The organism is Lactobacillus melliventris, from assembly GCF_042679465.1.
GTDB classification, from domain to species: domain Bacteria; phylum Bacillota; class Bacilli; order Lactobacillales; family Lactobacillaceae; genus Lactobacillus; species Lactobacillus melliventris.
This window is the reverse complement of record NZ_JBHTMT010000002.1, coordinates 1-57,671: the sequence shown is the minus strand read 5'-3', so window position 1 is coordinate 57,671 and position 57,671 is coordinate 1. Positions and strand designations below refer to the sequence as shown.

At 34.5% G+C, this 57,671-nt stretch carries 40 protein-coding genes, 1 tRNA gene and 3 pseudogenes; 34 read left to right on the top strand and 10 right to left on the bottom strand.

Translation table 11 applies throughout. The features are described from left to right. The first annotated feature begins 50 nt into the window (after window positions 1-50). From ACFQ32_RS02995 to ACFQ32_RS02930, 14 genes are all read left to right on the top strand, one after another. Window positions 51-1,892, top strand: coding sequence for an FAD-dependent oxidoreductase (locus ACFQ32_RS02995; RefSeq protein ID WP_052724680.1), 1,842 nt, complete (start codon window positions 51-53; stop codon window positions 1,890-1,892). Window positions 1,893-2,516: 624 nt separating this feature from the next. Then, window positions 2,517-3,884, top strand: coding sequence for a chromosomal replication initiator protein DnaA (gene dnaA / locus ACFQ32_RS02990; protein ID WP_046323973.1), 1,368 nt, complete (start codon window positions 2,517-2,519; stop codon window positions 3,882-3,884). A 173-nt stretch (window positions 3,885-4,057) separates the two neighbouring features. Then, on the top strand, window positions 4,058-5,188 hold the full coding sequence (gene dnaN / locus ACFQ32_RS02985; protein WP_046323974.1) for a DNA polymerase III subunit beta: 1,131 nt from the start codon (window positions 4,058-4,060) through the stop codon (window positions 5,186-5,188). Between the two features lie 225 nt (window positions 5,189-5,413). Next, a complete protein-coding gene (gene yaaA / locus ACFQ32_RS02980; protein WP_046323975.1) occupies window positions 5,414-5,623 on the top strand; it encodes a S4 domain-containing protein YaaA in 210 nt (69 codons plus the stop codon). A gap of 6 nt (window positions 5,624-5,629) precedes the next feature. Then, window positions 5,630-6,769 (top strand): DNA replication/repair protein RecF, encoded by a 1,140-nt coding sequence (gene recF, locus ACFQ32_RS02975; RefSeq protein WP_046323976.1) that lies wholly within the window; start codon window positions 5,630-5,632, stop codon window positions 6,767-6,769. After that, complete coding sequence (gene gyrB, locus ACFQ32_RS02970; protein ID WP_046323977.1) at window positions 6,759-8,723, top strand: DNA topoisomerase (ATP-hydrolyzing) subunit B; 1,965 nt, start codon at window positions 6,759-6,761, stop codon at window positions 8,721-8,723. The genes recF and gyrB overlap by 11 nt, the downstream gene beginning before the upstream one ends. A gap of 9 nt (window positions 8,724-8,732) precedes the next feature. Then, entirely contained in the window at window positions 8,733-11,219 is a 2,487-nt protein-coding gene (gene gyrA, locus ACFQ32_RS02965; protein ID WP_046323978.1) for a DNA gyrase subunit A, read from the top strand. A 206-nt stretch (window positions 11,220-11,425) separates the two neighbouring features. Beyond that, entirely contained in the window at window positions 11,426-11,719 is a 294-nt protein-coding gene (gene rpsF, locus ACFQ32_RS02960) for a 30S ribosomal protein S6 (RefSeq protein WP_046323979.1), read from the top strand. Window positions 11,720-11,773: 54 nt separating this feature from the next. Continuing rightward, complete coding sequence (ssb, locus tag ACFQ32_RS02955; protein WP_046323980.1) at window positions 11,774-12,295, top strand: single-stranded DNA-binding protein; 522 nt, start codon at window positions 11,774-11,776, stop codon at window positions 12,293-12,295. Between the two features lie 22 nt (window positions 12,296-12,317). After that, on the top strand, window positions 12,318-12,560 hold the full coding sequence (rpsR, locus tag ACFQ32_RS02950) for a 30S ribosomal protein S18 (RefSeq protein WP_034978630.1): 243 nt from the start codon (window positions 12,318-12,320) through the stop codon (window positions 12,558-12,560). A 268-nt stretch (window positions 12,561-12,828) separates the two neighbouring features. Then, on the top strand, window positions 12,829-14,850 hold the full coding sequence (locus ACFQ32_RS02945; protein WP_046323981.1) for a DHH family phosphoesterase: 2,022 nt from the start codon (window positions 12,829-12,831) through the stop codon (window positions 14,848-14,850). 12 nt (window positions 14,851-14,862) lie between these two features. Then, entirely contained in the window at window positions 14,863-15,318 is a 456-nt protein-coding gene (gene rplI / locus ACFQ32_RS02940; protein WP_046323982.1) for a 50S ribosomal protein L9, read from the top strand. Window positions 15,319-15,354: 36 nt separating this feature from the next. Then, the gene (gene dnaB, locus ACFQ32_RS02935) at window positions 15,355-16,734 is read left to right on the top strand and encodes a replicative DNA helicase (RefSeq protein WP_046323983.1); all 1,380 of its coding nucleotides are present in this window, start codon (window positions 15,355-15,357) and stop codon (window positions 16,732-16,734) included. 168 nt (window positions 16,735-16,902) lie between these two features. Continuing rightward, on the top strand, window positions 16,903-17,061 hold the full coding sequence (locus ACFQ32_RS02930; RefSeq protein WP_110445323.1) for a CsbD family protein: 159 nt from the start codon (window positions 16,903-16,905) through the stop codon (window positions 17,059-17,061). 81 nt (window positions 17,062-17,142) lie between these two features. Here the strand turns inward: ACFQ32_RS02930 and ACFQ32_RS02925 are convergent, their stop codons facing one another. Continuing rightward, window positions 17,143-18,342, bottom strand: a complete 1,200-nt coding sequence (locus ACFQ32_RS02925) for a DUF2974 domain-containing protein (RefSeq protein ID WP_046323984.1) — start codon at window positions 18,340-18,342, stop codon at window positions 17,143-17,145. A gap of 116 nt (window positions 18,343-18,458) precedes the next feature. After that, window positions 18,459-19,160 carry an MgtC/SapB family protein gene (locus ACFQ32_RS02920; protein WP_046323985.1) on the bottom strand — a complete coding sequence of 234 codons (702 nt, stop codon included), beginning with the start codon at window positions 19,158-19,160 and terminating at the stop codon, window positions 18,459-18,461. A gap of 152 nt (window positions 19,161-19,312) precedes the next feature. Here ACFQ32_RS02920 and ACFQ32_RS02915 point away from each other — a divergent pair. The 4 genes from ACFQ32_RS02915 to ACFQ32_RS02900 all read left to right on the top strand — a co-directional run bounded on the left by ACFQ32_RS02915 (window position 19,313) and on the right by ACFQ32_RS02900 (window position 23,247). Then, window positions 19,313-19,385, top strand: a tRNA-Thr gene (locus ACFQ32_RS02915). 624 nt (window positions 19,386-20,009) lie between these two features. Beyond that, a complete protein-coding gene (locus ACFQ32_RS02910) occupies window positions 20,010-21,128 on the top strand; it encodes a hypothetical protein (protein WP_046323986.1) in 1,119 nt (372 codons plus the stop codon). Next, the gene (locus ACFQ32_RS02905; protein WP_046323987.1) at window positions 21,125-22,366 is read left to right on the top strand and encodes a tellurium resistance protein TerC; all 1,242 of its coding nucleotides are present in this window, start codon (window positions 21,125-21,127) and stop codon (window positions 22,364-22,366) included. The genes ACFQ32_RS02910 and ACFQ32_RS02905 overlap by 4 nt, the downstream gene beginning before the upstream one ends. Window positions 22,367-22,377: 11 nt before the next feature. Continuing rightward, window positions 22,378-23,247, top strand: a complete 870-nt coding sequence (locus ACFQ32_RS02900; RefSeq protein ID WP_046323988.1) for an ABC transporter ATP-binding protein — start codon at window positions 22,378-22,380, stop codon at window positions 23,245-23,247. Between the two features lie 1,718 nt (window positions 23,248-24,965). Here ACFQ32_RS02900 and ACFQ32_RS02895 read toward each other — a convergent pair. Both ACFQ32_RS02895 and ACFQ32_RS02890 read right to left on the bottom strand, forming a co-directional pair. Further along, window positions 24,966-26,303 (bottom strand): sensor histidine kinase, encoded by a 1,338-nt coding sequence (locus ACFQ32_RS02895; protein ID WP_046323990.1) that lies wholly within the window; start codon window positions 26,301-26,303, stop codon window positions 24,966-24,968. 1 nt (window position 26,304) lies between these two features. Next, window positions 26,305-27,018, bottom strand: coding sequence for a LytR/AlgR family response regulator transcription factor (locus ACFQ32_RS02890; RefSeq protein ID WP_046323991.1), 714 nt, complete (start codon window positions 27,016-27,018; stop codon window positions 26,305-26,307). Between the two features lie 159 nt (window positions 27,019-27,177). Between ACFQ32_RS02890 and ACFQ32_RS02885 the strand changes: the two genes are divergently transcribed. The 5 genes from ACFQ32_RS02885 (at window position 27,178) to glf (ending at window position 35,494) form a co-directional block, all read left to right on the top strand. Then, a complete protein-coding gene (locus ACFQ32_RS02885) occupies window positions 27,178-29,601 on the top strand; it encodes a glycoside hydrolase family 3 C-terminal domain-containing protein (protein ID WP_046323992.1) in 2,424 nt (807 codons plus the stop codon). 11 nt (window positions 29,602-29,612) lie between these two features. Beyond that, entirely contained in the window at window positions 29,613-30,191 is a 579-nt protein-coding gene (locus ACFQ32_RS02880) for a hypothetical protein (RefSeq protein WP_238786737.1), read from the top strand. A gap of 18 nt (window positions 30,192-30,209) precedes the next feature. Next, window positions 30,210-31,223 (top strand): glycosyltransferase family 2 protein, encoded by a 1,014-nt coding sequence (locus ACFQ32_RS02875; protein WP_046323993.1) that lies wholly within the window; start codon window positions 30,210-30,212, stop codon window positions 31,221-31,223. A gap of 217 nt (window positions 31,224-31,440) precedes the next feature. Continuing rightward, window positions 31,441-34,308, top strand: a complete 2,868-nt coding sequence (locus ACFQ32_RS02870; protein WP_046323994.1) for a glycoside hydrolase family 3 C-terminal domain-containing protein — start codon at window positions 31,441-31,443, stop codon at window positions 34,306-34,308. Window positions 34,309-34,390: 82 nt separating this feature from the next. Next, window positions 34,391-35,494, top strand: coding sequence for a UDP-galactopyranose mutase (gene glf / locus ACFQ32_RS02865; protein WP_046323995.1), 1,104 nt, complete (start codon window positions 34,391-34,393; stop codon window positions 35,492-35,494). Window positions 35,495-35,545: 51 nt separating this feature from the next. Here glf and ACFQ32_RS02860 read toward each other — a convergent pair whose 3' ends face one another. After that, window positions 35,546-35,761 carry a hypothetical protein gene (locus ACFQ32_RS02860; protein WP_143443994.1) on the bottom strand — a complete coding sequence of 72 codons (216 nt, stop codon included), beginning with the start codon at window positions 35,759-35,761 and terminating at the stop codon, window positions 35,546-35,548. A gap of 1,069 nt (window positions 35,762-36,830) precedes the next feature. Next, a pseudogene (locus ACFQ32_RS02855) lies at window positions 36,831-37,858 on the bottom strand (IS30 family transposase). A gap of 324 nt (window positions 37,859-38,182) precedes the next feature. On the opposite strand from ACFQ32_RS02855, the gene ACFQ32_RS02850 reads away from it, so the two are divergent. From ACFQ32_RS02850 to ACFQ32_RS02830, 5 genes and pseudogenes are all read left to right on the top strand, one after another. Beyond that, window positions 38,183-38,434: a hypothetical protein gene (locus ACFQ32_RS02850; RefSeq protein WP_046323996.1), complete on the top strand. Its 252-nt coding sequence runs from the start codon at window positions 38,183-38,185 to the stop codon at window positions 38,432-38,434. A 127-nt stretch (window positions 38,435-38,561) separates the two neighbouring features. Continuing rightward, window positions 38,562-38,837 (top strand): annotated as a pseudogene (locus ACFQ32_RS02845) (hypothetical protein); the annotation flags it as partial. Between the two features lie 20 nt (window positions 38,838-38,857). Then, window positions 38,858-39,703, top strand: a complete 846-nt coding sequence (locus tag ACFQ32_RS02840) for a helix-turn-helix domain-containing protein (RefSeq protein WP_046323997.1) — start codon at window positions 38,858-38,860, stop codon at window positions 39,701-39,703. A 103-nt stretch (window positions 39,704-39,806) separates the two neighbouring features. Further along, a complete protein-coding gene (locus tag ACFQ32_RS02835; protein WP_084619488.1) occupies window positions 39,807-41,033 on the top strand; it encodes an MFS transporter in 1,227 nt (408 codons plus the stop codon). Window positions 41,034-41,883: 850 nt separating this feature from the next. Further along, on the top strand, window positions 41,884-42,156 hold the full coding sequence (locus ACFQ32_RS02830; RefSeq protein ID WP_122025410.1) for a hypothetical protein: 273 nt from the start codon (window positions 41,884-41,886) through the stop codon (window positions 42,154-42,156). 487 nt (window positions 42,157-42,643) lie between these two features. Here ACFQ32_RS02830 and ACFQ32_RS02825 read toward each other — a convergent pair whose 3' ends face one another. After that, complete coding sequence (locus ACFQ32_RS02825) at window positions 42,644-43,894, bottom strand: MFS transporter (protein ID WP_046324001.1); 1,251 nt, start codon at window positions 43,892-43,894, stop codon at window positions 42,644-42,646. Here ACFQ32_RS02825 and ACFQ32_RS02820 point away from each other — a divergent pair. Further along, the gene (locus ACFQ32_RS02820) at window positions 43,893-44,843 is read left to right on the top strand and encodes a helix-turn-helix domain-containing protein (RefSeq protein ID WP_167334227.1); all 951 of its coding nucleotides are present in this window, start codon (window positions 43,893-43,895) and stop codon (window positions 44,841-44,843) included. The genes ACFQ32_RS02825 and ACFQ32_RS02820 overlap by 2 nt on opposite strands. Before the next feature lie 107 nt (window positions 44,844-44,950). On the opposite strand, the gene ACFQ32_RS02815 is transcribed toward ACFQ32_RS02820, so the two are convergent. Continuing rightward, window positions 44,951-45,211 carry a hypothetical protein gene (locus tag ACFQ32_RS02815; protein WP_046324003.1) on the bottom strand — a complete coding sequence of 87 codons (261 nt, stop codon included), beginning with the start codon at window positions 45,209-45,211 and terminating at the stop codon, window positions 44,951-44,953. A gap of 765 nt (window positions 45,212-45,976) precedes the next feature. On the opposite strand from ACFQ32_RS02815, the gene ACFQ32_RS02810 reads away from it, so the two are divergent. Further along, window positions 45,977-47,563: an ATP-binding cassette domain-containing protein gene (locus tag ACFQ32_RS02810; RefSeq protein WP_379906895.1), complete on the top strand. Its 1,587-nt coding sequence runs from the start codon at window positions 45,977-45,979 to the stop codon at window positions 47,561-47,563. A 210-nt stretch (window positions 47,564-47,773) separates the two neighbouring features. Then, a complete protein-coding gene (locus ACFQ32_RS02805) occupies window positions 47,774-48,622 on the top strand; it encodes a helix-turn-helix domain-containing protein (RefSeq protein WP_046324006.1) in 849 nt (282 codons plus the stop codon). Window positions 48,623-49,308: 686 nt separating this feature from the next. Here the strand turns inward: ACFQ32_RS02805 and ACFQ32_RS02800 are convergent. Further along, window positions 49,309-50,547, bottom strand: a complete 1,239-nt coding sequence (locus ACFQ32_RS02800) for an MFS transporter (RefSeq protein ID WP_046324007.1) — start codon at window positions 50,545-50,547, stop codon at window positions 49,309-49,311. A gap of 119 nt (window positions 50,548-50,666) precedes the next feature. On the opposite strand from ACFQ32_RS02800, the gene ACFQ32_RS02795 reads away from it, so the two are divergent. Further along, window positions 50,667-51,530 carry a helix-turn-helix domain-containing protein gene (locus ACFQ32_RS02795; RefSeq protein ID WP_046324008.1) on the top strand — a complete coding sequence of 288 codons (864 nt, stop codon included), beginning with the start codon at window positions 50,667-50,669 and terminating at the stop codon, window positions 51,528-51,530. 943 nt (window positions 51,531-52,473) lie between these two features. On the opposite strand, the pseudogene ACFQ32_RS02790 reads toward ACFQ32_RS02795, so the two are convergent. Continuing rightward, window positions 52,474-53,717 (bottom strand): annotated as a pseudogene (locus ACFQ32_RS02790) (MFS transporter). A 144-nt stretch (window positions 53,718-53,861) separates the two neighbouring features. On the opposite strand from ACFQ32_RS02790, the gene ACFQ32_RS02785 reads away from it, so the two are divergent. Together ACFQ32_RS02785 and ACFQ32_RS02780 are read left to right on the top strand one after the other, a co-directional pair. Continuing rightward, window positions 53,862-54,704, top strand: coding sequence for a helix-turn-helix domain-containing protein (locus ACFQ32_RS02785; protein WP_046324010.1), 843 nt, complete (start codon window positions 53,862-53,864; stop codon window positions 54,702-54,704). 272 nt (window positions 54,705-54,976) lie between these two features. Next, on the top strand, window positions 54,977-57,565 hold the full coding sequence (locus tag ACFQ32_RS02780; RefSeq protein WP_046324011.1) for a PRD domain-containing protein: 2,589 nt from the start codon (window positions 54,977-54,979) through the stop codon (window positions 57,563-57,565). Window positions 57,566-57,671 lie beyond the last annotated feature (106 nt).

The window sequence follows — 57,671 nt, the reverse complement described above, 5'->3', positions numbered from 1 at the left end:
GCGCTTTCCATAGCGCTTAATACAATTTTGTTATAATAAAGGAGATTTTTATGGTAAGTGGTGTTTTTAAAGGTGCTGCTCAAGGCTTTCACAGCTTATTAACCAGTAATGTTACATTAAAGGACGGTAAAATAATCAAAGTTGCTGTTGACGGTGTTCAGCCATATACGGTTGGTTCCTATGCAATACCAACAATGATTAACAGAATTGAAAAAGCAGGCAATACTGATGTGGATGTTGTTACATCCGCTTCAGTAAGTACCTCAGCGGTTGTTAATGGCGTAAATAAGGCCTTAGAAGTTGCCCAAGGAAAATTAACTGCAGACGATGCCGTTAATCCAAAAGTAAAACCAAGTAAAAAACCTAACTATCCGGTTTATGCCAAAGTAAACAATAACAAGTATATCGAATCTCAAGTGCAATTTGACGATACTTATGACGTGATTGTTGTTGGTTCAGGTATCTCTGGATTATCAGCTGCTATTGAAGCAAAAAAGCATGGTAACAGCGTAGTTATTTTTGAAAAAACTGGTATGGTCGGCGGAACCAGTAATTATTCCGCTGGTGTCATTCAAGGATCTGGCGATAAATATCAAAAAGAATTTACAAGCTATCAAAATGACAATCCTGAACTACATGCGCAAGAGTTAATTCAAGCCGGTGAAGGCAGAGTAAATCCTCAAATGATAAAAGAATTAGCCGAGGATTCTGCTAATAACATTGAATGGCTGGCAAGTTTAGGAATAAAATGGACCTCTGTCTATGGCCACAGAGTCATTCCTTATGAAAACAAAGATTACTTTGCGCAAAGAATTCACGTTTATGAACACGGTGGCGGTTTAGGCAGTGGCTGCGTAATGATTGACGCTGTCAGAAAAGAAGCTGACCGTTTGGGAATAAAGATTTTCTTTGATACTCCTGTAATTAATTTAGTAACTGCCAGCTATACTGACAAATCAGTTGTTGGCGTAGTAACTAATTGCAAAGGCAAAACTAGTTATTATCGCGCTAATAAAGGTGTAGTCCTTGCTACTGCTGGTATTGACTATAATGAAAAACTAGCTAAAGAATTTGCTCCGCAACAATATCGTGATATTAAAAATCATGCCTTGACTAATTCTAAATACGATACCGGTGACGGCATTTTAATGGGATTAGCACTTAACGCTGCAACTGAAGGCTTGGGTGGCTCTATGGATGTTGATTTCAAGAGCAATGTAGGTGCAGCAGATAATTTGCCGACACCGCCAATGTTCTACGTAAATGGCAACGGTAAACGTTACGTCAATGAAGATACTACTTACGGTTATCTAACCCGTGCCACTTACCAACAAGAACTAATTTGGGATAAACCAACTTGGCAAATCTTCGATTCATCAACCTTCTCTGCCCCATTTTCACCTTGGAGATCTGCTGCAGACACGGAGAAAGATATTAATTCCGGTCAAATGTTTAAAGCAGATTCAATTGCAGAATTAGCTGCTAAAATCAATGTACCAGCTGAAAACTTAAAGCGGCAACTAGAGACCTGGAATGAAAACGCCGCAAATGGTGCAGATAAAGAGTTTGGTCGTAAAGAAGGCCTGCAAGAATTACATGCGCCATTCTATGCTTATGCTCACAAGGACAGCAATTTTGGTGCAATTGGCGGATTGAAAGTAACTACTAATTATGAAGTAGTTGATCAAGATGATCAAAAGATTGCTCACCTGTATGCTATCGGCTGCAACTCTGGTGGCTGGAATGCAAATTATTACCCATCATCAGGTACTGCCTTAGCCGAGGGAATGCATTCAGGCCGCAGAGTCGGCAGAGTCCTCTCCGGTTTAGTAGAAGAAGTTAATATTACGCCTGCAGAAACTGATGTAACAACCGGTTCATCAGAATATTAAAAAACTAATTTTTAGACAAAAAAAGAAGAGCGTTCTTACTAATCTTATTTAGTAAGGCGCTTTTTCAGTGCTCAAGTTAAAAACAGCTTCTGTCGTTTTTTCAAAGTAATAATTTTGTTTAAAGAATTTTGCCAGCTTGAAGCCAAATAATTATAAGTTATTAATTATCAATAGTAAGAACTTTTAAAGCAATAAGTGTCGCCATGCATTAGCACAGATTACTTTTTATTTTATGTTAAGACAAAAGCAAACTTTTCTGCATTGCAGCAAGAATAGATTTCGTCATATTTGTTTAAAAATGAGAGCTCAAAATTATCCACAAGTGCAAATTCACATCATTTTACACAAACTTATCCACAATCTACAACCTGTTTATAAAATTATACACAGCATGTGGATAGTATGATTAATATAACTTGCAATATACTGCTATTTCAGTAAAAGATTTCCACAAGCTATAATGTAAATAAGATAAATATTACCCAATTTTTTTAATCTAACGTGAATTTCTTTCTAAAATCTATCCACAGCTTGTTAATTCTGAATTCTTTTTGTGCACCTGTGGAAAACATTTTTATTAGATGGTAAAATAAGTTTTGCGTAACGTAAGCGGAGGGAAATATTTTGTTTGACATTAATAAATTTTGGCAGCATTTTAATACAGAAATGCGTGAACATTTTAATGAAGTTGCATATAATGCCTGGTTTAAAAATACCAGACCAGTTTCATATAATAAAGAAACTCACGAATTAAAAATTGCCGTACAAAATCCTGTAACCAAAGGATATTGGGAAAAGAATTTAGCTTCACAATTAATTCAATCTGCATATGGCTACGCTAATATTGAGGTTATGCCTGTCTTTCAAATTGAGGGCGATCAAAGTACTGAGCGCATTGTAACTCCTAAACCAAAAAGTGAGGCAATGTCCGCAAATTCACGGCCGCAAATGGAAAATGCCTTTGTCCGTAATCTTAAGCTTAATGAAAAATATACTTTTGATAATTTTGTTCAAGGCGAAGGCAATAAACTGGCAGCCGGTGCAGCATTGGCAGTGGCTGACAGTCCAGGTAGTTTTTACAACCCTCTTTTTATTTTTGGCGGTGTCGGTTTAGGTAAAACACACTTGATGCAGGCTATCGGCCATCAAATGTTGGCAGAACGGCCTAATGCCAAGGTTGTCTACATCCAAAGTGAAACTTTCGTTAATGATTTTATAAATTCAATCAAAAACAAAACGCAAGATCAATTTCGCGCTAAATATCGCACCTGCGACTTATTACTAGTTGATGATATTCAATTTTTTGCTAAAAAAGAAGGTATTCAAGAGGAGTTCTTCCATACTTTTGAGACTCTTTATAATGACCAAAAACAAATAGTCATGACGAGTGACCGGCTGCCTACCGAAATTCCTGATTTGTCAGAACGGCTAGTATCACGATTCACTTGGGGTCTGCAAGTAGAAATTACCCCACCGGATCTGGAAACACGGATCGCAATCTTACGTAAAAAAGCCGAAGCCGAAAATTTAATAATTGATGATAATACACTCGATTATATTGCTTCTCAAGTTGACACTAATATCCGTGAACTTGAAGGGGCTCTGGTGAAAGTACAAGCACACGCAACGATTGAACACGAAGATATCAATGTCAATCTGGCTCGTGAAGCATTGGCTGATCTCAAATTAGTCCAGAAAAACCAAGGTCTGCAAATTTCTAAAATTCAAGAAGTCGTTGCCAATTATTTCCAAACTTCAACTTATGAATTAAAAGGGAAAAAGCGGGTCAGACAGATTGTCGTTCCAAGACAAATTGCTATGTATTTATCCCGTGAATTAACTGACTCCAGCCTTCCTAAAATTGGACAGGAGTTTGGCGGTAAGGATCACACAACTGTGATGCATGCTTATGAAAAAATTAGTCGTGAAATTAAGACCAATTCTGACATCAAAACTGCTGTTTTTGATTTAAAACAAATGCTTGACCGCTAAGAAGTTATCAACTGTGGATAAATAACGGACTTGTACACATCTTTTTAACCGCAATAATTACGTTATTTTAAGGCTATTGTATCTTTTCAACAGAAATCACAGGACCTACTAATACTACTAATTAAATATATAATTAATATAAAGGAAATAGACAAAATAACAGGAGGCACCAAATGAAATTTACAGTTAACAGGAATCTTTTTTTAGATAATTTAAACAATGTAATGCATGCCATTTCATCCAGAGCAACTATACCGATTCTTAGCGGTATCAAGCTTAATTTAACGGAAACGGAATTACTTCTCACTGGAAGTGATACTGATATTTCAATTGAAATTAAAATACCAGTTAGTGAAGACCTGACCGTCGATTCAACCGGATCAGTCGTTTTACCGGCAAGATTTTTTAGCGAGATTATCAGACGGTTACCGGGAAAGGAATTTTCTTTGGAAGTTAAAGAAAGTTTCCAAACGCAAATTATTTCTGAAAACAGTGAGTTCACTATTAACGGCTTAGATGCTAATAACTACCCAAGATTACCGGAAATTCCAGACGAGTCCTCTTTTGTTATTTCGGGAAAAACTTTTCGGGAAATTATCAATGAAACCCAATTTGCGGTTGCAACTCAAGAAAGTCGCTTAGTTCTGACTGGTGTCCACTTCACCTTTAGTCCTGATAAAATTCATGCGGTAGCCACAGATTCACATAGACTGTCCAGTCGTGCGTTGACTTTAGAAAATGGACCACAAACAAAAACAGACTTAATCATTCCGGGAAAGAGTTTACTGGAACTTGCACGTATTATCGGAGAAACTGATCCGGAGATTAAAGTTTGTCCGGGTGAAAATCAGGTACTTTTTGAAATTGGCAACATTCTGTTTTATTCACGTCTACTTGAAGGCAGCTATCCTGATACTGAACGCTTGATATCGACTGACAGCACAACAACTGTAGAATTTGACTTAATGGAGCTTTCAAGTGCGCTTGATCGGGCAAGTTTACTGACACATGCAGGACGCAATAACGTAGTTGATTTGACACTGGATACTAAAAAACAAAGTGCCAAATTATCTGGTGAATCAGCAGAAATTGGGAATGTTGAAGAAGATGTTAGTTTTAAGAAACTTGAAGGTGAGAATTTAAAGATTTCCTTCAATCCTGATTATTTGCGTGATGCGTTAAAAGCTTCGGTGACTGATTCCGTTATTATGGATTTCACGCAACCATTGCGGCCGTTTACTGTAAATCCAGATAAAGCCGACATTAATTTTGTTCAGTTAATTACACCGGTGAGAACTTTTTAAGCTATCATTCTTAATAAAAAGAAAAAGTCATCAACTGATGGCTTTTTTTCTGACCAAATTTTTATAATCGAACAAAAAAGCATGCTGGTTTATTTTTAGTGTCATTCACTATGAAATGTTTATTTTAAAAAAATCCGTTTATATGGCTTTATATGGGCTTTTAGTTGTTTTTTGCTTGTGAAACGAATATACTTATTATAGGTAGTTAATGGTGTGAAGGTGGTTATGATCAAAGAATTTAAAGTAACAAGCGAATATATTACTCTGGGTCAGTTTTTAAAAGAAGAAAGTATTGTTTCTTCAGGTGGTCAGGCAAAATGGTATCTGCAAGAAAACCCAGTTTTACTGAATGGGATCAAAGAAAATCGGCGTGGTAAAAAATTACGCCCTGGCGATACGCTAGAAATTGCTCACGAAACTTATGAATTGCGGTAGCTGTGGATGTATCTCAAGCACTTTATTGCACAAAATTACCGCAATTTGCAGCAATTTGAAGTTGACTTTGATCCCAATGTCAATATTTTTATAGGTCAGAACGCGCAAGGCAAAACTAATTTACTTGAAGCGATTTATTTTTTGGCCCTAACTCGTTCTCATAGAACCAGTAATGATAAAGAACTAATCGCTTTTGGTAAGGACTATGCCAATGTTTCTGGTCACATTTATAAAAGTCAAATTGATCTATCTTTGCGGGTTTTAATTACCACTAAAGGCAAGAAAGTTTGGGTTAATCGGGTTGAACAAGCGAAATTATCCAAATATGTGGGACAATTAAACGCTATTTTATTTTCGCCGGAAGATTTAGACCTGATTAAAGGGGCACCCAACTTAAGGCGGCGATTCATGGATCAGGAGTTTGGTCAAATTAGTGCCGAATACCTTTATTTTGCAGGCAAGTATAAGCAGGTATTGCAGCAAAAGAATAATTATTTGAAACAATTGGCCAAGGGTGAAGCGCATGACACCATGTTTTTGGAAGTTTTGTCGGATCAACTAGCCGGTGTTGCGGCAGAAGTAATAGTCCGCCGCTTTCAATTTTTAAATTATTTAGATCAATATGCTCAAGATGCTTACGCTCACATCAGTACCAGCGCTGAAAAGCTGGAAGTAACTTATCGGCCATCGGTAAAAGAAATAACTGCAAAAGATAGCGTCGAAGAAGTTTATCATAAAGTGTTAGACAATTTTCAAAAAAATCAAAGGCTTGAAATTCTCAAAGGCACGACCTTAAGCGGTCCTCACAGGGATGACATTGAGTTTGAACTTGATGGTAAAAACGCTCATTTATTTGGCTCTCAAGGACAGCAGAGGACAATCGCGCTTAGTATTAAACTGGCTGAGATTCAGCTTGTGCACCAGTTAACTGATGAATATCCGTTATTATTACTTGATGATGTCATGAGTGAGCTTGACCATAACCGCCAAAGTGCCTTACTCAATTACATTCACGGTAAAACACAAACATTTATTACGACGACAGATCTTGAGGGTATTTCCTGGGAAATAATTAAGAAGCCGAAAATATACCGCATTAAATCTGGACAAATTTATTTAGAAGAGGGGAAATTGCATGGCAGATAGTAACAAAGAAAATCTTAAGCAAATTAAGCAATATGAAAAAGAAGCCGATAAATATAATGCCAGTCAGATTCAGGTCTTAGGCGGACTTGAAGCAGTTCGTAAGCGTCCAGGAATGTATATTGGCTCTACCAGCTCTCAGGGTTTGCACCACTTAGTGTGGGAAATAATTGATAATGGTATCGACGAAAGCTTAGCCGGTTTTGCCAGCAAGATTGAAGTTACAATTAATGAGGATGGCAGTGTAACTGTTCAAGACGATGGTCGTGGTATTCCGGTCGATATTGAAAAAAAGACGGGTCGACCAGCTCTTGAAACTGTTTTTACTGTCTTACACGCTGGTGGTAAATTTGGTGGTGGCGGCTATAAGGTTTCAGGCGGTTTGCACGGAGTAGGTGCTTCTGTCGTGAATGCTTTATCAACTAAGCTAGATGTCACAACAATGCGTGATGGTAAAAAGTACTTTATCGACTTTAGTCGTGGTCGCGTAGTTGATGAAATGAAAGTAACGGGGACTGTGCCTTTATCTGAACATGGTACCATAGTGCACTTTTTCCCAGATCCAGATATCTTTACTGAAACCACTTCTTTTGATGACAAGATCCTCAAAAATCGTATCCGTGAACTGGCCTTTTTAAATAAGGGCTTGAAATTAACATTTACCGACAAGCGCAAAGACAGCGCGGAAACCGACGTTTATCACTATGAAGGTGGTATTCAGGAATATGTTTCGTTCTTAAATCGTGATACAGAAGTATTATTTGATGAGCCGATCTATGTAGAAGGAAATGACAACGATATTAACGTTGAAGTGTCTTTGCAATATACAAAAGGCTATAAAACAACACTGATGACCTTTGCCAATAATATTCATACTTATGAAGGTGGAATGCACGAAGCTGGCTTTAAGACAGCCTTAACACGGGTAGTTAATGATTATGCTCATAAGACTAAGCTGTTAAAAGATAGTGATGACAATCTTTCAGGAGAAGATATTCGGGAAGGGATGACAGCTGTCGTATCAGTAAAGCACCCTAACCCGCAATTTGAAGGTCAGACTAAGACTAAATTAGGAAATTCTGATGCGCGGACAGCTGTAGATCGTGCTTTTTCTGAAACCTTCAACCGTTTCTTAATGGAAAATCCGCAAGTTGGTCGCAAAATTGTCGAAAAGGCTCAGTTAGCTGAACGTGCTCGGACAGCTGCTAAACGTGCACGTGAGGTAACTCGTAAAAAATCTGGGTTGGAGATCGCTAATTTACCTGGTAAGTTAGCTGACAACACCAGTAATGACCCTAGTATTTCCGAATTGTTTATAGTTGAGGGTAATTCTGCTGGCGGCTCTGCCAAGCAGGGACGCTCAAGGCTGACTCAAGCTATTTTGCCAATTCGTGGTAAGATTTTGAACGTTGAAAAAGCGTCAATGGACCGCATTTTGGCTAATCAAGAAATTCGTTCACTTTTCACGGCTTTGGGAACCGGCTTTGGTGCTGACTTTGATGTTTCCAAGGCCCGCTATCATAAATTAATTATTATGACTGATGCCGATGTTGATGGCGCCCACATTCGGACACTGCTTTTAACCCTCTTTTACAATTACATGCGTCCGATGATTGAAAAAGGCTACGTTTATATTGCGCGTCCGCCTCTATACCAAGTACGCCAGGGCAAAGTGGTCAGATACTTAGATACTGACGAAGAACTGCATGACTATTTAGGCAGTCTGCAGCCAAGTCCTAAGCCGCTGGTACAGCGTTATAAGGGACTAGGAGAAATGGATCCTGAACAATTATGGGATACGACTATGAACCCTGAGAATAGAAGACTCGACCGTGTCAGTCCGGAATACGCTAAAAATGCCGATGAGGTCTTTGAATTACTGATGGGTAATGAAGTCGGACCGCGGCGTAATTTTATCGAGACTAACGCTAAATACGTTGAAAATTTGGATGCATAGGAGGTTTAAATGGATAACGACAATCAAGGTCAGGATCACAGAATAAGAAACGTTGATTTGACCAGCGTAATGAATAGTTCATTCTTGGATTATGCCATGTCCGTTATCGTCGCGCGGGCTTTACCCGATGTACGCGATGGCTTGAAGCCGGTTCAGCGCCGGATTCTTTATGGCATGAGTGAACTAGGTGTTACACCAGATAAACCATATAAGAAATCAGCCAGAATCGTGGGTGAAGTTATGGGTAAGTTCCACCCTCACGGTGATTCCTCAATTTATTTAGCGATGGCCCATATGGCACAGGATTTCAGTTATCGCTATATGTTAGTTGACGGCCACGGTAATTTTGGTTCAGTTGATGGCGATGAACCAGCCGCAATGCGTTATACTGAGGCACGGATGAGCAAAATTGCCGTTGAAATGTTGCGTGATATCAATAAAAATACTGTTGATTGGCAGCGTAATTACGATGATTCTGAAAATGAGCCAGTAGTATTGCCTGCCAGAATACCTAACTTATTAGTTAATGGTACCAGTGGTATTGCCGTTGGTATGACGACCAACATACCGCCTCATAACTTGTCAGAGGTGATTAAGGGTCTGCACATGTTGATGAACAACCCTGATGTCACTACTAAAGAATTGATGAAGGCAATTCCGGGCCCAGATTTTCCTACAGGTGGTACTATCATGGGTCGCGGTGGCATTTATCGGGCCTATGAAACTGGGCGCGGCAATATTGTTGTTCGCGCTAATACTAATATTGAAACCGAAAAAAGCGGTCGTGAAAGAATAGTCGTTACTGAGTTGCCATACTTGGTTAATAAAGCTGAGCTGGTTAAGAAAATTGCAGACTTGGCGCGTGCTAAGACTATTGATGGTATTACTGGTGTGCGTGATGAATCCGATCAAACAGGGATGAGAGTCACAATTGATATTCGCCGTGATGCTAGTGCCAGTGTTGTGTTAAATAATTTATTTAAATTGACGCAGATGCAGGCCAACTTTGGTATGAATATGGTGGCAATTGTTGATGGCGCACCGCATTTTCTCAGTCTCAAGCAGATGCTGCAATATTACTTGGAACACCAAGAAGATGTTGTTACCCGTAGAACTAAATTTGAATTAGCCAAAGCCGAAGCTAGAGCGCACATTCTCGAAGGTCTGCAAATCGCCCTTGACCACATTGATGAGATTGTCCATATCATTCGTCAGAGTCAATCAAGCGATATTGCTAAGGCTGCTTTAATCAGTCGTTTTGGTCTTGATGATAAGCAATCACAAGCGATCTTAGACATGCGGCTGGTACGGTTAACCGGTCTTGAGCGTGACAAAGTTGAAGCCGAATATAAAGAGTTACAAGCCAAGATTGCTGATTATAAAGACATTTTGGCAAAACCAGAGCGCATTAATGAAATAATCTATAATGAGCTGCTGGATATTCAAAAACGTTTTGGCGATGCTCGCCGGACTAAGATTGGCGCTAGCGAAGTTGTCTCAATTGAAGATGAAGATTTAATTGAAAAGCAAGACGTTTTACTGACATTAACTCACAGCGGCTACATTAAGAGGATGCCTATTACCGAATTTAAGACTCAAAATCGTGGTGGTAAAGGTATCAAAGGCATGGGCGTTAAAGAAGGCGACTTTATTGCCAACCTGATTTATTCAAGTACTCATGATCTGTTGCTGTTCTTTACCAACAAGGGCAAGGTTTATTCAAAGAAAGCCTATGAAATTCCAGAATTTGGTCGTACTGCTAAGGGTCTCCCAATAGTCAACTTACTGCAACTGGAAAAAGGCGAGAAGATTCAGACTATCGTTAATATTCCTGAAGATGCGGATGACCAGTACTTATTCTTCATTACGAAAATGGGGACCGTTAAACGTACTCATGTCAGTGAATTTGGCAATATCCGCAACAGTGGCTTAATCGCATTAACCCTGCGCGATGGTGATGAGCTGAATAATGTCTTGGCTACAGACGGCAAGCAAGATATCCTGATCGGTACCCACTTAGGTTATGCTGTGCGCTTTAATGAGCAAACTGTTCGGTCAATGGGACGGACAGCTGCCGGTGTTCGGGGAATTAATTTACGTGAAAATGACTATGTTGTTGGTTCTGGTGTCGTTAAAAATAATGATGAAGTCTTAGTGATTTCCGAAAAGGGCTACGGTAAGAGAACAGCAGCTGCTGAATATCCGACAAAGGGCCGCGGCGGTAAAGGGATTAAAACCGCAAACATTACCAAGAAAAATGGTCCACTTTCAGGCGTGACTGTGATCGATGGCAGTCAGGATATCATGGTTATCACAGATGATGGTATCATGATCCGCTTTAAGACAAAGGATGTTTCTCAAACTGGGCGCAGCACTCTCGGCGTGCGCTTGATCAAGATTAATGACAACAATAAAGTTGCCAGTCTGGCAATTGTTCCGGCTGAAGAGGACCAGGAAGTAGCTGCTTCTACAGAAAATGCAGAAGAGCAAGACTAATTAAGAAACAAAAATATTTAAAAATTATCAGATTATTTTACGTATATATTAAGTAAGGAATGAAAATTTCTTATTGGATCACGTAAAGATAGTTTGGTAATTTTTTGTTTATGTGCTAGAATTAGAGATTGCGAGTAATAAACTTCATTACTCCTTGTTCTTGATTTTTAGCAAGAACCATTTAGTCCAGAAGGAGGTGCACTAGTATGACAACTACTAAGTATGAAATAACTTATATTATCAAGCCTGATATTGATGAAGAATCAAAGAAAGCATTAGTTGAAAGCTATGATAAGGTTATTACCGATAACGGTGGTACGATGGTTGAGTCAAAAGACTGGGAAAAGCGTCATTTCGCATATGAAATTAATAAATATCGTGAGGGTTTATATCACGTTATGACTTTCACTGCTGATAACGCTGATGCAGTTAACGAATTTGACCGTTTGTCCAAGATTGATACTGCCGTTCTACGTTCAATGACCGTCAAAGTTGGATAATTAAGAACAAAAACGTTATCGTTTTCGTGATTTAGGAAAGGGAGGACCTAAAGTATGATTAATCGAGTTGTACTTGTTGGCCGTTTAACACGTGATCCTGAATTACGTACTACTGGGAGTGGAATCTCGGTTGCTACGTTTACTCTTGCTGTAGATCGTCAGTATACAAATGCTCAAGGCGAGAGAGGTGCAGATTTTATCAGTTGTGTCATTTGGCGCAAATCTGCAGAAAATTTCTGTAATTTTACGTCTAAAGGCTCACTTGTTGGTATAGATGGCCGAATTCAAACCAGAAGTTACGATAATAAAGACGGGCAAAGAGTATATGTAACAGAAGTTGTCGTTGACAACTTTGCATTGCTTGAATCACGTAAAGATCGTGAAGCCCGTGGTCAAAATGGTGGTTACACACCAAATAACAATGGCAATTTTGGTAATCAGAATACCAATAATACTCCTAATATGGGAGCTTCAAATCAGAATAACACTGCTAATAATGGTCCGGATAATACCCAAGATCCATTTGCAGGTTCAGGCGATACCATTGATATTTCTGATGATGATTTACCATTCTAAATTAACAGAAAGGACCTAGGATATGGCTCAACAAAGAAGAAGCGGCGGCGCTCATCGTCGTCGTAAGGTTGACTACATTGCTGCCAACCATATTGATTACGTTGACTATAAGGACGTTGATTTGTTGAAACGTTTTATCTCTGAGAGAGGTAAAATCTTACCACGTCGTGTCACTGGCACCAGCGCTAAGAATCAACGTAAGGTAGCTAAGGCAATTGAAAGAGCTCGCATTATGGGCTTGTTGCCATTTGTTACTGAAGACTAAAAAACAAAAACTCTGTTAATGCTTGAAAAGCAGTGAGCGGAATTATTGATAAAGACCTTGAAATTACGATAATTTTGAGGTTTTTTATTATGCATAAATTATCTAAGCAAGAATAAAAGTGACTGGTTAAATTTTGACAGTTAAAGAGAGTAAGAAGAACCAAAAAAGTAATGATAGTTCAAACCTGAACCTTGTGGAGTTTCTTATCTAGTGAATACAATGTATAATGATAATGATGTATTATACATTATTTTAGGAAGGACCTTACATGAAAGATTTTTTACGTAAGCTTGAAATTCCTGCTTTTATTAAAGATTCTAGGCTGACGGCTTCAGTCATTATTATCTTAGCGCTATCGCTTTTGGGCAGCATCGTTGCGATGATCATGAACCCATTATTTGGCTTGGCTATGGTCTTGATCTTTATTTTAACTGTGGCATGCGTCGGTTATGGTGCATATATCTTAGCTGGTAATGCAAACAATTTTGCTGTTAGTTTATCTTATCGGATTAAGCGTAGCGAGCAAGAAGCAATGATTAAGATGCCCCTGGGCATTTTACTTTACGATAAGGATCATCAAATTCAATGGGCCAATCCGTACCTGCAGCTTTATTTAAAAAATGAAGACCTGATTGGACATACAATTGCGTCCGTTGATCCTGAACTGGATAAGTTAATTAATGAATCCTTAAAGGCTAAAACTGCTGAAAACCATGTAGTTAATTGGGATGGTCATCAATTTGAGATGGTTATCCAAGACAACCTGGGCGTGGTTTATTTACTGGATATTACGCGTTACGCCAAAATAGAAAAACGATATAAAAACGAACTATTAGCTATTGGACAGATTTTTATTGATAATTACGATGAGTTGAGTGAAACCATGCATGACCAGGAATTGACTGCTACTAGTGCATATGTTCAGAATACTCTGAGTGATTATGCTAAAAACTTTAACGCTTACCTTAAACGCATTGATGAAGATCACTTTTTATTATTACTCCATATGCAAGATTTAGCTAAAATGGAAAAAGATAAGTTTTCTGTTTTGGATAAAATGCGTTTAGAAACAAGTCGTAACAATACACCGTTAACTTTGTCAATTGGAATTGCTTTTGGCAGCAGCTTAATTACTGAATTAGCTGACCAGGCGCAGTCTAACCTTGACTTGGCGTTAGGCAGAGGCGGGGACCAAGTTGTTCTTAGTCAACCCGGTAAAGCAGCTCGTTTCTATGGTGGTAAATCGAATCCGATGGAAAAGAGAACCAGAGTTAGAGCAAGGATGGTTTCACAGGCGATTAGTGAGCTGTTCAAAGAAGCAGACCGCGTTTTTGTAGTTGGTCATGCCAGCCCTGACATGGATTCGGTCGGTAGCGGTATTGGCGTTGTTAAAATTGCCCGTTTGCATCATGTAAAGGCAAATTTTGTCTTAGATGTCAATAAGACCAATTATGATGTCAGCCGCTTAGTTGCTAAAATGGAAAAAGTAAAGGGAGATAATGATATTTTTATCGCACCTGGGGATGCGTTAGAAGCATTGACTGACAAGTCTATGTTGGTTATGGTTGACCATTCAAAATATTCTATTACTTATTCCAAAGAATTATATGAGCAATTAAGAAATAGAATTATTGTCATCGATCATCACCGTCGTGGTGAAGAATTCCCTGAGAATCCAATGCTGACATACGTTGAACCTTATGCCTCATCTGCCTGTGAATTGGTAACTGAAATGGTAGAGTACCAACAGCCAAGTTTAGGTAAGCGGGTTTTAACCGACCTTGACGCTACAGCAATGCTAGCGGGAATTACAGTTGATTCCAAAGAATTCTCGCTGCGTACCGGCACTCGGACATTTGATGCTGCCAGTTACTTGCGGTCAATTGGTGCAAGTACAATGGGTGTCAGCGAGTTGCTAAAAGAAGATATTGCTAGTTTCTTGCAGCGCACCCGGTTGGTCAGCAGCTTGAAGATGATCAGACCCAAAATGGCAGTCTTATGTGGGCCAGATGATAAGGAAATTGATCCTATTATTACTGCCCAAGCTGCAGATACGGCGCTTGATTTAGAAAATGTCGAAGCCAGTTTTGCAATTACCAGACGGAATAAGGATACAATTGGTATATCTGCTCGTTCAATGGGTGATATCAACGTTCAGCTTATTATGGAAAAACTTGGCGGCGGCGGACATTTGTCTAATGCGGCTACCCAAATTAAAGGGATATCTGTTAAGGAGGCACTTGCTAAATTGATGGATGCAGTGGATACTTATGAACAAGAAAATGAATAAAAGGAGAGCACAATGAAAGTTATTTTTACTAAAGATGTTAAAGGCCGTGGCAAACGCGGTGATGTTAAAAACGTTCCTGATGGTTATGCCCAAAACTTTTTATTTAAAAGAGGTCTAGCCAAAGCTGCAACTAAAGCAAATATGCATACTTTGGCAAGAGTGGCTGCTAACGAAAAGGCGGCATATGAAACTGAAAAAGCTGAAGCGGAAAAGATTAAGTCTGAACTGGAAAAGGATGAAACAGTAGTTAATTTCAAGTCTAAAGCAGGTTCAGATTCCAGACTGTTTGGCTCAATTTCTGGTAAAAAGATTGTTGAAGGCTTAGAAAAGCAATTTGGTATTAAGATAGATAAGCGCAAATTAAACCTGCCTGAACCAATTAAATCCTTAGGATACACAAATGTACCAGTTAAGTTATTTAAGGGCGTAGAAGGCAAAATTCGCGTTCATGTTACCGAACAGGATTAAACTGTAGTTGAATTCTGAAAAAAGTGGGCGTAAGTAATGGATAATATTGTCTCACAGCAGATACCGCATGATGATGAAGCGGAAAAAGCCGTTCTAGGTGCAATTTTTATTGATCCTGCTGCCATAGCTGATGCCAGTGCAGAGGTTCAGCCAGAAGATTTTTATAAAAGAGCAAATCAGTTGGTTTTCCAGGCTATGCTTGATTTATCTGACCGTGAGGATGCAATTGATCCGTTAACGCTGCAGGATGAACTGACTAAGAAAAATCAGCTTGATGATATTGGTGGTATAGCTTATGTTTCTGAGCTGGCTATGGCTACGCCGACGGCTGCTCACGTTACTTATTATGCTAAAATTGTTCACCGTAAAGCTTTATTGCGGCGGCTGATTTCTGCCAGTCAAAAAATTATTACGAATGCAATGCAGGATTCCGATGATGTCACCGACATTTTAGATAATGCCGAAAGTGAGATTATGAATGTCTCATCGGAAAATAATGCCAATGGTTTTCGTAATATCAAGGATATCGTTAACTCTACTATTGATGAAATTAACAACATTCCTGAAGATGGCAATATGGTTACGGGTCTGCCGACCGGGTTTGTGGAACTCGATAAGATGACTACCGGTTTTCATGATGATGAACTAATAATTGTGGCGGCACGTCCCGGAGTGGGCAAGACTTCCTTTGCGCTTAATGTTGCCCAGTATGTCGGCTTGCATACCGATAAAACTGTGGCAATGTTTTCCTTGGAAATGAGTGGGGAGCAGCTAGTCCAGAGAATGCTGGCTTCTGAAGGTTTAATCAATTCGCAACACTTACGTACTGGTCAACTGGATGAAGACGAGTGGCCTAAATTAGTCACTGCATCCGGATCATTGGCAACGGCCAATATTTATATCGATGACACACCGGGAATTAAGATGAGTCAGATTAGGGCACAGTCTCGCCGTTTAGCTAAAGAGAAAGGCAATTTAGGCCTAATTGTAATTGATTACCTGCAGTTAATTGAAGGTCCGCACAGTGAATCACGCCAGCAGGAAGTTTCGGCTATTTCACGGCAATTGAAGAAATTAGCCAAGGAGCTTCATGTACCTGTTATTGCCTTGTCGCAATTGTCGCGGTCAGTTGAACAAAGGCAGGACAAGAGACCTGTCTTATCTGATATTCGTGAATCCGGCTCAATTGAGCAAGATGCCGATATTGTCTCTTTTCTTTACCGTGATGATTACTATCGCGATGAAGAAGAGGGCGAGGAAAATAAGGAAGTTTCTGCCGAAGATGATAATGGCGAAGTTGAGGTTATTATTGAAAAGAACCGTTCAGGTAGCAGGGGAACAGTAAAATTAATGTTTTCTAAACCTTATAATCGCTTTTCTAATCTCGATTATAGTCATGATCAGCCTAACGAATAAGAAAGAATAAAAGCCATGGTGATTTATAGTAAAAAGCTATGGCTTTTTGCTTTTCTATATCTTTTAACAAAAAATAAGGCGTTTTTAATGACAATAATTATACAAAATTGTACTATTAAGGTGTGAATAGAAATTTTTCGCTAATTTTTTGGGAAAGGATCGATTAAGATGGCTGATAAAGGTTTTAAAGATAAAGTAGCTGGCAAAGCTAAAGAAGTCAAAGGCAAAGTTCAACAAGCTGCTGGCGACGTTAAAGATAAGGCACAAGAAGCTACTGAAAACGTCAAAGACAAAGTCGATGACGTTAAGGATAAAATGAAGAATTAATTTTTTAATTAATAAATAAAAAGGAGATTGAGAAGACTAACGGTTTTCTCAATCTCTTTTTTGGGTTACACATGAAACAATTTATCGCAATTTACGGCGAATACTCTCTGGTAATTTTAGATTCGGTCGATCATGATCGTAAAATTCATAGAACACTGGAGCTTTATTAGAATCATTACTTTTAGGATAAAGGTCGTAGTTGCTGGCCATTAAGGGTAAAGTCATATTCTTTTTATAGGAATTCCAGATATTGCTTAACACTTGAGTTAACAATTTTCGTTCCTGGGGTTCAAGGGATAAAAAGGCGCGACCAAAGCGGTAGGTTCCTACTATTTTGTTACTAGTTAGTTGGTTTAATTCATCAATGTCATAATTTTCAAAAGCCTCGAAAAGATCAGAAAAGGCATCGTTTCTTTCTTGATCGGGAATCGAATTATTGAAATTAATTAGAGCATGTCTGATCACGCGGCTACTGGAAGAAAGACCATCGGCTAGAGTAAAACTGTCGCGACCTACTGACCAGCGGCGAGGGTCATGCTGGTTGCGCATTGGTACGGTACTTTTGACAACCAGAGTTTGTTCCGGATGGTCAAGCATTGCACCAAAGATTGAATTCTGGGGAATGTAGGTTTTCATTTTAGACATGGAGGAAATGAAACCAGGACTCATGTATACCTTATGGAAAAAGCCCGGTCCGTCGAAACTAATCGCCTTGATTACCCGTTTTTGAATTTCAGGCTCAACTGCACTTAAAGCAAATTGAGCAAAGTTACCTCCTTTTGAATGGCCTAAAAGGTAAATTTGTTGATCACTAAATTTATGTGCTATTTCTGTTAAATATTTAGCTGCCACCTCCTGACCATAAATCTCAGGCAGGTAATTCATACCCATATCTTCATTTAAGCCAATCATAGTGCCATCAGTTCCACGAAAAACGACAGCTATAGTTTTTGTATCAATTAGAAAGGTAGCAGCAGTAAATTGTAATGGGTGAGGCTCCTTTTCCAGTCTGTCTGTCCAATCTAGAATCTTGATGTTGCCGATTCTAGGACTTTCCGGTAACAACATAACTTCAGTTGCAGTCTCGGCATACATTTGATGTTGAAAAGAAGACAAGTTCCGCAATTTTTCCGCTACTTCTCCTAGAGTATGATTGGTGGCAGAACTGTCGGCCGGCAAATAAGCAATAGATGACAGCAGTGAAGCATCAACACTATTAAATGGCTTTTCTTTAAAGCTTAAGTCACCACGCCAGCGTAAATAATCCAAGGGTCCGGCCATATAAATTCTCCTTTCGTAATAAAAGTTGATATTAATATTGTAGTAAGTTTGTGCAATTTAGATAAAAATAATGCAAAAAAAACAATAGAATTAACTATTGCTTAAAAAATATAACTTTATTTATCTATACTAGCAATACTGATCCGCTTGATGTCAGGATATTTGCGCAGAGCCATGATAATATCATTTTCATTAATATTATTATTGATGATGCCGTCTACAAAAAAGATAATTCTTTCATCACTGACAAAAAGAATCTTGACAGAAACATTTTCAACATGATTTGTTTGCAATTCCTGTTCGATGATATGCAAGATATTAGGTTTGTTAACAGCTTCTATTTGAATATTAAACCTGATATGCATGATGATTTTGTCAATGATAGTATCATCGTGAAACATCATCTGAATGACGAAAAGGAAGGCAGTAGCTAAAATTCCGATAAAATAAAGGCCAGAACCAATTGCCATTCCGATGGCTGCCGTAGCCCAGATACCCGCAGCTGTGGTTAAGCCGGAGATCTGTTGCTTTTTGATTAAAATTGTGCCGGCACCGATAAATGAAATACCTGAAACTATCTGCGCAGCAATTCTGGAAGGGTCCAGAGCAACATCAGACATTTTTAGTAAATCGCCAAAGCCGTATTTTGAAACTATCATAAATAGCGCAGACGAGAAGGCAACTACAATATGCGTCCGCACTCCAGCACTTTTTCTTTGAATTGCGCGTTCATAACCGATCAGTGCGCCACACAAGGAGGCAACTAAAATTCGTAGTACCCAGGGGAATTCGGCGCTAATCGAGGCTAAATTTGCCATTACATCCACTCCATTCTGAATCTATCTTTATATTATACTCTTAAAAAGTTTACCAAAGCTTAGTTATAACAAAAACTGAGAAAAAGTCAAAAAATGCTTGCGTAAACTAGTAGAATATGTTTTAATTAATATCGTTGTCGAGATATGACAATGCTGACTTAGCTCAGTTGGCAGAGCACGTCATTAGTAATGATGAGGTCGGAGGTTCGAATCCTCTAGTCAGCATTCGGAAGAATAAAATTAGTAAAATAACCTTGATATATCAATGTTTTCTGTTGGTAAGTTAAGGTTATTTTTTATTTATTAAAGATAATTATGCACACAATACGGAACACGATTTTAGCTGTGTTCCGCGCAAAAACTTTTAGGTAGGCTTTTAGGTTGACATAGCAGGCTTTTTGCCCGCTTTTTTGTGCACTAAGTTTAATCAAAATTATAAAAGTGTTATTGAAATATTAAATTATGATAGTATAATTAAATAGTAAATTTTAAAGAACTAATAATTCTTAAGATTTTAAAATATTTGTTTATGAGTTAAAACTAGAAGATCATAGGTAAAGATAGGATCTGCTTTGTTAGATTTAAAGGTTGAAGAAAGTTAAGCTATTTCATAGATTAAAAAGGCTATGTCAAAAACTATTGGCATATGTACTCGGTCATGTTTTAGTCCATTGTAACATATTGCAGCTTTAGATTAATTTATAAATCTAATCAAAGCTTTTGGAAATAATAACTAAGGGATTTTTTACAAATCGGAAAGTAAATTATATTAACTCAATTCTAAATATAATGACTCATAAAATAAAATGGCAAACGGGTTAGTTATTTTTATACTAAAAGGTGGTTATTATGAATCGATACTATTTTAAAGCTAATTTTAAAATTGCAATAAAATCGAAAAAGAACTTTCTTTTAGTCTGTTTATTAATAATTTCTATGACTTTCTTCCTCTTTGTAGTGGAAACTCAAAAAATTGGCGATGGCTATCGTCAATGGCGGGACTACTATGAATCTGTACAAGTAAATGAAGATTATTTTGATAGTAGTTCTCTTCGAAAAAAAGATTATAAACAAACTTATGCAAATTTATGCAAACAATCAGCTTATATTGCTGTTTTGCAAAATGGTGAAGAGTTTTCTGAGCCACAGACTTATTTAAAAGGATCGGAAAATCTAATTGAGACAATGCTCGACGGTTATAAGAACAATTATAAAGGTGCTAAGACTCTTAATGTACCGCCTAAATATGAGCTTTACCAAAAATTGGCTACATATAAATACCTTTATCAGCATCACGTTCCAGTTGTGATGAACTCTAAAGCATCTTCAACATATTTAGTTTATATTTTGTCCATGCTAGGAAGCCTCATTTTCCTTTATATTCTTTTTATTTCAAATGATGTTTGGATATTGAAATTACGACATAGCAGTCTTTTGAAAAATATTCCTTATAGAAATAAAGATGAAATTTCTGGGAAAACTACAATCAATATTGTCTTAACTATCATCCCTGTGTTAATAGGAATTATAGCTGCATATATTTTTGCGGGTGTGCGTAATGGTTTTGTTACGTTAAATTATCCTAATGTATTTTACTTTAATAAAATTTTCGCAATACCATTATGGGCTTATTGTTTATTATTTTTGGTATATGTTGTTCTGCTTGTATTATTTACCACATCATTGACTTTATTTCTTAATCAACTAACTAAGAATGTTTATTTAACAACTTTAATAGGTACGCTAGTTTATGCTATTTCTTATCTTCCTGGCACCATTAGCAAATATCTTTTTTGGCTACCATCATCATATCTAAATATTACTAATGTTTTTAATGGAACGGTAGCTAATACAACCGAATTGAATTTCTTAAATTGTTGTACTGGTGCACTAATATTAATGATTTGGTCACTAATATTTATGAGTTGTTTTAGTTATTTGGTCAATAAAGGGAGGAGAGTAAGATGAGATGGCATTATTTTATTTCTCAATTAAAAGCCTTTTTTGTTAATCCTAAAAATATCGGATTATATATTGCCACTGCTTTGTTATCTCTATATTTTGGCCTGGTAAGTGTACCTAATCATCATGTCATTAATCGTGTTGATCCATACTCTATTCAAAAAGAATATAAGAATGATACTGCCTTTCTTAAAAGTGCTAAAAAACAATATGCAAAAACAAAAAGGCCGGGGCTTAAGTTTGATCCAAGTGTAGGTGCAAGAGATGCGATTGCAACCTATCCTACAATACTTAAATATGATAAAAAAAGATTAGCAGCATTAAAAGCAAATGACTGGAAAGAGTATGCTTTATATTCTAGTAAGTGGTACAAGTATGTTGATAATTTGATCTTCGTTGAAGAAAATCAAAATTATATGTATCCAGTTGAGTATGGACATGATGGAATTTATCAAGAAAATGGACATTATGGCTATCAACAAACTTATCACCTTTATAATGCACTTTTAGCTAGTAAAGCAAAATTAAATAAGAACGTGTTGGAAGAAAGAACAGCACTGCAGCGAATTCAAAACTCTTTATCTGGTTGGACAACTTTAATTTTAATAATAATTGTTATCTTTTTTGCAGCTGATATTCTTACTAATGATTATAAATATCGTACGGTAGTAAAAAATATTCCCCTAAGCAAAAGTACTATCTTGTGGCTAAAAACCGCAGTAGTTGAGATTGGCGTCCTGCTTGATTTCTTGATGGCGTTTATTATAGCAGTAGTATGTATTGCTCCCAAATATGGACTGGGATCATTTAATTTAAGGACTACTTTTTATATGGGAAGACTATATTTTAAAGTGCCATTTACTTATTTAACATTAGGAAAGTATTATTTGCAGCTGAGTATTTTTGCAATACTGATTGTGTTTATATTTATCCGTTTAACACTCTTGATATCTTTATTAAGCAGAAATGAATACGTTGCAGAAATTCTTTCCAGTTTATTTGCGGTGGCTGGGAAGGTACTGTATTTCTCATCGGGAATGGGTTTTGTTTATCCATTTTTACAATATTTGCCAACCACGTATTTTACAATTGGTGATAGCCTATCTGGCAACTTATCTTATTTAATGGATACTCCAGGATGGGGCTTCAATGCCGGAATTGTGCCTTTAGTACTAACAGTTTTAGCTATTGAACTAGTTATGTTGTTAATTTATAGGATAAAGAAAATACCTTTAATTAAATGAGGTGAAATGCAATGTTAAAAATTAATCATTTAACTCTAAATTTTGGTGAAAAAAAGATTTTTACTGATTTATCTCTTGCCTTTGAAAAGGGACAAATCATTGGATTAGTTGCACCCAATGGTACAGGTAAATCTACTTTAATTAATATTATTTTGCATAACCTTACACCTCAAAAAGGTTTTGTTGAATATAATGGGATGCGCTATAAAAATGAGCATGATATTGTTAAATTACATAAACAGATATGTGCTTTTCCCGATCAAAGTGAATTATTTCCATTTATGACTGGACGAGATCATTTAAAACTTTATGCGGACTTATGGAATAAGCCTGAAAAATCCGTTAATGGAATTATCGACGAACTGAATATGAGTAGTTATGTTGATCATAAAGTTGAGACCTATTCATTAGGAATGAAGCAACGTTTATGTTTTGCAATGGTTGTGGCTGCTGATACTCCTGTTATGTTATTAGATGAGGTAATGAATGGACTAGATCCCCAAAACGTAGCATTAATTTCAAAAGTGCTTGTTAATTTAAAAGAGAAACAAAAGCTAATTATTATGGCTTCACATTTATTATCGAATTTACAAACTTATGCGGATCGAGTCCTGTTTCTAAAAGATGGAGCTATAAATAAAGATTTTGATAATAAAAAGCCAGATAAACAATACTTGAAAGTTGAAAAAACTGAAGAGCTTATGGGATTTCTAAGTAATTTAAAGTATGAAGAATTACCCGATAACTTAATCTTGATACCTATTTCTGAAAATAATCAAGATGACCTAAAAGCATTATTTTTAGAGCTATTACAACACCATATTCAATGCTCAATAGGAAGAATAAGTATTGAAGAATTATTCGACAAAATTTATGATTAAAATAAAAGGTCTAAAAAATATATTGACATTTAATTATCAATAAAGATTACACCTTGAGTAATTCAATTATTGTTTTAGCCGTAACAAGACTGTGAGATGTACATCTTCAAAACAATGTTTTGGTCTTTAATAGTGAGAACAAATTAATATATTTACTAAAAGAGGACATCTTCAAACCTTATAAAAATATTGAGTAGAGTTAGTATTTATTATAAGGAGCAATAGTAAGATGTTCTCTTTTTTATGCAGTAAAAAGCCTACTAGCAGCTTATCACAGGGATAAGTCATTGATAGGATAAATTATAAAGCCATAATTATGCACATGCTACAGAATACGTTTTTAATCGTGTTCCACGAGTGCAGAATGGAGATTGCTAGAGCCATATTCTTTAGGCGCCCGGTTGTGCTAGCAGATGAAGCAACAGCTTTGCTCGATAATGTACTTTCTAGGAAGATTTATAATACTATTTTGGTAGATAGTTATTTACTAACGTTTTTACAAGTCAATATTAAATAAGTATGTTAGTCAAAATATACTATTAATTTTATTTTGTTGATTTAAGATTTGTTTGATGCTATTATTAAGCAACTAAAAATTTATAAAATAATAGTCTGCACAATTTTATTAGAAACGTTTTATAACTAGTAACTTGTTTTATGACTTAATGCTGCTACTGGACTTTTAATGTATTAATCTTAGGGGGTTTTTATGAAAGAGTAAGGTAGTATGATGAAACTATATTTTTTAGCTTATAGCAAGTGTGATAGTTCTTCTGACATTGTTTATAGCAAAAATCAGATTACTGTACATTAACAGTCTTTTTGTTAATTATTTTAATCTTTGTTTTAAAAAAGGGATGTGAAAAATCATGAATTATTATAAAGCCTTTGATGCTGGAAGTAGTATATATCTGGTTGCATTTATGATTGATTATATTATAGAGCTGTTTAGTATTAACAGTTCAGGTATCAAGACTACCGCATTAGGACTAAAAATAATTACGAATATGAATGAGCATTCCTTAAACATTAATTTTTCATTAACATGGGGAATATTAATTTCGTATTTGGTATTTATCTTATTTTTTATGTCTGCCTTTCATTTCTTTAAAAAGATAAAAACCAGATGACTATATGGCAATGTGAGCTTGAATAATAGTCTTATTCAGAAGAATCATTTGACTCGATTAGCTTTGACCTATCAGTATTTCGCGCAGATAAGTTAAGGCTAATTTTTTGTGTGGTAATAAATATTTTTCGGTGCAATAAACAAATTTACGGTGCAAAATAATTAAAGTTTGCACTGATAATTTTAGTAACAGTAGAACTAAGAGAATTTTTCTATATATTATCTTTGACAATCTATTTCTGAGAACAAAAAATTTATAGGAAAAAATGAACTAACTAAGTAGTATTATAAATTTTAATTAAACACTGATCCTACTAAATAAATGGCTGACAATTATGTTAAACATTTTTTGAATAGTTTGGATATTCCAAATTCATTAGTATTTCTACTTAAAATCTCATTTTAATATGAGCCTTGTTTGTTGTACCATACTATGGAGTATAATTGAATGCTTTTTAATCTAATAGCCTTGTTTTTAATTTTTTCAACCGAACTAGCATTAGCTTTTCCAATGTCCGCCTGCTAATTCTCCACTTAACTTAAAGAAGTAACAATATCTTCAAATTTAATAATTTTCGCTGTATCAGGACTAATCCATATTAGTTGATAAATATTGATAAGGAACTATAAGTGTTAAGGAAAACCAATCATTCTTATTTGTCAAAGTAAGAGTCCCATCATATTTTTCAGCGATATATTGGATGCTTTTTAACCCATATCCATGTGTTTTGGTTTCTTTTTTGGTAGTAGAAGGTAGGCCGTCTGATTTAAATTTTGGTGCAATCATGTTGAAATTTCTGATTGAATAAATTACAAAATTAGCTTTTTTAAAAATTCGAAGGTCAATAAGTCTTTTTTGTTTGTCAGGAATTTTCATTACGGCTTCAATAGCATTATCTAAGCTATTACCTAACAAACTACAAATATCCATAGTATCAATTTGATTAAGTAATTTTCCATTTGCAATACAAGTAAAAGTAATATCATTTTTTATGCAATAAGCATTTTTTCTGGTTAATACTACATCTACAATAGAATTTCCAGTTTTAATATTGGCCTTAAATTCTTTAATCTCAGCTTGTAAGGAATTAATATAGTCCAAACGTTTTTTAGAATTATTTTCCAGTGCAATTATATCTAACTGTTGTTTTAGATCATGGAACCGTAAGTTAACCGTTTCAGCACTTTCCCGATATGCTTGATATTGTTCGTACTGGGATTGGAACATACTATTCATTTGAATTAGGTCATTATGCAGATATTGTTCATATCGCTGATTCTCTTGTAAATTAAAAAGTAATATTCCACAAAGATCTACAAAGGTTCTCATCATGAATACCGCGTTTGAGTTGTTTAGAACTGGATTATTAGCTTTAATAAAGAATCCCATGTTGCTTACTGTAAAAATAATTATTCCTACTAGAACACTATTTAAAGCAGATTTTGAGTTGACATTCAAAATTGCATACTGGTTACTTTTAATCTTTTGCAAGTAATAGATAATAAAAAATAGTAATAAATTAGTAATTATTAAAAATATTGGCCTAATTATGTAATGTATTTGTTGGTTTAGATATAAATCTACGTAACAAAAAGATTGCCAAGAAATTGATGCTACGAATTCAGCATAAATAAATGCCTTACTAGTATGATAGATTTTTACTTGCCAAGTTGATTTTTCACAAACGCTAACGGTGATAAACATCCACAGAATATTAATTAGCATACCGATTATCCAAAAAATTAATGCTAATTTTCCAGCAAACCACTGTAAGAATACTTGTCCAAGTCCAAAAAATGATAAATATAACCATACAGGACGACGAATTTTTCTATTGGGCAACTGTAAAATCATTACTACACAAGCTAGCCATTCTGCAGTCGCTGTCCATAAGCGAGGTATATTTGATAAATATAATGATTCCATCTTAGTTAATTGAATTTCCTAAATAGTTAGTAAAAGCTTGCATGAATGCTTTTTTACGAGGACGACTGATTTGTAACTGATAAGGGCCAACTTTAAGTAAATTACCGTTTATTTGGCTTACATGCTTTAAATTTACTATATAGCCATTATTACAACGAAAGAAGTCATATGGAACTAATTTTTGTTCCATGTTTTTAGTGGAATCAAGTATATCTAATTGCAGTTCCTTTTCCTGAATAATGTGAAGATGTAAGTAATGCTTTTCACTTTCAACATAGTAAAGGTCATCAAGCAATATTTTATATGTTCCTTCAAGTGTATCAAAAATCATTGAATTTGTTCTATGAAGGAATCTTTTCTCAATTTTTTTAAAGTGTTCGTTAAAACTAAAATAGTTTACAGGCTTTAAAAGGAAATCAGCAGCATTAACTTCATAGCCTTCGATAGCATATTGAACATAATTAGTAACAAAGACAATAATTACGTCAGAATCAATTTTTCTGATTTTTTTTGCGGCAGTCATTCCATCCATTTCAGGCATTTGAACATCAAAATAAATAACATCAAAATTATTACAGTAATGATTTATAAATTCTAATCCGTTATTGAAAGTTATAATATCAATTTGGATATTATGATCTTGTTCATACTGTCTGAAACAACCAAGTAGTTTATTTAATTCAAACTTGTTATCTTCAACGATGGCTACCCTCATAAATTAGTCACTTTCTTTCAATATATACTTTATTGTAAAAACAATTTTTCTTTTAGACAAATCAAATTATGCAAAATCTTTAGCAAAATATGTATATCACTAAATAGATCGCTTACAAAAATATTAAACTAAATATTAACAAAGATGGTGGTGAGATGTATGCAAAGCGTTAAAAAAATAATCAATGAGTTATCATTAGAAGAAAAAGCAATTTTAACTGCAGGACATTCTGAATGGGAAACAAATAGGATTAAAGACAAAGTTTATGGAATTTTTTTGTCCGATGGATCTTTTGGTTTAAGAAAACAATCAGGGCCTGGAGATCATTTGGGGATATCTGCAAGTGAACCGGCTACTTGCTTCCCCGCAACGGCAACTTTGGCTAATTCTTGGAATCAAAAAATAGTAGAAAAGGTCGGAAGGGCTTTGGCAACAGAAGCTAAGGCTCAAAAAGTTGATCAAATTTTAGGTCCAGCTCTAAATATAAAAAAGAACCCACGTGGTGGTCGAAGTTTTGAATACTTTAGTGAGGATCCCTATCTAGCTGGTAAAATGGCTGCTAGCCTGATTAAAGGTATTCAATATAATGGTACCATAGCCACACCTAAGCACTTTGCTGTTAATAGCCAAGAAACTAGAAGGATGGCTTCTAATTCAGTTGTAGATGAAAGAGCGTTACGAGAAATCTACACTACAAACTTTGAAATTGCAATTAAAGAAGGACACCCTAAGTCGCTCATGTCTTCATATAATAAGGTAAATGGTATATATGCAAATGAGAATAAGCATTTACTTGATGAAATTTTGCGAAAGGAATTTGGATTCAAAGGATATGTAGTGAGTGATTGGGGTGGTGACAATAATCATGTTGCTGCGATTAAGGCTGGGTCTAGCTTAGAAATGCCAGGTGTTGGAAACCTGGCGGCTGAACAAATTATCAGAGCGGTACGAAGTGGCAATTTGGATGAAAAACAATTAGATAAAAGAGTCGAAGAATATCTTAATGTGGTGCTAAATAGTAAAAGGGACTCTAACATAAAAATTGATTGGTTACACCAGCATGAAGTTGCTAGAGAAGCAGCTTGTAGCAGTATTGTGTTAATGAAAAACAAAAACTCTATATTACCATTAAATAAGAATTATAAAGTCGCTTTAATTGGAGATTTTGCTAAAAATCCTCGTTATCAAGGTTCAGGGTCATCATTAGTTAATAGCAAAAACGTCGAAAGCTTATTTAGTACTGCAAAAAACTATCCTGTTGAAATAATAGGTTACGAACAAGGCTATCTGCGCAATGATAAAGAGGATGAGGCGCTGCTTAATAAGGCTATTAGTTTAGCAAAAAAGAGTGATATTGTTATTTTAAATATAGGCTTAAATGAAGCATCAGAATCGGAGGGCTTAGATCGACTAAATTTACGTATTCCCAAGAACCAACTTATTTTGTTGGATGCTTTAGCGGCTACTAAGAAAAAAATAGTAGTCGTATTATCAGCGGGCTCAGTAGTAGAAATGACGTGGGCTAAAAAAGTAGATGCAGTAGTCCACGAATATTTGGGAGGTGAAGCCGGTGCAAGTGCAGTTTGGCAGGTTTTAACTGGTATGTACAATCCTTCAGGACGTCTTTCTGAAACATATCCAATTGAAGAAAACGATCTTCCTTTTAACAATGAATTTCCACAAAAAAAGCCAAATGTCTTTTATAAAGAAAGTATTTTTGTTGGCTATCGATATTATGAAACAGCAAAAGTAAATGTGGCGTATCCATTTGGTTATGGATTAAGTTACACAACATTTTTCATAAGTAATTTAAAGATATCTAATCGGGGAGTTAATGTTACTGTTAAAAATACCGGAAAAGTAAGCGGAATAGAAACTGTGCAATTATATATTGGTAAAAAGGATTCTGAATTAATTAGACCAAGTAGAGAACTGAAGGGCTTCAAGCAAGTTAAACTTGCCCCTAATGAAACAAAAACTGTCACTATTCCATTTGATGATAAAACTTTCCGCTTTTTTGATATAAATACCAATAATTGGCAAACTGAAAATGGTATTTATCAAATTATGATAGGTAAAAATGTGGAAGACATTTGTTGTCAAGGAAATTTTGAAATCAATAATGGTATTAATCCGGTAGTTAAAAAATTTGCTAGCTATGATAAATATAAAAAAGCTGATTTAAAAAAAATAACGACAAAAGATTTTAGAGAACTGTATGGTCGTGAACTTCCAAATAATAAATTAGAAAAAAACCAAGAGTTATCGGTTAATAATACGATATCAGATATGTATTATTGTAAGAGCTGGATTGGTCGCTTTATAGCAAAATGGTTGAAGAAGAAGATTGTTCAAAGCTTACAAGCTGGAAAACCAAACTTGAACTTTTTGTTTAATTATAATATGCCTTTTAGGGCAATTGCTAAAATGACGGGCGGCCTAATAGACGAAGCAATGGTAAAGGATATTCTTTTTATAATTAATGGTCATTTTTGGTATGGATTTGGTCGCGTGATTAAAGATTATTTTTTATTACAAAAAGGCGAAAAAGAACTTCTTACTTTTGGAAATAAGAAGGAGTAAGAATAATTACAATGAAAAATACTAAGTATGATTTTGACATTAGTCTCTTAAAGAAAAATAATGATGGCTTAACGAAATGGCTGCTTAAAAATAAAAATAACAGATTAATTCATAGTATTTTGATTTGGCAGCTTAATCATCCTACCTTTTACCAATTTATTGCTTTTAACCTTCTAAGCAATTGTGCTACGATAACTAATTTTGTAGTTTTGTGGTTAAGCTCTCTGCTATTTTTCAAAAATTTTACTTCACCTTTTAATTGGTGGCTTTTTGATTATAGTAAGCCAGCTTCTGGTGGTATTGGTGGCTTTTATTCTTTTGTTTTATCATATATATGTGCACAGATAGTTAATTACTTTGTACAAAGAAATGTAGTTTTTGGAGCTAGTTTTGGTAAATGGAAATTGTTTTGGTATATTATCACAGTTTTATTTGCAGGTCTGGTGTCTGTAATTTTACCACCGTATATTATTGGGTGTTTGACTCCGTATTTTCATGGATTTTCAGTTACTATTGCTAATATTTTTAATATTATTGCACAAGTTATCATTAACTGGCCTATGATGAAATTTATTGTTATGAAAAACTAATTATTAAGGAAATTTATTTTGAAAAAATTACTAACAATAGTTGTACCAGCATTTAATTCAGAAGATTACCTTGAACGATGTGTAAATTCATTATTGATAGAAAAAGCAAGGTTACAAATTATTTTAGTGGATGATGGCTCGAAAGATCGAACACCAGAAATTATGGATCAGTATGCTAGACAATTTCCCAGTCATGTTCAAACGATTCATCAAAAAAATAAGGGACATGGTGGAGTAATTAATGCAGCGTTGAAGTATGTTAATTGTAAATATCTTAAAATAGTTGACAGTGATGATTGGCTAGATTTTGTTGCTCTAAAAAAACTCTTAGATTTATTAGAGCGATTTGATAAGGAGAACGAAACAGTTGACATGTTAATTTGCAATTACATGTATGATAAGGTTAACGCCGTTCATAAAAAAATTATACGCTTTACAACGCTACCACAAAACTGTTTTTTTGGTTGGGATCAGGTCAAATTACCAATTGATCAATATTTAATGATACATGCGATAATTTATCGGACTGAAGTTTTAATTAAAGCCAATTTGCAATTACCTGAGCATATATTTTATGAAGATAATTTGTATGTGTTTGAACCATTAATATATGTTAATAAAATATATTATTTTGATATTAATCTTTATCATTATTATATTGGCCGAAGTGATCAGTCCGTAAATGAAAACGTTATGTTAAAAAGAATTGACCAACAACTAACTATTAATAAAATGATGATTATATTTTATAAGAATAATATAAACGAGAATACTGACTTGGGTCGATATATGCGAGACTATTTAAAAATTATTACCACTATTTCTTCTATAATATTAATCCGAGGTAATTCTAACTATTACTTAAATTTGAAGGATGAACTTTGGCAATATTTGAAAGTCAATGACCCTTTGTTGTATAAAAATTTTAAAAATACGTTATTAGGAAAAGGAGTTAATCTTCCTGGTAAATTAGGTAGAGAGATAGCTTCGTGGGTGTATTCTTTGCTACATAAATTGTATGGTTTTAACTAATAAGTATTGCTGAAGTACAAATTACAGTATATAGATTAAATCAGAATCGAAGTATTTATTGCCGCTAGGATAATGCCATTACAAATTGTGTATCAAATTTTACAGAAAATGTAATTTATGCTGTTTATTTGCTTGTTTGTCTTACTATACACATTGTAAGCGATTGCAGATGATAAAAGGTCACTAAAGTATGATGTAAGGAAAGTGAGTAAGTAAGATGGTTACTTTTGAAATCGATGATCTTATTGGAGTATTGAAAGGGTTATCCCCATATTTAATTGGCGTTTTGATCATTTTGATACTGGCGACAATTATTACCATGGGCGTTAAAAAAAAGAAAAAGCCAACTCGAAAATTAATTAGAAGCTTAACATGGTTAGTAACTTTTGCAGGTGTAATCATAATTATTAATGGAATCATTTTTGGACCAATGTCTACGCTAATAACTTTAGCAACAGATAGTACTCAAAAAGTCTCAGTTGCAACCACAAATAAAGCTAAAAAAGTAGCTGAGGATATTGCTGAAAATGGTTTTGTATTATTAAAAAATAATGATGATTTATTACCTTTAAAGAAAACTAAAAAATTAAATCTGTTTGGTTGGTCATCAATAAATCCTATATATGGTGGAGCTGGTTCAGGCGGTATTAATGAGTTATATCCAATAGTTAGTTTAGAAAAAGGTCTTGAAGATGGTGGCTTCGCGCTAAATAAAAATTTGAATAGATTTTATAAAAATTATGCTAAAAGTCGTGCTGCTGTCTCTATTAAGCAGCAAAATTGGGATTTACCAGAACCACCAGCTAATAAATATTCTAAAAAATTGATCAATCAAGCAAAAGAATTTTCTGATACTGCTGTTATTACTCTTTCTCGGTTAGCTGGTGAGGGAGCAAATGATATACCGCAAGATATGTCTAAAGTACCATATCAGCAAAATTCTAAAGATTACAAAGATTTTAATAAGGGTCAACATTATCTTGAATTATCTAAGACTGAAAAAAATATGGTCAATTTAGTTTGTCATCACTTTAAAAAAGTTATTATTTTATATAATGGTGCATATCCTTTTCAATTAGGATTTGTAAACGAACATCCCGAAATAAAGTCCGTAATTTGGGCTCCAGGACCAGGCAATATTGGGTTCGAAGCTTTAGGTAAAATTCTTAATGGATCAGTCAGTCCGTCTGGAAGAACAACTGATACATTTGTTTATAATCTCAAAAAAGCCCCATACTATTACAATGCTGAGAAGACAAATTATGCAAATAAAAAATTGCAAGATATGACTGTACATGGTTTTAATGCTGGAAAAGCACAAAAATTTTCTCCTGCATTTATTAATTATGTAGAAAATATATATGTAGGCTATAAGTTTTATGAAACTGCCGCCAAGGAGCAAAAAATAAATTATCGTAAAACTGTCCAATTTCCATTTGGTTATGGGCTAAGTTATACCAAGTTTCAACAGACTATGAGCAATTTACAAGTAAAAAATGGAATTATTAGATTTAGTGTGCAGAGTAAAAATGTGGGTAATGTATCCGGTAAAGATGTAATAGAAGTTTATTATAATCCACCATATAAGAATGGTGGAATAGAAAAGGCAAGTGCAAATTTAATATCTTATCGCAAAACTAAGGAATTACAACCGGGAGAAACACAAAAGATAACTTTTACTATTAATGAGCAAGATATGGCTTCATACGATGAAAAAGGAGAAGGTGCTTATATCTTAGAAAAAGGGAGATATGAAATTTCAATTAATAAAAATTCACATGATGTAATTGCAAGCAAGAATTATGAAGTGCACAAAACTGAAATTTATAATAAAAATAATAAAAGGAAGAACGACAAGGTAGCAGCAAAAAATCTTTTGCAGGATTCTGAAGGGACTGTTACTTATCTCTCACGTAAAGATCATTTTGCAAATTATAAAAAAGCTACAAGTCAACCGCATAATCTTTATATGCCTAAAAAATATCTAAATAATTATCATTTAAATGCAAATTATAATCCTAAGAGGTATCTAAATAAGAATGATAAGCGACCTGTTACAAATAAAAATTATGGCTTGAAATTAACTGACCTAAGAGGCAAGAGTTATGATGATCCCAAGTGGAATAAACTCCTTGATCAATTGACTGTGAAAGAGATGGCGAACACTATTGCTCTAGCAGGATACCAGACCCCAGCGATACCTGCAATTGGTAAAGTTCAAAATGTAGACAGTGATGGTCCAGCTGCAATTAATAATAATTTTACCCATATTGGTTCAATAGGGTTCCCTATTGAAGTAGTTATAGCAAATACTTGGAGTAAGAAGTTAGCATATGAATACGGTAAAATTATGGGTCAAATGGCAAAGGAAATGGGTTCTTCCGGGTGGTATGCTCCAGGTATGAACACCCATCGTTCAGCTTTTACAGCTAGGAATTATGAGTACTTTTCAGAAGATGGAATTCTTTCGGGCTATACTGCAGCAAATTCTGTATTAGGAGCAAAAAGCGTAGGAGTTTACCCAACAATTAAGCATTTCGCCATGTATGATTCAAATGGTAAAATGGTTTCTGCTTGGGCTACTGAACAGTCAATTCGAGAAAATTATTTAAAGCCATTTGAAATTGCTGTCAAAAAGGGTCATGCCAACGCTGCAATGGCTTCTTGGGCCTTTTTAGGAAATAAATGGGTTGGAGAAAATAAAGCTTTAAATCAACAAATTTTACGAAAAGAATGGGGATTTCGAGGATTTATAGTTTCTGACTTTTTCAGAAGTAATGGTCATGGTTTTATGAATGCAGATATTTCATTGCCTAATGGAGTTGATGCAATGCTCTCTACTTTTGCAGGGGGTCCTAATCAGGTAACTTATAAAAATGCTCCTTCGAATATTAAATATATGAAGCGAGCTTTACATAATATTTTATATACCACAGTTAATAGTTGGGTATACAGTGAGGATGGTCAAAATACTTCTCTTCCAACTTGGAAGAAAATTGCTTATGGCATAGATCTTATCCTTACTCTAATGATATTAGGATTAGGGATAATGACAGTATCAAAATATCGTGCAAGAAAAATGTAGATCATTCAGATAAAATTTAAGTAACTCCTAGGTATCAGTTATAATACTTGTTACCTGGGAGTTTTTTGGAGGTATAGCATAAATGAAGTATCTAGTGGTGGGTTCGGGATTATTTGGCTCGGTATTTGCTTATGAAGCTGCTAAACGTAATAATTTTGTTACAGTTATTGATCGACGCAGCCATATTGGAGGCAATATTTATACAAAAGAAGAAAATGGTATTCAAGTTCATCAATATGGTGCACATATTTTTCATACTTCTGATAAATATATTTGGAAATACATACAAAAATTCACTAAGTTTAACAACTATATAAATAGCCCCTTAGCAAACTTCCAAGGTCGGATTTATAACCTACCTTTCAATATGAATACATTTAATCAATTATGGGGTACAATAACGCCACAAGAGGCCGCCAGCAGGATTAAAAAGCAGAGTCAAGAACTATTCGGCAAAAAACCGAAAAATTTAGAAGAACAAGCAATTCAGCTAGTAGGTCATGATATTTATGAGAAGTTAATAAAAGGGTATACGGAAAAACAATGGGGCAAAAAACCAACTGAGTTACCACCTTTTATTATTAAAAGATTACCAATGAGATTTGTATATGATAATAATTATTTTAATGATGAATATCAAGGAATTCCTATAGGAGGATATACTCAAATAATAGAAAAAATGTTAGATAGTCCTAATATTTTAGTTAGATTGAATACCAACTTTTTGGCTAATAAAAACAGTTACTTGGAGAACTATGACAAAATTATTTTCACTGGTATGATTGATCAATTTTTTAACTATAAATTTGGTAAACTAGAATATCGTTCCCTTAAATTTGAAACAAGAGAATTACCTATGGACAATTTTCAAGGCAATGCCGTAATTAATTATACCGATGTAGCTATACCTTATACTAGAATAATAGAACATAAACATTTTGAATTTGGACAGGGAAATAAGAATAAAACTATTATTACTTATGAATATCCAGATAGTTGGGACAGTAGCAAAGAGCCATATTACCCATTAAATGATAAAAGAAATAACAATCTATATAATAAATATCATGATTACGCAAAAAAGCAAAATAAAATAATATTTGGTGGAAGATTGGGACAATACAGATACTACAACATGGATCAAGCTATTAGTGCTGCACTAAAGTTAGTGAATAAAGAATTCTAAAAAGAATAGTCTTTAATTTTAAGTATGCATAAAGTCAGTAATACATAAATTTTAGAAAGAAACAGATATAAAAAGGTTGATTGTCAATGTGATATGGCACACGTGTAACATAAACACATGATCAAAGATGTGCTCTTCTAAATTAGGATGATTTCTGGTTCTAGATATTTTTAGGTAAACAATTAATTTATTTGCCACATGATACAGAATGATCGAATGGCCCCTTTTTCTAGTCGGCTTAAGCTTCTTTTGACGCTTTTTTGTCATCGGTAGTGGTCTTCTTTAAATTTTGGTAACAACCCACGTAACTTTCTATTTGATAAAGTTTCTGCCACGCATATATTTGCAACGAGTTAAGCTTAAAAACAGCGATCATCTTGCGTATTCCCATGTGATTTTCATAATAGAAGCATGTCACAATTGACTATAATTTAGGAACATATGTTTGCTTAACATGCTTAACTTTTAGGGCGTCTAAGTCGTATTGGCGGACTAGTTCTGCCCAATCCCTGATAACCGTTTAATCAATGCCATGTTCTTTGCTTAAGCTGGTTAAAGAGTTTTATTGTGTAGATATTTAAAAACAACTTCAATTTTCAAAGCAGTTGAATATTTAGTGATGAGAAAAGTGTTTCAAATAGCTAGATTAATGTCTACCTATATAAAGCACTTCAGGATTGACAAGGAACGTATAGTCTTTTAAATAATAAGACAGTTGTAACATATAAGGATTTAGAACACTTATATTCTAGTAAATGGAAGAGACACCAAATCTTAAATGATATGACAAACAAAGGCTTAATTGAAAGATCTGGACAAGGAACAAAATATATAACTCGCCTTGGGGTAAAAGTGTATAAAAGTAAGTTTATGACGAAATGGGTTGTAATATATTCTGAAAATTAAAAACGTTTGGTTTATTAAAAAATTGCACACATATTTATAAAAACGTTGCTAAATCAGCATCAAGAAATCAAATAATCATTTGGTGCTTGTTTGGCTTAATAAGAGGCACGAATATCTGCTAAGTAGCAAGATTGCTGCTTTTTAACATCATTTAAAGCAGAATATACAAACTAATATCATTACACCCGTTATTGCTCTTTTTGCAATATGAGATTATTATTAATTTAATTATATTAGTGGAAGCTGGCATAAAGAGTGCTGACACTTATTGTAGGAAACTATTTACCTGCAAATAACATTTTTCAGTTATGTAATTTTGGCTTAAATTACCGGTATTTGGTGAGTTGTTAAAAGTAATCATACCCAAATAGAATTAATTATGTTATCTCTAATTTTTAAATTCGAAAATTGCAGTTTTAAGTTGAACACCCTACTTGATCTGATAGATGCAATCTAATCTTCTTTCATATAATTCATCGGGTGTGTGGTAGGCTAAGATCTTGCGCGGCAGGTTATTGCACCATTCCTCAATGCCATAGATTTGCCTTAAGTCATAATCCTTGATGGACTTGCCTTTAGGAATGAAGCGCCGGATTAGCCGGTTGTGCCGCTCAACCCCGCCCTTCTCACAAGAAGTATCAGGATGCGCGTAGTAGACCAGCGTCTGCGCAGCTTCTTCTAACTGGGCTAAATCCGCAAACTCAGAACCATTATCGGTGGTAATGGTCTTAAAAACTTCGTGCCAGTGTTTCTGGTATTGGCTGCGCAATGTTTTAAAGGCCGCCATGACGCTGGCAGCCGTCTTATCCTTAATCGGGATAATCATGAATTTGCGGGTCATGCGTTCATACAGGGTTAAAAGGGCCTGGTCATCTTTGGTTTTATGTCCTAAAACTAAGTCGCACTCCCAGTGGCCAAACTCGCGGCGCTGGTTAATAGCAGCAGGCCGTTCACTAATACTGCGGCCCAGCTGGCGTTTATGCCAGCGTACCCGTTTAGCTTTCGTCTTACGGCTTAAGCACTCAGGCAAGTCAGTTGCCTTAATCTGTAATAAACCAAGTTCCACATAATGGTAAAGCGTCTTGGTGCAGACTGTTTCATTCCGGGTAAAGGCGCCGCTGGCTAAGGCGCGACCGGCACAGGCATCAAGCGACCAGCCCTGTTTGAAGAAGTGCGTTTCAACGTACTTAATGAAGCGGGTTTTGGCTAGAAAAGCTTGCTTACGGCCGCAGTTTAAGTGCCTTATCTGGTAGCGTCTTTGCGCCACTTGCGCATCGTAGCGGTGCCGTTTACCGTGATAGAGTGCAATCTGGCCGTGTTCAAGCTTGTACTTGACCGTGGTGGGCGAACAGTTGAGACTAGCGGAATTTGACGCAGGGACTGGCCCTGCTGGCGCAAGACTTAGATAATTACGCGGACTTGCACAGCAAGATGCTGGCCCTTTTGGTGAGTAGGAATTAAGGGAGTTCATTGGAAACTTCTTTCTAGAATTGATTGGGTTAATTACATTCTATCAAAGAAGTCCAATGGACTTTTTTTATTTTTTAATCAGGGCAAGTGTTCAACTTTATTTTACAATTTACCATTTTATTTTTTGTTAGCGCGTATTATCTGAACATGGAAGGAGTTAAGCGCAGATGCCCGGACACCGCCAGGGTATCTGCGCATGGACCGATGTCAGGACAGAAGTTTTAGTTTCCTATAGGAAAATTAGGCAAACATAATATGAGCTTATGCTAAAATTAAAATTAAAGAATAACGCTGAATAGATAAGGCAAAGCTATGAAAATTAACGATATAATAATAAAAGGTATAAAAAATAGTGAAAAAATTGCTATACCGTCAGTTATTTATTTAAAAGATGCTATTAGATTTAATATAGATGAAGCGTTAAAACAATTATCGGAAGTAAAAACTAATGAGACAAATTTACTTTATTCTATAAAAGCTTATTATAACTCAAAAGTAATTTCGCTTTTATCAAGATTTGTGGCCGGCTTTAGTGTTTCATCTTTACAAGAATATAAAAAATAGCTCGGTTTAATAATAAAACTGTTTCGGCTACCGGATTTGACGGTGTTGATATTAGTATAAAAAAAGGTATGACGGTTTATTATTTGATTATAACTCGTATAAATTAAATAATGGTTCTACTAATTTTTTAAAAAATTTGAAGATTTTGCAATCAAATGGATTTATAGTTACAGATTCATTTGGTAGAACAAAAATACCAGGTTTGTTTGCTATAGGAAGTGTAACAATGCCAATATCTGGAGTCCCAGAAGCTATTTATTCTGCACAGATTACTGGATTCTATGTAGGACATCTCTTAGAAAAGACAACTATTGCTGATCCTAGTGGTAGAGTTCCTTTCTTTCCTAGAGAAAGGAACTGGTTAAATAGCTATCAACATAAAATAGAGCTTGATGAAGAATAACCATAAAAGGTAGATTAGTTATGACAATTGGTGAAGCATTGAAAGAAATGCAGAAAGAGCTTGGACTAACCGGAAAAGAAATGGCTGCTGGCATTATTACAACTGGTACGTATTCACGTGTGATCCATGGTACTAGAAGAATAAGCAGTGATTTATTAATAAAATTACTACTAAAACACAATATAGACTTATCTTATTTCTTTGATAAAGTATCTGATACTTACATGCCTCCCTCCAATAGGTTAGAACAAAAATTATCCTCTCAATTTGGACTTGCATTTAATAATCATGATATTGTAGCAGCAGTTACAACATTCGAGCAGATTAAAAAGGCTAATGTTAGTATTCATTTTAAAAAAAGAGTACAGATAGCTGTTGCTTTTTTGACAAAAACTACAGATGATTTAGATAATAAGTTTAAGAAATCCATTATAGATGATTTAAATAAAGAGAGTAACTGGATTTTTAATATTCAAGCTTTACTTTTGTTTGCTACATCATTTGAAATTTTACCAATTGAATTTGTTGAAAAAAAGATGGTCTTTTTCTTTAATAAAATATCACGATCTAAAAACATTTCAGAAATTATGAAAGAAAGATTTGCCATCGTTTGTGTTAACTATTTACATTGGAAATATTCTCAAACAATAAGATTGAATGGAAAAATAGGGATAATTGGAGCTAATGTAGTGAATGCTATAAATTATCTTCAAAGCTTAGAGTCAAACACTCATTTTATCATTTATATAATATCAGCTAAATATTATTCGGCATTGTTTTCTGGTAATTTAACTCGTGCTAAGCAGATTAAAGAGAATCTGCTTGATATGGGGTGTACATTAGTGGTTAAAAATTGGCCACTGTGAATTTTTTGTTTATTTAAAAGTATAAATTCATTATGGATTTATAGCCAACCGATTATGAGTATTATTAAAAATAAGAAAAGGATTATAATTAAAAAAGTGTATTATGTTATGTAAAAAATATGTAAACGTTTATAAGCTGCTAGTTGGCCGAGTCACGACCAACATCGCCGACAGTCTGTTCTACATGGCGGTGCTCTGGTACTTCAAGGAGACCGGGCATTCACCTTTCATGGTAGCGGTCCTGTTGACCGTTACTTCCGGGGTTGACATGGTCTCGTTCGGCCTGGGCCCTCTGATTGATCGCATCTCAATGAAGAAGCTGCTGAACTATTCCACCATCATTCAGGCCGCAATCAGCGCCGCGGTGGTGGGGGTGTTGCAGCTGGGCCAAGGCGGCATCGGGGCTGACGCCGTGGTCTTAATTCTTTACACGGCCTCCACGGTTCTTTCAACCATTATTTACCCGGCCGAAACCAAACTGCTGCCGCTGTTTGTCGCGGAAAAGGACATGCTCCACTTCAACGGCCTGTTCGAGGTGACCTACGGCGTTTTGGACTTAGTTCTGGACGGTTTTGCCACCTTTCTGATTGCGACAACGTCAATCAGCATGACCGTGGTCATCTCCGGCGTGGTTTTTGCGCTGGCCCTGCTAACCTACGGGCGCCTGCAGATTAACGCCCTGGCCAAGGACGTCTTGGAGAGCGAGGAGTACTTCACCGGCTCCTACTGGAAGGACCTGCGCATCGGCTGGCAGACGCTGAAGGATGAAAAGAACATCCTGGAACTGATTCTGCCGCTGTGCGTCGTCAACTTCTTCTACGGCATTTTCGACGTGGGCCTGCCGTATTTTGGGCAGAACTACGTTCATGACTCGGCAATCGGCTACGGTGGCCTGCTGATGGCCTCGTCTCTGGGCGGCATCGCTGGTGCCTTCCTGGTGCAGCACTTCAAGCTGGGCAAGAAGAGCATGGAATTGTTCATCGCAATTTGCTTTGTGGGTGCTGGCGTCTTCCGCCTCCTGGTTCCGCTGACGGCGGGCCTGAGCGTCCTGCTCATCCTGCTGAACTCGGCCGTCTCCTCTTTGTGGCTCACCATGATGAACACGGACTTTGAGGCCCTGGTGCAAGTCAGCTTCTCATCTGCGGTGCTGGGGCGCATCGAGACCATCAACGACAGCATCCTGTCCGTCATGATACCGCTCGGGACGATGGCGGGTGGACTGGTGGTTGACCGGCTGGGCGCAATCAGCACGCAGTACATTTACGGCGTTACGCTGCTGCTCGCGGCGGTCTACTACCTCGGCGTGGTCAGGCATAAGGCCAAGAAGTAAAAAGAATCCGCATGGCATTAACATGATTATTCATCAGATTCTGTTGCTATAGTTTGGCGATGTTTTGATTGAGCATTCAGACTAAAAATAGATATGCCCCTTGAAATTAAAGTAGTTTAATAATTTCTGGTTAAGGACTAACTTCCGATATTAAATCGGGGTTAGTCCTTTCAGCTTGCTTGTTCCGGTGAAGGTAAGTTCTTGAAGGCCTGTTCAAAGCCGTAGAACATATTCCACTTTAAGGTGCCAAAGAAAGCCCACCATCAGTCCGTTGCCTTTGCGTGGTATGGACTGGTGGATGCCACGGCTTTTAGTCAAGTTTGAAATTGTAAGTATTCGTCTAGGTATCAATTAGTTGATGTGAATCAGTGTCAATTGTTTGAGCCACAGAACAGTGCTGTAGCCCTCCTCATGTAAGCTGAGTGCCTGTAATTTTTGTTCAACGGAAAATTGACCATAGTAAAACCCTCCAGATGGACTTAGGTCCAATTGAAGTGCAACTAAAAAGCTAGACATTTTATCTAAAAAATTCTTGAATTCAGGCCAGTCATAAAATTCAAACTCTGTTTTACAATTTACCGAAAGAAAACAAAGGCAAAACAATTATTTTTGTAACTCAGCGCTTGTCTGCGGTGAAATATGCAGATAAGATTCTCTTTTTACAAAATGGTAGAATTCTCGGCTTTGATACACACGAAAAATTAATCAGAAGTAATGCTGATTATCATAATATGTATAATTTGCAAAAGGATACTTATATCTAAATTTGGGTTGGTCTAAAAAGCGCTTTTTGCTACAATTAAACTATTTTAAGTAAGTATTTGCTGTTTACTATAGCGCAATGGAAAGTGTGACAAGTTTGAATTCTATTAAAAAGTTTTTAGATTGGCTAACAAGTTTATTACTGATTATAGTTGTCGGACTGGTTTTGATCACACTTTTTTCCGCATATTATAGTTTTGGCACTATGATTTTTGGAGTCCATGAGGCGAGCGCAATAAAGGATTTTTGGTTCACAGAAATCATGTTAGGTACAGCTTATGTATCTGTAGTTATGGTCATTGCTATATATACGGCAATAACTCGTTTTTTGAAGAAAAGAAAAAATGATGCTACTTGTTAAGTAGCATTGATTACAAATATAGCAAGATGAAGGAAGGTAGTTCATTGAACTAACTGCCTTTTGTTATTCAAGAATACTGTGGTTCTTGATATAGCTGGCTTTAATTGATGGTAAATTGTTTTGAGAGGAAGAGTGCATATGGCATGAAGTCCTTTAGAAAGGTGTTCAGCCATTGAGTGTTTACCATGCATTAAAACTAGTGCTGGAATTTGCCTCACGTATTATTGCCTTATGTCAACAAACACAAGTAAACAAAAAGACCGTCCCGACAATAACTTTATTAAGTAATATAAGTGTAAAATTGGCTAGCCATGAAAAAAGGAAAGACTAAACTGACAGTCTTTCCTTTTCCTATATTGCTTACAGTTCACCAATATTTATTGCTAAATTGCCCCTTAGGTTTCTGTTCTCTGTAGCAACTTTGTTCAATGACATTATGTTAAGTTAGATTGGTCTGGATTTTTTAGGTAAAAACATCAATAAATTTTTATGCAATTTCAGCTTGTTTTGTTTTGTTGACTTTTATCATTACAATTAAAGTAACAGTGAAGACGATTGCACTAAGTACTAGGACACCGTACAAGGCGTAATTAACGTTGATTGTACCAGCTATGGTGGTAAATAATGTCGTCATTAAAGGACCGGCGATTGCCAAGATTGTGTTTAAAAGCCCTGCTGAAGAAGATAATATTTTGCGATCTACGGAGATAACCAACCATTGCATTAACTTGGGACTGCTCGTACCAGCTAAGAAACCAAGAGTGGTCATTAGAATAAGACAGAACACGATATTCTTATTTAGGATGACAATAGCCATAATGGCACTACTAATAGTAGATAATAAAGATAGCTGGAAAAGCGATGTGTTTTTAAGGAGTTTGGTGCCGACTGCACTGCCAAGAGCTAAACCAATTGCGGCAGCGGCTCCTAGAAGTGCGATGGTGAAACTATAGCTGCCGATAAGCATGCTTTTGTTTCCTGCAATAACGATTGAAATTAATGGCTGGACAGAACTGAGCAAGCCATTAAGCATAGCTACAACTAAAACAATCGTTAAAAGTCCGTGGGCTTGCCTTACTTGCTTAAATGATGAACCAATTGTGGCAAAGAAGTTTTGGTCATTGACCTCTTCTGTCTGCTCAGGCTGTTGCTTATGAACGTTCGTCCCAATGTTGGCATAAAGTAAGCCTGCTGCTAAGAAGGTTAGTGCGTTGACAATAGCCAGTTCTGAGTATGACATGAAGAGCAGGAGCCCGGAGCCAACAAATTGTGCAACTAGCGTAATTAGTTGTGATACGCCGCTTGTAAAACCCTGAGCTTCGGCCATTTCGTTTTCACCGACGAGGCCAACGATTAGCGGCGTTTGTAAACCGCCAGAGTACATGCCGGAAAGATCAGATACAAAGTTGAGTCCGATAACCATTAAGACCAGGTTCCAGCCGGCAATATTGGTGGCAAAAAGCAGACCCACCAGCATGTATAACGCAAAGCGAATAACTGCCAGCCAGACAATTACGCGATACTTATTGTGTGTCCGGTCAGCCAGGTAGCCGCTGAAACTTTGAATTAAATCAGGCAGAGACTCGGTAATTGCAATTAAAGATAATGCCAGGGAATAATTTTTTAACTTGCTAGCATAAGTCATGAGGGCCAGGTAGAACAGGATGTTGCCTGCGCCGGATAACCAGCTGGCGAGGGTGAATTTTCTGTAATTTTTATTCTTTAAAAAAATGTTCATGTTTTTACCTCTTTTCTTAACTATATATTTAGTATATTTTGGTTATAATGAAAAAGAGAGGAATGTCATATTTGACAGTTTAAAGTTAGAAGGAATAAAAATGACAATTGGGGAGTTGTTAAAAGATTATCGGATAAGTCAAAAAAAGACGCAGAAACAATGGGCAAAAGATGTGATAAGCCCTTCATTCTATGCGAAAGTAGAAAAAAATTTAAGTCGGATTTCTGCCGAAGATTTAATTGAATTACTACATTCTAATCAAATTCCAGTGATTGATTTTTTCAGTAAATTAAATCAAAAAGATAAGTCGATTAATCAACAAGAATTAGAAATAAATCGACTTATTAATGAAGCATATTACCAAAATTCTAAAAAAGAGTTGCAACAAATACGAGATGTAGTTGCTGAAGGTGAATTACCTAATAAAAATGATGAATTACTTCTTATTGATGCCTATATTGCGGTAATTAGTAAAGACCTTACAATGCTAGATAAAGAAGTTATAGACAGAATGAAAGAAAAAGTTTTTAATATTTCTAATTTTGATGAAGATGGATTAATTATGTACTGTAATTTCATGAGCTTTTATGATTTGAATAGCAACTTATTGCTATCTAAAAGGATAATAAAACAGCTTGTTGGATCAAGCAGTGTCAGAATACAAGAAAAAATTTTGGCTATCATTATCAATATGCTGATTTTTTGCATTAGAAATAAGCGATTTGAAGAAACTGAGGTATTTGTTAATTATGCGGATCAAATAAAAACAAAACCGGAGGTTTTCTTTTATAAGCTGCTGATACCGGCATTTTATAATATAGTTAAATATCAAAATAATCATGATAAAAAATATCTGGATGAAACAGAAATAATAATTAAAAGTATCAAATTAGCGGGAATGCCGGATTATGGTAAGGAGTTAGAAGAGCTTTTAGTTGCAAATAAATAAACTTGAAAAAGCCATGTTTGATTTTGAAGTACCCCCAAATTTGGGGGTATTTTTATGTTTAATTTATCTAAACAAGATAAAATTGAAATCTATCATCTTTGGCACAACTAATTAGTTTGCTTTTGCTTATTTTGAGTATTTCTGAAGAATATTATCCACTCATAAATACATGCAATAACCGCTATTAGATAATCATACCAATGAAAAGCTTTTGAAAAGCCTACTAGAGAGAGAATAAACACGGCAATCAACGCTAAACTAAAAAATATAGGTTTAGCAATCGCCATATTATACTTAATAAGCCAAGTATCAATTGGCAGAAGCTCTAAAGCTAAAATAATAATTATTATTACTAAAGTAGTATTCATGTTATAGTCACACCTTTTAAATTGTTTTAAAGATAAATAAATACGATTGTTCGTGCAGTCCAGTAAGCGACTGTGCTGTTAAAGTGGAGCTATACAAAAAGGCAATCCATTGGATTGCCTAGACGTCTAGTACGCCTCTTTTGCATGCGAAGATCGCACTTTATTTCTCCTACTGAAATTATAGCACAAGAACACATGATAGAATAGTGAAGTACGACTTTCGATCCTCCCCGAAAAAGGTGATTGCATGGGAAAGGTTGTACTTTTGTTTCTTCTAACGTATTTACTACTAACCAGTATAACGCCTGCATTGCGCGAGCTAGGACAAGATCTTGATAAATTAGCCAATTTAATCGAAAAGATACTCCGGTTATTTAAGTAGTAATCAGAAAGAGGTGGGCTTTTGTCCTACCTCTTTTTGATTACTACTTTATTTTTTATGAACCTTTTAAAGTTGCTAGCCACTTGACTTTAGCGCTACTTCAATTAATACACTATGTTGAGTTATTTTGGCATAGGTGAAAGTGGATAGGAAATAAATTCTGTTAGTCTTGGATTTGTCATATCTAGCATATTTATGTCAAATATGACAGTTTTATTAATAAACATAAAAAATAAATTATATTAGTTATATCAAAATACAGCATAGTCGAGATATGAAGGTAAATACTCTACATGTAGTAATGGAAAAGAAATGTATTGGGAAGTATTTAGGTATTTTCCATTACATGCAAAGTGAGATTAAAGCAAATTAAGGAGAAAATCATGGTTTACAAATACTACTCGCACTTTAAGTTTTTTTGTTTAAATATTTTCGGATTAATTTCCAGTATGCAGAATATTGTTACAGCATACATTGTTGGTTCGTTAATTAATTTGGCAACGGCTAAAAATTTTGCAGCTATTCCAATCTTTTTTGGTAAAAACATTTTGTTATTGATCTTAATTTTAATCGCCACATTAATTTTTGATTATCTTAAAGCAGACGCTGCTAAGCAGGTCAATACTAAGTTAAGGCTTAAAGTGATGAGGGGTATGCTCTCGGATGAGCAAGAAGATGCTTCTAATTTAGGTTTCTTAACTAATGATTTTAAACTTTTGGAAACAAATCGCTATGATGCTGAAATAGGAATTTTGATTTATTCATACACTGTCGTATTTGCTATGGCATTCGCTTTGTATCTAAATTGGCAGCTTACAATAATATTCTTTATTGGTTCGGTTATACCAACAATTGTTTCCACCTTTTTCCAAAAGCCTATTCAAAATGCTGCAGAGGCTTGGACAAATGCTAATGATAAATATGTTAATCAAACTAAAAATTTGTTATCTGGTACTGCTACCTTTAATTTATATGATAAGCAGGATAATGCAGTTAAACAAAATCAGTATAAAGTTAACCAATTAGAAGAAAAATTAGCCAAGATGAATGTGCTTAATACTAATACCAGTGCTTTTCTTAATGCAATTGCAATTATGGGTACTTATTTATTGCCGTTTGCAATTGGTATTGCATTAGTAATTAAAGGTCAAACTACTTTAGGTGCTCTTTTTGCAATAACGCAATTATCTAATTCATTTGTAAATCCAATTTTACAAATTTTGCAAGAACGAAATAATTTGTCTACTACAAAGCCAATTGTTCGAAAGATAAAGCAATATATACAAAAAGCAGATAATGTGGAGCGTGAACAAACCAACAATCCTATATTTAATGAACTACAAGTGCAAGACCTAGATTTAATGCGTCAGGATAAGGTATTAGCACAACATATTAATCTTGATATTAAGTCTGGCCAAAAAGTTGCGGTCATCGGACCCTCAGGATCAGGGAAATCTACGATGTTACAGTTTCTAATGTATGGTAAGTATGGTAAATCTAAAAAAATTATACTTGATCATAACGAAGTAGCGGCAGGATCGTTTACTAAGTTGTTTGCCTATTCCAGCCAGAGTGCAGTTATTTTTTCTGATACGCTTTGGTTCAATCTAACTCTGGGTGCCAATATAGCTAAAGAAAAAGTTCTTGAAGTGTGTCAAGGTTTACAATTAGGGCAGTTAATTAAAGAAAAGGGATTTGATTATCAATTAGGTGACAATGCAGATCAACTATCTGGTGGCCAATTGTCCAGAATTGAGGTGGCACGGGCTATTTTAGCCAATCGACCAATTTTATTACTGGATGAGATTAATGCTTCACTTGATAAAACTTCGTCAAAGGCGATTCACCAATATATTTTTGATTCAAACTTTACTTTTGTTGAAGTTATTCATCATTACGATCCAGAAGAACTGCAAAAGTATGATGTAGTTGTTGATTTTAATCAATACCAATTTGAGGATAAAAAATAAGTTGCAAAAAGTTCTAAGAGTGCTTACTTGGTTGCGATATTAAATAACATAAAATAAGACATTAGACATTGACAGAATGTAATAACCAATTTTTACCTCAGTATTATATAATTTTCATTTTAAATTTAATGATACTTTTATATTTTTTGATTATAATAAAATTAAAAAGTGTAATATTTGATAGTTAATCAAATAGTTGAGGAAATTTAAATGACAATTGGTGAATTACTAAAAGACTATCGTATTCAGCAAAAGAAAACACAAAAACAATGGGTTAATGATGTGGTAAGCCCGTCATTTTATGCAAAAGTTGAAAAAAATTTAAGCAGCATTTCAGCAGATAATTTAATTGAGCTATTACATGCTAACAAAATTTCATTAACTGATTTCTTTGATAAGTTAAATCACCAGGCTAAGACTGTACATGATGAAAATCTAGAAATCGATCGGATGATTAATGAAGCGTATTATCAAAACTCTGTGCATGATCTGCAACAAATACGAAATTTTGTTGCAGAAAGTGATTTTCCAAATAAAGAAGATAAATTAGATATAATTGATATATTTATTGCAATAATTAACAAAAATCTTTCCAGTATTGATAGTGGCGTTATAGATAGATTGAAAGAGAGAACGTTTGATGTTTCTCATTTTAATTCTGATAATTTAAGATTGTACTGCAACCTTATGAGTTTTTATGATTTAGATAGTAATTTATTGATTTCAAAAAGAGTAATACGTCAGTTTATTGGCTCAAGTAGTATAGATATTCAGAAGTTAGTTTTATCTATAATTATTAATATGATGATTTTGTGTATTCGTAACAAAAAATTTGAAGAAACAGCATTTTATGTTAGTAGTGAACAACAAATCAAAACAAAACCAGATATATTTTTCTATAAAACTATTGCCCCAGCTTTTGAGAATATAATCAAATATCATTATGATCAAAATTCCAAGTATCTTGATGAAGTACAAACAATAACTAAATGTATAAAAATTGCTGGTATGCCCAGTTATGGTAAAGAGCTTGAAGAATTAATGCTTGCTAATAAATGAGATTTTAAAATGTCGTATTAAACCATTAAGAGTTAAATATGACATTTTTTATATGCTTATATAAAATCGTAATAAACTAGGAGTAAATAGAAAGGAGTAAGAAAATTGAAAATTTATTACGTAAATTAATTCATATTGGGCTCAATTTAGATTGATTAGAAACATGGGAAAAATGTTTTGAATAAGTTAAGTAAAGATTTAAAAATAAAGTCTAAAGTAGATGATCATGTTTATGAAGCATTTGTGGATGGATTATTTATAAAGTTTAGACCAGGAAAAATTTATAAAGATAAGTAGGTTCTCTATAAAGGAGATGGTAAAAAATGTTTTTAAAAATTGGTATCGTATTTGGCGATCAAGTTGGATGGGGTCGACACTAACAAAAAACATTATTCAAAAGAGAATAATGTTTTAGAGACTAAATATAAATCAAAGTATTACTCTGCGAAGTAATACTTTTTTAGGTGCTACAGATATAATATCATCTTTAGAATAATTTTGACCACTGAAGTTAACCCCTAGAATTGGACGTTAACATTAATTCATGTTTGCTAAGGCGGTATTCCGATATTCAAACGGAGTTAGTCCTTTTAGGGCACGATTATCTTTTAAAAAGAAACAAAAAAGCGATTCTTTCAGGTCGCCCCAGACGCAGGTAAAAGGTGTTTATTGGTTCGGCGCAAAGTTTAATCAGCTTTATTGATTTTTAATAATACAATTGAAATAGCAATAAAAACTGCAATACCCAGTATAATGATTCCATATAGAGCATACGTAATGTCAGTTGCACTAGCAATGCTTGTAAAAACTGTAGTGGTTAAAGGGCCAGCCATCACTAAAATTGTATTTAACAAACCAACAGATGAAGATAAAATTTTACGATCAACAGTAGTAACAAGCCACTGTAGTAATTTAGGGCTTACAATACCAGCCAAAAATCCTAATATTGTTAAGCAAAATAAACTAGCAAAAATGTTTCCATAAATAATAGCAATAGCTAAAGTAATAGTAGCAATAGTGTCTGCAAGGACAATTAAAAATAATGAAGTGTTTTTAAATATCTTAGTACCAATTGTGCTGCCAGATGCCATGCCAATAGCTGCAACAGTGCTAACCACAGCTATTGTAAAACTATAATTGCCAATTAACATGTTTTTATTGCCAGCAAGTACAATTGAAATTAGTGGTTCGACTGTGCTAAGAAGGCCATTAAGCAAAGCGATGACCAAAACAATCGTTAAGAGGCCATTAGCTTGTTTAACTTGTTTAAGTGAAGAAACAATGGTTGCTCCGAATTTTTGAGTGTTAACTTCTTCTGGCTGATTATTTACTTCTTGTTTTTTAACATTCATACCAATGTTAGCGTAGATGATACCAGCTACTAAAAAAGTAATGGCATTAACAATTGCTAATCCTGAGTATGACATAAATAGTAGAAGGCCAGACCCAGCGAATTGTGCGATCATAGTAATTAGCTGTGAAATGCCATTAGTAAAGCCTTGAGCTTCAGACATTTCATTTTCACCAACTAGACTAACTATTAGTGGAGTTTGCAAGCCTCCTGAATATTTACCCGAAAGATCTGAAATGAAATTAAGTCCGATAACCAGTAATACTAAATTCCAGCCAGATATGTTAGTTGCAAATAATAACCCTACTAACATATATAGTGCGAATCTAATTACTGCTAGCCAAACAATGACATGATACTTGTTTTTTGTCCGATCAGCTAGATACCCACTAAGACTTTGAATTAGATTAGGTAAAGACTCTGTAATTGCAATCAAAGAAAGAGCTAAAGAGTAATTTTTAAGTCTACTAGCATAAGTCATAAGAGCTAGATAAAAAAGTATGTTGCCGGCACTTGATAACCAGCTGGCTAAAGAAAATTTTCTATAATTTGTATTTCTTAAAAAAATATCCAAAACTATGCCTCCTATTTCTTTATAAACGCTATTTTTATTATATTTGGGTTTATAATTTTAAATGATAAAATGGCGAATTCGAATTTTTTTGGCTAAATAAGAAAGAGGGAGGTAAATTAATGAAGATATATGAATTATTGAGACAATACAGATTGGAACAAGGTAAAACTCAAAAAGAATGGGCTAGCAACGTAATCAGCCCTTCGTATTATTCTAAGGTTGAAAAAAATATTCACCGTATTTCAGCAGAAGACTTAATTGCTTTGTTAGAGGCTAATAATGTTTCGCCAATTGATTTTTTTAGTAAATTAAATAGTAAAGCGCAATTACGACATAAGCAACAAGCAATCTTTGAGCGGCTGGCAGGTGATGCGTATTATCAAAATTCTAAAGCGCAATTATTACGGTTAAAACACTTAATTAATGAAAATGATATTTTTGCTAATAATGATTTAATAATTACTATAGATGCTTATATTGCATTATTAAATGATGATGTAGATAGTTTGGATAAAAAAACTAAAGAAGCGATTAAAGAAAAAATTTTTAATACGACAAAGTTTGATAGAAGTAAGTTAGCTATGTATTGTTCGTTTATGCCTTTTTACGATATAGATAGTAATCTTTTACTTTGCCAAAGGATTATGCAACAGTATCAAAATAGTGCAGATACAAAGATTCAATCAATAATATTGGCAATAATAGCTAATTTACTAAGTTTATGCATTGAACAAAAAAGATATGAAGTAACTAAACCGTTTATTAAGATAGCAGTTGGAGTGGAGTCAAAACCAGAGCTGTTTTTTTATAAAAACATGCTATTGATTTTTATCAATATAATTGCTTATCATGATGAAAACAGCCCAAAGTATTTAGCTAAATGTAAAAAGGGAATTGAAAATCTAGCTTTGCTTGGTATGCCAGAGTATGGTAAAAAGGTAGAAAAGTTCTTTTATGAGAATATAAAAGTCGATAATGATTAATAAATATAGTAGTTGTTTTGAATATTAGGTACAATTATATTAAATGGTAAAAGTTTGAATTATAATTGGTCTAATTGTGAAATTACTAGGTAACGAAAAAAGGGAAGGCTGTTAAATCAGTCTTTCCTTTTGCTATATGGCTTCAATTTCATAAACAATTATTTGTTGCAGTTTTAAGCCGTGTAGCTCTAAGTTTCATAGCAACTTCGTTCAATGTGCATTATGTTAAGTTGCTTTTATATAATTTAAATTAAAAACATTAATTTTTTATTTTAAATGTTTTTTTATTATTTTAATGTATACTAAATGCATAAACGAATAGACAGGAACAACTAGTGCCATTGGCTCAGCCTGTTTTATGAAAGTCAGAAATGATTTGGACTATATGAATAATACACATCTACACAATTATATTTATATAGATGTCAACCTTACAGGGATTTATATCATAGCAGTTCCTTAATCATGATTAACAGAAAGTGATGAAATTATGTCTGAAATAATAGGGTACATGGCTGTTATAACCGCAATGTTTCGCCTTGCACAAATTTATAAGGATAAGCCCTTTTTTAAATTTATGAAACAGAATCGTGGGATACTCCTGCTTTCGTATTCTGTAATAACTCTCTTAGGATTTGGAATAGTACAGGGATTTGGCCGCTTATTCCCACCATTTATTACACTATTAGTAGTGTTTATGTTGCTTGGCGTTTTCTACATGCTTAGAGATCGTAAAATCAGCTAGTTTAAATTAAAATTGCTAATTCTATAGCAATCGTCCCTAACTTAGTTAGTGGTGATTGCTATTTTTAATCTTCGGAATAAACTACCTTAATGAACCATTTTTTTACTTGTTTGAATGATGAAACAATGACTTGAGCGGTTTCTTCTCCTTATTGCGATTAGTATAAGGTATTTAATGAGAAAAGTTAGTTAGAAATTATTATGCAAGTTCTGCTTGTTTTATCTTGTTAACTTTTATCATTACAAGCAAAGTAGTAGTGAAAACTATGACGCTAAGTCCTAAAACGCCATAAAGTGCATAATTAACATTGATTGTTCCAGCAATAGATGTAAAAAACGTTGTCATTACTGGTCCTGCAATTGTTAAGATCGTATTTAAAAGACCTGCTGAAGAGGCTAAAATTTTGCGGTCCACTGAAACAACTAGCCATTGCATTAATTTAGGACTATTTGTACCAGCAAAAAAACCAAGAGTTGACATTAGGACAAGGCAAAATACAATATTTTTATTTAAAATAGCAATTGCCATAACAGCACTATTAACAGTAGATAATAAAGAAAGCTGGAAAAGTGAAACGTTCTTTAAGAGCTTAGTACCTCACTACCTGAAGCTAATCCAATAGCTGCAGCAGCTCCTAAGAGTGCGATTGTGAAGCTATAGTTACCAATAAGCATACTTTTATGACCAGCGATAACAATTGAAATTAGTGGTTCTATTGAACTAAGTAAGCCATTAAGTAAGGCTACAACTAAAACGATGGTTAAGAGTCCATGTGCTTGTCGTACCTGTTTAAGTGATGACTTGATTGTTGCAAAAAAGTTCTGATCATTGACATCTTCTTTTTGAATGTGTTGCTTACGAACTTTCGAGCCTATATTGGCAAAAATTAACCCAGCTGCTAAGAAAGTTAATGCATTGACAATTGCTAGTTCTGAGTAAGACATGAAAAGTAGGAGACCAGATCCAATAAATTGTGCAGCTAATATAATTAACTGCGAGATACCACTGGTAAAGCCTTGTGCTTCTGCCATTTCATTTTCCCCAACTAAGCCAACAATTAGGGGAGTTTGTAAGCCACCAGAATACATACCAGAAAGGTCAGATATAAAATTAAGTCCAATAACTATTAGCACAAGATTCCAACCGTTAATGTTGATTGCAAAGAGTATGCCAACTAGCATGTACAATGCAAAACGAATAATAGCAAGCCAGACAATAACACGATATTTATTATGCGTTCTGTCGGCCAAGTAACCACTAAGACTTTGAATTAAATCTGGGAGAGATTCAGTAATAGCTATTAAAGATAATGCTAATGAATAATTTTGTAATTTGCTGGCATAGGTCATAAGAGCCAGGTAAAAAAGAATATTGCCTGCTCCAGATACCCAGCTAGCAATCGTGAACTTTCTATAATTTTTATTTTTTAAAAAGATACCCATGACTTCTGTTTCTCCTTCATCAAATATTATTTCTTCGTAATGATATTTACAGTATATTTTGACTATAATAAAAAATATAAAAGTTTCGTATTCGAAATTTTTTGTCAAATGGGAATGTTATATTGGAAATAAGAGGAGGAGTACATGACTATTGGTAACTTGTTAAAAAAATATCGCTTAAATAGAGAAAAAACGCAACGAGAATGGATAGGAAATATTGTAAGCCCTTCTTATTATTCTAAAGTAGAGAAGGGAATCCATCGTATATCTGCAGAAGACTTAATAAGTTTGTTAAATTATAATTCTGTTTCTTTAATTGATTTTTTTAGCGAATTAAATAATTCTAAGCAGAAGGGTTACAATCAAGAGCAGGAGTTAATGGATGTAATATGTGATGCTTATTATCGCAATGCCAAAAATGAATTGGTAAAATTGAAAGAGATTGTTAAAGAAAGTGATTTACCTAATAAAGAAGATGATCTACTTTATCTAGATGCTTATATTGCGAATGTAAATAACGAGGATTTAAATGATAAAGAAAAGCAAGCTTTAAAAGATAAGATCTTTAGTAGACCCAATTTTGATAAATCTACGTTAGTCCTTTATTGCAATTTTATGATGTTTTATGATCTAGAAAGTAATGTAATAATTTCTAGAGGGATAATTAAACAATTTCAAGGATCAAATGATGTAAAAATTTTAGAAATGATTTTAACTGTTATTGGTAATTTATTAATTCAGTGCATTGAAGAAAAAAAGTATGATGAAACCAAATTCCTAATTAAGGCAGCAAATCAAATATCAACTAAACCAGAATTATTTTTCTATAAAAATGCCATAGTATTACTTGAAAACATGATTATGTACCACTATGACGCTAAGGATAAGTATTTACAGATTTGTCATAAGGCAATTGAAAACTTTTCTTTATTAGGGATGCCTGAATATGGCAAAGAAATAACTAGATTTTTTGAAAAGCAAAAATAAAAATATCGTATTTAACATAAAAATTGATGTAAGTTCCAAAAGTTAAACAGCTTTTGGGGCTTTTTTATGATTAATTAGCTAAACAAAAACTCTAAGTGTGTTAAGAGGTCTAATTATTTAGAGATATTAAGAACTAGTCACTGATTATGCCAAATTTTATATGTAAGCATGGATATGAATTAGCCATTTATAAGACTTTTTGGAGTTGGCAAAAATTCTCACTAGATATACACTAAACTCAAACTAGTGGTAGTGTATATTTAGGTGACAAAATGATAACAAATAAAGAGAAGGCTTATCGCTATATTCAACAGAAGTTTTTTAAGGAACAGAAATTAGATCAAAATAATGGGGTAAATACTGAAGAAGTTGCCAACTATTTACAAACTAAAAGACCTAATGCAAGTGCGATGCTTAACCAATTGGTTAAGGAAAAATTGCTGACTAAAACTAAGACTAGACCTGTCAAATATCGTTTATCTGATCAAGTTACTCATGATGCCTTTGATCAGCTGATTGGTTCTAAGGGTAGTTTGGCTGATGCTGTGAAACAAGCCAAAGCAGCAATTCTTTACCCAAGTGGTATGCTTCCGCTACAAATTATTGCTGAGCCCGGAAGTGGCAGTACATATTTTTCCAAAGCAATAATTGAGTATGCTAAGGATAAAAATGTTTTGCCTAGAAAAGCAAGTTATCATGAAATTAATTGCATTATTACACCGGATATAAATAAAGCACTTTTTGGATCTAATTCTGGGGATAGTTTTTTAACTCGTTATCAAAATAGTGTGATCATGATTAATCATTATGAAAAACTAACTAGTGCCCAGGTCTACCAAATCAATCATTTAATTGACCAAACTAGTAATTTAAAACATAATTTAGTTTTGTTTTCGACTACTTTAGAAAACAAAGATTTGATAAGGACATCTATTAAAATAGTTTTGCCCAATCTTAATGATCGACCACTTAGTGAAAAGTTAGGTATAATTCAAAATTTATTTGATAAACAAGCAAAATCTGCGAAGAAAGCGATTGTCGTTAGCTCTCAAATTCTGCTTGGATTAGCAATTCATGAATATAAGCAGGGCTTTAAAGAATTAGAAAAAGTAATAGTATTCGCTTCGGCTAAAGCTTATTTACGTTCTTTAGATGATCTTCAAGAGCAAGAATTTATTATGAAAAGTGATTTTCCTAATAACTTTATATTTGAGAAAACACTTAATATTGAACAAAGTCAGAAAGTAAAAGCGCTGCTTCAGAATCATGAAAACTATGTTTTTGAGGGTAATAAAAGTAATGCTTTAGCTGATTATAATGAAAAATACGAACAAAAATTATATCAAAGTATTAGTCAGAATTACCAAAATTTGGCGCAAGAGGGCTTAGAACCCAGAGTCATTAAAAAGTCAGTATTTGAACGGATTGAGAGTCTCTATAACAAATATGGCTTTCATATTAATGAAGCGTTGCGACATCAAGAAAATGAATATTTGACTGAACTAGGTAAATTAGTGTCAACTGATTTGATCAAAATGACCAGAAATTTTTTGAATCATGCGTCAGCACAATTGAACCGTGAGTTTGATCAAAATATTTTTTATGGTTTATGCTTACACCTTAATTCTATTATCAAGTTAAACAGTAAAAGTGAGCATACACTTAATCAAAAAGAAATAGCTTCTCTTAAAATAGAGTATCCTCAAGAATTAGCGTTAACTAGAAAATTTGTTTCTCAGTTAAAGGAAAAATTTCATTACACTTTTTCCGAAAACGAAACTATGGTTTTGCTAACATTCTTAGTTGAGTCACGTACTAAGGAAGGTAAGCCCGTAATATTGTTTGCCATGCATGGCAATGGTGCCGCCCATTATATTAGCGAAGTAACAAATGCTTTAAACCATGCTCATAATTCTTATGCCTATGATATGCAACTAGATAAAAATTTAAATGTAGTTTTTAAAGAGCTGAAAAAGTTAATTTTTAAAATAAATCAAGGCGCTGGAGTTATTGTAATTTATGATATGGGATCGTTTAAAGAGATTTTTGAACGTATAATTGATGAAACACAAATTCCGATTCGTTTACTCAATATTCCGATTACATTAATTGGGTTGGAAATTAGCAGAAAAGCGCTACTAAATACGAATATTGATGATGTTTATCACAATGTCATTTCTAATATGGAAACATATAATCATAGTCAATTTAATAATAAACAAAATATGATTATCACCCTTTGCCATACTGGCGAAGGTGGAGCAATACAATTACGCGATTATATTAATCAATATTCTCGCCTAGGTTGGCTTGTAAAGCCAATGAGTATTTCAAATCGTGAAAAATTAGCAAAAAATGTTCAAGAATGGCGCAAAACGTATAATATTAAAGAATTTATTGGTACATACAATCCGAATTTATTCGGAATACCTTTTATTCCAATCGCTAAAATTTTCGAGAATTCACATGATAATCTAGATCGAATATTGAATTTTTTGCCGATTGAGACCACTACAACTGTTTATGATCAAGTTTATAACTACTATGAGAAAGAGTTGAAATATGTACAAGTTAGTTTGCTCAAACAAACAATGCCTCAAGTTTTAGATCAATTGACTGAACAATATCATTTGTCAGAAGATATTCAAATTGGACTGTTTACGCATATAGTTGGTATTTTAGAAAGCGGATTAAGTGGAGAGCCTAGACAAAATATCAAATTATCAGCAACTATTCTTAACAGCTTAAAAATTGATTTTAAATTTATAGAGCATGCACTGCGCCCAGTTGAAAAAGCTTTTAATTTTTTATTTAACGACAGCGATATTTATACAATTATTGCAATTATTAAAAAATTGTAATTAAGGAAATCTTTAAAGAACCCTCTTTATGAAGTGCAACTAAAAAGTTAGACATTTTAATATTACGCAAGACTCAATGCACGATTTCGATATTTGATCGGGGTCG

What these genes read in the sequence shown, in the direction of transcription:
- glf (WP_046323995.1), top strand. Translation starts at nt 34,391, where the DNA reads ATGAAGTATCTAGTGGTGGGTTCGGGATTATTTGGCTCGGTATTTGCT.
- ACFQ32_RS02890 (WP_046323991.1), bottom strand. Translation starts at nt 27,018, where the DNA reads ATGAGGGTAGCCATCGTTGAAGATAACAAGTTTGAATTAAATAAACTA.
- ACFQ32_RS02840 (WP_046323997.1), top strand. Translation starts at nt 38,858, where the DNA reads ATGACAATTGGTGAAGCATTGAAAGAAATGCAGAAAGAGCTTGGACTA.
- ACFQ32_RS02810 (WP_379906895.1), top strand. Translation starts at nt 45,977, where the DNA reads ATGGTTTACAAATACTACTCGCACTTTAAGTTTTTTTGTTTAAATATT.
- ACFQ32_RS02780 (WP_046324011.1), top strand. Translation starts at nt 54,977, where the DNA reads ATGATAACAAATAAAGAGAAGGCTTATCGCTATATTCAACAGAAGTTT.
- ACFQ32_RS02910 (WP_046323986.1), top strand. Translation starts at nt 20,010, where the DNA reads ATGAATCGATACTATTTTAAAGCTAATTTTAAAATTGCAATAAAATCG.
- ACFQ32_RS02905 (WP_046323987.1), top strand. Translation starts at nt 21,125, where the DNA reads ATGAGATGGCATTATTTTATTTCTCAATTAAAAGCCTTTTTTGTTAAT.
- ACFQ32_RS02815 (WP_046324003.1), bottom strand. Translation starts at nt 45,211, where the DNA reads ATGAATACTACTTTAGTAATAATAATTATTATTTTAGCTTTAGAGCTT.
- ACFQ32_RS02920 (WP_046323985.1), bottom strand. Translation starts at nt 19,160, where the DNA reads ATGGCAAATTTAGCCTCGATTAGCGCCGAATTCCCCTGGGTACTACGA.
- ACFQ32_RS02880 (WP_238786737.1), top strand. Translation starts at nt 29,613, where the DNA reads ATGAAAAATACTAAGTATGATTTTGACATTAGTCTCTTAAAGAAAAAT.
- ACFQ32_RS02895 (WP_046323990.1), bottom strand. Translation starts at nt 26,303, where the DNA reads ATGGAATCATTATATTTATCAAATATACCTCGCTTATGGACAGCGACT.
- ACFQ32_RS02795 (WP_046324008.1), top strand. Translation starts at nt 50,667, where the DNA reads ATGAAGATATATGAATTATTGAGACAATACAGATTGGAACAAGGTAAA.
- yaaA (WP_046323975.1), top strand. Translation starts at nt 5,414, where the DNA reads ATGATCAAAGAATTTAAAGTAACAAGCGAATATATTACTCTGGGTCAG.
- ACFQ32_RS02925 (WP_046323984.1), bottom strand. Translation starts at nt 18,342, where the DNA reads ATGGCCGGACCCTTGGATTATTTACGCTGGCGTGGTGACTTAAGCTTT.
- gyrB (WP_046323977.1), top strand. Translation starts at nt 6,759, where the DNA reads ATGGCAGATAGTAACAAAGAAAATCTTAAGCAAATTAAGCAATATGAA.
- rpsR (WP_034978630.1), top strand. Translation starts at nt 12,318, where the DNA reads ATGGCTCAACAAAGAAGAAGCGGCGGCGCTCATCGTCGTCGTAAGGTT.
- ACFQ32_RS02820 (WP_167334227.1), top strand. Translation starts at nt 43,893, where the DNA reads ATGTTTTTACCTCTTTTCTTAACTATATATTTAGTATATTTTGGTTAT.
- rpsF (WP_046323979.1), top strand. Translation starts at nt 11,426, where the DNA reads ATGACAACTACTAAGTATGAAATAACTTATATTATCAAGCCTGATATT.
- ACFQ32_RS02870 (WP_046323994.1), top strand. Translation starts at nt 31,441, where the DNA reads ATGGTTACTTTTGAAATCGATGATCTTATTGGAGTATTGAAAGGGTTA.
- ACFQ32_RS02825 (WP_046324001.1), bottom strand. Translation starts at nt 43,894, where the DNA reads ATGAACATTTTTTTAAAGAATAAAAATTACAGAAAATTCACCCTCGCC.
- ACFQ32_RS02885 (WP_046323992.1), top strand. Translation starts at nt 27,178, where the DNA reads ATGCAAAGCGTTAAAAAAATAATCAATGAGTTATCATTAGAAGAAAAA.
- ACFQ32_RS02945 (WP_046323981.1), top strand. Translation starts at nt 12,829, where the DNA reads ATGAAAGATTTTTTACGTAAGCTTGAAATTCCTGCTTTTATTAAAGAT.
- rplI (WP_046323982.1), top strand. Translation starts at nt 14,863, where the DNA reads ATGAAAGTTATTTTTACTAAAGATGTTAAAGGCCGTGGCAAACGCGGT.
- ACFQ32_RS02930 (WP_110445323.1), top strand. Translation starts at nt 16,903, where the DNA reads ATGGCTGATAAAGGTTTTAAAGATAAAGTAGCTGGCAAAGCTAAAGAA.
- ACFQ32_RS02785 (WP_046324010.1), top strand. Translation starts at nt 53,862, where the DNA reads ATGACTATTGGTAACTTGTTAAAAAAATATCGCTTAAATAGAGAAAAA.
- dnaB (WP_046323983.1), top strand. Translation starts at nt 15,355, where the DNA reads ATGGATAATATTGTCTCACAGCAGATACCGCATGATGATGAAGCGGAA.
- ACFQ32_RS02900 (WP_046323988.1), top strand. Translation starts at nt 22,378, where the DNA reads ATGTTAAAAATTAATCATTTAACTCTAAATTTTGGTGAAAAAAAGATT.
- ACFQ32_RS02860 (WP_143443994.1), bottom strand. Translation starts at nt 35,761, where the DNA reads ATGACAAAAAAGCGTCAAAAGAAGCTTAAGCCGACTAGAAAAAGGGGC.
- ssb (WP_046323980.1), top strand. Translation starts at nt 11,774, where the DNA reads ATGATTAATCGAGTTGTACTTGTTGGCCGTTTAACACGTGATCCTGAA.
- ACFQ32_RS02805 (WP_046324006.1), top strand. Translation starts at nt 47,774, where the DNA reads ATGACAATTGGTGAATTACTAAAAGACTATCGTATTCAGCAAAAGAAA.
- ACFQ32_RS02850 (WP_046323996.1), top strand. Translation starts at nt 38,183, where the DNA reads ATGAAAATTAACGATATAATAATAAAAGGTATAAAAAATAGTGAAAAA.
- recF (WP_046323976.1), top strand. Translation starts at nt 5,630, where the DNA reads ATGTATCTCAAGCACTTTATTGCACAAAATTACCGCAATTTGCAGCAA.
- gyrA (WP_046323978.1), top strand. Translation starts at nt 8,733, where the DNA reads ATGGATAACGACAATCAAGGTCAGGATCACAGAATAAGAAACGTTGAT.
- ACFQ32_RS02835 (WP_084619488.1), top strand. Translation starts at nt 39,807, where the DNA reads ATGTTATGTAAAAAATATGTAAACGTTTATAAGCTGCTAGTTGGCCGA.
- ACFQ32_RS02995 (WP_052724680.1), top strand. Translation starts at nt 51, where the DNA reads ATGGTAAGTGGTGTTTTTAAAGGTGCTGCTCAAGGCTTTCACAGCTTA.
- dnaN (WP_046323974.1), top strand. Translation starts at nt 4,058, where the DNA reads ATGAAATTTACAGTTAACAGGAATCTTTTTTTAGATAATTTAAACAAT.